A 44,062-nucleotide genomic window follows, 5' to 3' on the forward strand; every position below is an offset into this window, starting at 1 on the left:
GATCCGGAACCCCTCGGGCCGCGGGTCGATCATCGTCACGGCGAGACCGGCGCGCGCGAGCAGGCCCGCCGCGATCGCACCGGCCGGGCCGGCGCCGGTGACGACGACATCCATCATCGCCGCGCTGGCTTGTGGACGGGCACCGGCCATTCGTGCGGCTCGAGCTTGCTGACCTCGCCCTTCAGCGGGCCCGCGACGCCGCCCGACGCGACGCGCAGTTGGCTCGGCACGCCCGGGACGTCGCTCGGGCCCGGCTGCACCTCGAGCAGCCCCATCTCGTGGAACTCATGGACCATCTGGACCATCTGCTCGGGCGCCTTCCCCTGGAGGCGCGCGTTCCAGTCGGCGCGCGCGGCGAAGGCGTCGCGGCGGGCCTCCAGCGGCCGCGAGGTGTCCATGAGCACCCGGTATTGCTCGAGCGTGAGCACCTGATTGGGCACGCGCGCGGGCCAGAAGCTGGGGATGAAGGGATCGTAGGTCTTGTCGTAGCCGGCGCGGCAGAACGCGGTGTCGGCCTGCCAGGGGAGACCCATCCAGCGCGTGAGATCGCCGGGGCCCTGGTCGTGCAGCGGGCCGTTCGGGCCGAGCACCACCGATTGCGTCAGCGTCGAGCCGTAGCTCGGCGCCGGCGTGCCCGCGGGTCGGTGACGGATCCGGAACGGCCGGTCGAACATCGTCAGATGGCGCATCGGCCAGGTCACCTCGCAGCCCGGATGGAACGCGTCGGCGAGCGCGTGGTCGAGTGCCGCGCGGTCGAGCATCCCCGGTTGCTCGGCCAGCGGCACCTCCTCGAGCGCCGCGTACGTCGGCAGCTCGACCGCGAGATCGTCGATGAAGTCGCCGGCGACCCACCTGGCGAGCACCTGCTCCTGCGTCCACGTGATCGCGGCGTTCTGCCGCGGGTTGTCGATCGCTACCGACTCCATCGCGTCCCCGTAGAGCCACGGCCACGGCAACTGGTTGCCGTCGCTCGGGGTCGACGGGCGGAAGCTGTTGGCGACCTGCCGCCGGAGCTCCTGATTACGATCGTACCCCCCCTGCGCCGGCTTCCACGCCAGCTCGGCGGCCAGCGCCGGATCGTCGAAGTCGAGCCGCGATCCGGCCCCGAACGCGACCGCGAAGCCGTGATTGTTCCACTGCAGCCCGGACAGGCGGCGCAACAGCGGCCAGACGTCGCGCTTGAACGCGACGTCGCGCCGCGCCGGCAGCCAGCCTGCTTGCACGTACAGGTCGACGAGCAGGTCGTGGAGCGTACGCACGCCGAGGACGCCGGGCCCGTAGTCCGGCGGCGCGGTGACGACCCAGGCGCCCTCGACGGGGATCTCGGCGCCCTCGATGCGGACGGTCGCGGTGACGGGGCCGTCGGAGGTGTCGTCGTACCAGCCATCGGCGTTGATGAAGGTCGTCGGCACATTGGGATCGAAGATCGGCTGGTTGGTCGGCGAGGCGGACACGCCGTGGCCGCCGAGGAACACCAGACGGCCGGCGTCGTCGGTGCGGAGCTGGCCGAGCTGCACCGGCGTGCCCTGAAACTGGCCGGCGATCGTCGGGCCGACGGTGGACTTGCCGCGGACTTCGACCGGCCCGCCGTCGATCACGAGCCGCGCACGCTCGGGCGCGGGCACGCTGGCGTTGCGCAACGGCAGCGTGACCGTCTCGGCCTCGGGGATGTCGAGCGCGATCTGCCACTGGAACCAGGCGGCCTTGCTGTTGGCGACGTGGACCCGCCAGGTGATGTCGGCGGAGTTGGCTGTGAGCTCGCCGACGACCTCGCCCGCGGCGTTGTAGCCGTAGATCCGGAAGCGCGCGGCCTGCCGCTTGATCGCCCCGGTCGAGTCGCGCCAGGCCCCGACGGGCGCGGGCGGGGCATCGACCACCTCGGGGCCGTAGAGGTACTCGCTCGCGCTGTTGCCGACGCGGGCGACGCCGATCGCGGGGTGGATCGCGGCGCGCACGACCCGGCGATCGACGGCCGTGGGATACGCTCGACCGTCGTCCCACGTGTCGGGCCGCGGCGCGGTCGGCTCGCCGCGCGGCTGGCCGTTGACGTCCCGGCGATTGTCGGCAGAGGCGCGGTAGACCACCCGGCGCGCTTCGGAGATGCTGCCGACCGGCGCGTGCGCCGGCAAGGCGTGCCACGGGTTGAACGCGAGGCTCTCGCCGTACGCCGACTGGCCGCGGGCGTCCAGGTCCTGCTGCGGGAGCACCAGTGTACCGACGCGCACCGGCGGGCTCTCGCGCTCCGACCATTCGACGGTCGCGCGGTCGAGCGGCATCTCGCCCTTCCTCAATTGCACATAGAACCCGAAGCGGGCCTCGCCGGCGGCCATGCGGCGGTGGAGGTCGGCACGCAGATAGGTCGGATCGTCGAACGCTGCGGGCGGGCCGTCCCCGGCGGCCTCGGGCACCAGCTTGTATTTGACGTGCTCCTGGCCGAGGCTGTACGGCAGCACGCTCCAATAGGGGGTGGCCAGCGCCGAATCGACCTGCTTCTCCATGTCCTTCAAGATCTGGGCGGTCTCCTCGTTGTCGGCGAGCCACTGATCGAGCTGACCGTTCAACGAGGCGCAGGTGAATGCGCACATCTTGGCGGCGTCGTCGACGAAGAAGACCGGGTGATTCTGCAGGATGAAGTCGTGCGTCCGCGCCTCCTCGTCGGGCTCGAGCAGCTTCGGCCCGTCGACGTCGAACAACTTGATCCCCACCCCCAACGTGCCGCCCAGGTCCGGCCGACCCGGCTGCAAGTCGCTCGAGAAGCGGACCCACGCGCGATGGACCGCGCCCGGCGCGAACACCCCTACTTGAAGCTCGACCGGCAAGTCTGCGCGCACCTCGAACCGCCCGTGCGCCGCGCCATGCAGGCGCAAGAACACCGGGCGCGTCGCGGGATCACGACCGGTGGCGAGCGCACGATTCTGGGCGAATCGTACGAACATCCGCTCGAGTCCGCCGATAGGGTCACTGTCGCAATCGCAGGGCGGCGCGGGGGGAGCGAAGTCGCGGCTCACGGTCATCATCACCTCTTTTCGCCCGGGACCGTACACGAGCCCGCAAATCTTGACAACGACCTCTTTGCGACGAGCCTTATGGGCGGTGGCGGGGACACTGCCGATTGTCGATAGCGACGGCGCATTCGAGGTCGGCGTCCGGAATTGGCGTGAGCGGTCGAGCGAGCTAAACGTTGATCGCCGGTCCCTACACTGTTCGCTCGCGTGGTCGCCAGGACCGCCGACACGTTGCGCGAGCGAGGTACGCACGTGAGAACCCCGAGCGACGTCGAGCGCGGCGAACCCGCAGCAGGAAATGCCGCTCGCCGCGCTCGAGCCGAGCGGCGCGGCGCCACCGAGGAGGCGCGAAAAGACCCCGAGTCGGCCTATGCTGCCGGGCGATGGCCGAGCCGTTCAAGAACCTGATCAACACCGAGGTCGTGCAGGCCATCGGCCACCACCTGAAGCGCGTCGATCCGGGCTTCGATCGCCGCGGTTTCGCGGCCCGGGCGCTGGCGCGCCTGGACACGCTGGAGCTGAAGGCCCGCGTGCTGCAGGTGGCCGATGCACTGGTGGCCACGCTGCCGGCCGACGTCGACCGCGCGGCCGGGCTGCTGGAGGCCAGCCTCGGGCCGCCGGGCGCGGGTGACGACCTGAGCGCGCTACGGACCAGCGAGCGCGGCCTGGCCGGCTGGGCGGTGTGGCCCTTGACCGAGGCGATCGCCCGCCTGGCGATCGACGCGCCCGAGCGTGGTCTGGCCGCGCTCCACGCGATGACCCAGCGATTGACCGCCGAGTTTGCGATCCGGCCGTTCATCGTGCGACACCCCGCGGTGTGCTACGCGACGCTCGCGCGCTGGGTCAGGGACCCGAGCGCGCACGTGCGACGGCTGGTGAGCGAGGGCAGCCGTCCGCGCCTGCCCTGGGGCCTGCGGCTGCAAGCGCTGGTGCTCGACCCCACGCCGACGCTGCCATGGCTCGCCGCGCTGCAGGACGACCCCAGCGAGTACGTGCGGCGCAGCGTCGCCAATCACCTGAACGACATCGCCAAGGACCACCCCGCGCACGTGGCCGAGTGGCTGGTGCGCTACTTGCCGGGTGCGTCGCCCGAGCGTCGCGCACTGCTTCGGCATGCCAGCCGCACCCTGATCAAGCAGGGCGATCCGGCGGTGCTGGCCGCCTGGGGCCTGGGGCAGGCCTTTCGCGGCGAGGCGGAGTGGACCGTGGCCCCGACCCGGGTCGCCATCGGCGGTGAAGTGACGCTGCGCCTGGTGCTGCGCTCGACCGCGGCGAAGCCCCAGCGCCTCGTGATCGACTACGCCGTACACCACGTGAAGGCCAACGGCAGCACCTCGCCCAAGGTGTTCAAGGGCTGGGCGATCGAGCTCGGTCCACGAGAGGAGCGCGCGCTGGAACGCCGCCACTCCTTCAAGCCGGTGACGACGCGCCGTTACTACCCCGGCGTGCATACCGTGGACCTCCGCATCAACGGCCAGGTCCTGGGCGAGGCCGCAGTCCACCTGCGAGCATGAGTGTCGTGACGGGGACACGGGCGAACCACACGGTCGGGCGCGCCAGGTCAAGTGGATTCAAGCCCGACGGTCCCATGACGGCCCAAACAGGGCGTCATGCATCGACGCGCCTGCCTCGCCACTCTGGCCCACCTGCCGCTGCTCATGAGCAGCTGCGCCCACCTCCGGGCGCCCGCGACGCCGCGCACCCGCTGGACCGTCGCCGCGTCCGAGGGCCTCGATCTTCTGTGCCTGCTCGGCCCGCTGTCAGGTGATCCGTTCTACGCCGAGTGGTACCCGCAGGAGCTAGCGCAGCTCGCCCCGCGGCTCGACGCCGACACCATCGCCACGATCCAGTCGCTCAAGTCGGACGCCGCCGCACGCCACTCCTTGCTCGGCCCGTACCTGTGCCTGCTGTTCTCGGCCGGCCCGACCGACACTCTCGCGCAGCTCCGCGACTCGCTCGCGCGCGCCGAGCAGGTGCTGCTGCCGACCTATCGCGCCAGCCCGTACTGGGAGGCCGACGACTGGGGCTGGTTCATCGCCGCCAGGCCGGCGCTCACGCGCCTGTTCGCGGCCCTCGCTGCCGCCGAGCTGCCCGCGTTTCGCGGGGCCGTCATCGGCGACCGCGCGACCCGCCGCGAGACGGAGTTGCGGGCGCGCCTGGCCAGCGTCGACGTCATCGCCGAGCAGGAGCGCCTGCTCGGCCGCCCGCTGCGTCCGGACATTCAGATCGACCTCCTGCACTTCTCCAAGCCCCACGGCATCAAGGTCCAGGGTCAGCGTTTCCTGACCCACCTCGACTACTCCGACGAGACCGTGATCCGCAACGCTGCCCACGAGATCCTTCACCCACCGTTCGACGAGTCGAGCCCGGCGATCCGCGACGTACTCGCCGTGCTCGCGGCCGACCCCCTCCTCAGCCGCATCGTCGCCGAGCACGATCCGAGCTTCGGCTACACCTCACTCGCGGGGTACCTCGACGAGGACACTACCGAGGCCCTCGAGCAGTTGGTCAACGAGCGGCTCGGCGTCGCAGTACCGGCCGGCCAGCGCTGGCGTCGGGCCGACGGCGGCATGCACGTGCTCGCCGCGGGCCTGTACGGCCTGCTGCGAGCCGATGGCTTCGATCGCACCGGCGGCGCGATCGAGGCGTGGCTCGGCGCCGCCGCACGCGACGGCCGCCTCGCGCCGCCTTCATTGCACGCTGCCGCGGCCGCGGTGCTCGAGCTCCCACGTGCCGACCTCTGGACCCCACCCACGGCCTCACCGTGAAGGCGTCGGCCGCGGCGTCGAATGAATCGTCGGGCCTGAATCCACTCGACCCGCGACGCGCCGCACGGCCGCGGGGGTGCGACCGGTGAGCTTGACCAGGGCGCGGGTCATGTGGGCCTGATCGGCGAACCCGAGCTCGAGCGCGAACTCGGCGAGCGTGAGCGGCGAGCTGGCGATGCAACGCCACGCCTTCAGGGCCCGCACCTCGGCCCGGTAGCGCTTGGGCGAGACGCCGTAGGCGCGCAGAAAGCCGCGGGCCAGGGTGCTAGGGGCGAGGCCTGCGGTCTCAGCCCAGGCGTCGAGGCGCAGCGAGGGGTCCGCGCGCAGATCAGCGGCGAGCAGGTCGGGCCAGTCGCGCTCGTCGCAGACAGGGTTCAGTGAGGCGAGCGCGAGCGCGGCCGCGGCCGCGGGGTCGCGCTCGGCCAGGCGGACCACGCCGTCGAGGTCGGCGAGTCGACCGACCGGTAGAGGGGGCGCGTCGGGCGGGCAGGGCAGATTGAGCACGCGGGCGCCCGCAGTGCCGAATTGATCGCCGTGCGCCTCGAATTCGCGGTGATGCACGAGCTGGCCGGCGGTGAGGCGAAACCGGCCGGCGTCTCCGGCTTCCGTATAGGCGCCGTCGATGACGACGGCGAGATAACCCGCGGCGTGGCGGTGGCGGGGCAGGCGGGCGCCCGGCGCGAAGCGCTGGTGGATCTGTGGGGCGCCCATGGTTCACACCGAGCTCGTGGCCGTAGCGGGGATTATCGACCTTTCGCGCCACGACGACGAGGGGTCAGGTCAGGCCTCTCCGGGCGGTGGCAACCGTGGGCCCGTTTACGGTGGGCCGTAGCGAAAAGAGCCAATCGGCGACGAAGTCGAGGCAGACTTCGAGACGACCGGGAGAGCGCGCGGCCGCGCATTTGGGCTTCCGCGCCAGCGTAGATCCTCCGGCGGGCCAAGCTCTCGGGCCGCCGGTCGCCGAGCAGAGCGAGGACGGAGGCGCGCGTGCGCGGACGTGGAAATCGACGTCATCACGGCCGCGGAACGAGGGCCCTGTGGCACGATCGCGGCCCGGACGTGAGCGAAATCGTCGAATTCTCGTGCGGCTCGTGCGGTTCGCAGATCCAGGTCGAAGCCCACCTGCGGACCGCGACCTGCCCGTACTGCGCGTCGCCGGCGGTGGTCGAGCGGCCGCGGGAGGCCGGGCGGCCGCAGCCGGACTTCGTGCTCGCGTTCATCGTCCCGCACGAGCAGGCGCTGGCGGCGGCCCGGCGCTGGGTGAGGCGGGCCTGGCTCGCCCCGGAGGCGTTCCGCAAGGCCACGGTCGAGGCCATCCGCGGGATCTACGTGCCCTCGTACCTGTTCTCGGCGGCGGCCCACGCGGAGTACACCGCCCGGATCGGCGAGAACTACACGGTGACCTACACGACCACGGACTCGAAGGGCCGCACGGTCACGCGCACGCGCACGGAGACCGAGTGGCACACGCTCGCGGGGAGCTACTCGGCCTACGTCAGCGACGTCGTCGTCACGGCCTCGCGAGGGATCGACAACCATGAGCTCGAGGGGGTCGAGCCCTTCGACCTGCGCGCGCTCCACCGCTATTCGCCGCGCCTGCTCTCCGGATGGATCGCCGAGGAGGCGTCGATGACGGCCGAGGTGTGCCGCGAGCTCGCGGTCGCCGAGGCGATGGCAGAGGTTCAGCGGCGCATCACGAAGATGATGCCCGGCGATCGGCAGTCGGACCTCCAGGTCAGCGCCCGCCTCGCCGACATCGCCCAGATCCTGATGCTCGCGCCGGTGTGGGTGCTGCCGGTCCGCTTCGCCGACGACCGCGTGGTCCGCCTGCTGGTCAACGGCCAGACCGGCAAGGTGTTCGGCAAGCCGCTGCGCTCGTGGGTGAAGATCGGCGCGCTGGTCCTCTTGATCGTCGGCCTCGTCGTCGGGGGGGTGCTGCTTGCCCAGCGCTGAGATTACCGCGACGCCGGCCGTCGCGCCCTGCGGCCGCTGTGAGTCGCCGGTCGAGACCGGCGATCTCCGCTGTGCGGTGTGCGGGCTGCCGACGCCGGGTGAGGCGCTCGTCGGCGCCGCGACGCGCGTCGAGTTCCTCCGCTGCGAGGGCTGCGGCGCGGCGGTGTCCTACGACGTCGAGGTCCGCGCGCCGAAGTGCTCGTTCTGCGGCTCGCAGATGCACGTCGAGCGCCCCGAGGACCCGGTCGAGGAGGCGTCCGCCTACCTGCCGTTCGCGGTCGACCCCGCGATGGCGGCCGAGGGTCTGCGGCGCTGGCTCGGCACCCTCGGCTTCTTCCGCCCGAGCGACCTCCAGACAGCGGCGACGATCGGCGAGCTGAAGCCGCTGTGGTGGGTCGGCTGGGTGTTCGACGCCGAGGTGCTGGTCAGCTGGGCCGCCGACTCCGAGGTCGGCTCCCGGCGCGCGTCCTGGGCCCCGCATGCGGGCCAGCAGTCGTTGAACCTGCGCAACGTGCTGGTGCCGGCGTCACGCGGCTTGAGCGCTGCGGAGTGCCGGGCGATCGCCCGCGGTTACCGCGTCGAGTCGGGCGGCCCGCCGCCGGAAGCTCGCCCGGGCGTGCTGATCGAGCGCTTCGATGTCCAGCGGTCGGCGGCCCGCCGGGCGATCGCCGAGGGGCTCGAGCGGGCCGCGCTGGCGCACGCGAGCACGTGGGTCCCCGGCAGCCGCCAGCGCAAGCTCTCGGTCGCGGTGCTGCCCCGGCGCCTCGGCTCGGAGCGACTCGCCTTCCCCGCATTCGTGCTCGCTTACCGCTACCGCGACAAGCTCTACCGCGCGGTGGTCAACGGCCAGGACGCGGCGGTGGTCACCGGCAAGGCGCCGCTCTCGATCGCGAAGATCGTCCTCGTGACCGTCGGAGGGCTCGCCGCGATCGCGCTGGCCTTCGTCCTGATCGTGGTCCTGCGCAAGTGAGGAGAGGGGGTCGATCGACCCCGGCTCAGCCCGGGCGGACGCAGTAGCCGCTGCCCTCGACCTTGTTGTTCTCGGTGCGGCACTCCTGCCACAGGTGCTCGGGCATGCCGTCGTCGAGGACCACGAACACCGGGGTGGTGCCGTCGGTGAGGGCCATCGACGGGTTGGGCACGTCGATCGCCACGTCTTCGGCCTCGGCGGGGTAGAGCGCCTTCTTGGTCGCGCCCTCGCCGAGCTTGACGCCGCCCATGTCGGGGTCGCCCTCGTAGAAGCCGACGGTCACGCCGGCGGGGACGGCCGCCTGGCCGATGTTGCGCACGCGGGCGACCAGGCCGTAGGGGCCCTCGCAGCGCGGGAACAGGGCGGCGGTCAGGTCGGGCGCGGAGAATTCGCCCTCGGGCTGGACGTTCTGCCGGTAATTGTTGAGACCGTCGGTCTTCCAATTCGGCGCCTCGGCGACCGGCACGCTGCCGTCCTCGCGGATGTTACTGATATGATAGGTGTGCTGATTCCACACGCGGCGGGTGCGGACCCACGAGCCGTTGGCGCTGCCGAAGATCCGGATGCCCGACTGGCGGGTGTTGTTGTCGGGGCAGGTGACGCCGTAGGCGTTGCTGGCGACGACGATGTCGGCCTGGCCGTCGTTGTCGACGTCGGCGACCAGCGGGTACTCCCACAGGGTGCCGGTGGTGTTGCAGGTGCTCGGGATCAGGTTGGTGCCGGTCTGACCGTCGTACATCCACAGGTGGTATTCGTCGGAGTAGATGACCTCGGCCTTGCCGTCGCCGTTGAAGTCGAACACCGACGAGCCGGTCACCGCCGACGAGCAGTCGTGGGTCGTCTTGAACCACAGGTCGATGTCGCTGTTGGCGACATTGGGGTCCATCATCAGCTTGCCGCTGAAGACGATGTAGCCGACGGCCCCGGCGGCGCCGACGTCGGGCACGCCGTCGCCGTCGAAGTCGGCCACGGTCGGCGGGCCGCCGCCGTATTCGCTCTGGGCGTTGCAGAACACCTTGGTCGAGATGCCGTCGTTGATGTCGACGCCCTTGCGCACGACCTGGGCGCCGTCGGGGCTGTTCATGTCGTAGCGCACGACCTGCATGGTGTGCGGACCGCCGCTCGAGATGATGACCACCTCGGGCTGGCCGTCGAGGTCGAAGTCGCCGACGCCGTGGTAGCCGCCGACGACCGCGTTGGGGCCGTTGCGGAGGTCCCACAGGATGTCGCCGTCGGCCCGGTAGGCGCGCTGGCCGTCGGTGACGTCGAGGAAGCCGTCGCCGTCGAGGTCGCTGAGGCCGGTGAGGCGCTGACCCCAGCTGGTGGCCGGATCGAGCTCGGTCTTCACCGCGCCGGTGGCCCCGTCGAGGAGGGTGAAGCCGACGAGGACTTCGGGGACGCCGTCCTGATCGACGTCGCCGATGGCCGGCGCCTGGTTGCCGCAGTGGACCTTGGTCGTGTCGGGCTGGGTCCAGAGGGTGGTGCCGTCGGCGTTGAAAGCGATCACGCCGGTGTTCTGGGCGACCGCGTCGCAACACGAGACGCCAGCCGGCCCGGGGTTCATGCAGCCGACGATCTCGGGCACGCCGTCGCCCGTGAGGTCGGCGGCGGCGAGGCCACCGCCGGGCTGGACGACGTTGGGGACGCTGAACTTCTCGACGAGCTGGCCGCCGACCACCGAGATGGCGTGCAGCGTGCCCTGCTTGTAATAGGCGCCGCCGCTGAAGGTGCTGAAGACGATCTCGGGGATGTCCTTCTCGTTGACCTTGCCGTCGCAGTCGTCGTCGTCGAGGTTGATGACGATCGGCGACATCATGACGTCGGTGGCGTAGGGCGAGGTGACCTGACCGCCCCAGGCGTGCTTGAGGACGATGCCGAAGTCCTGGACCGGCGGGACGACCTCGCACTTGGGCAAACAGGTGATGGGCTCGCCCTCCATCGGCTCGACGCCGTCGGGGCACTCGGGCGGCTGCGGGAGACACTTGCCGCCGTCGAGCGAGACGCCGCCCATGCACATCGGCGGCTGCTCGGCCTCGCCCAGTGTATATTCACAGTACGAGCCGTCAGGGCAATCGGTGGCGTCGACGCAATCGTCGCCGGGGACGACGCACTCCTGGAACGAGCACACCTCGCCGACGCCGCAGCAGGTGTCGGTGCAGGCCTGGTTGATCGGGCAGCAGACCTCTCCGACGCACACGCCGTCCTCGCAGGTGTCGGCGCAGGCGGGGCCCATGTCCGGGCCCGGGCCGGTGGTGACGCCCATGCTGGTCTCGGTGGCGGTCGACTCGCTCGTGTCGCTGGTGGTCGGGCCGGTCGTGAGGGTGCCCTGAGTCTCGCCGACGGTGCCAGCGGTGTCGGGGCCGCCGGTGGTCGGCGGCGGGGCGCCGGTGCTGTCGGTGGTGGTGCCGGTGGGCGTGACGGTCGCGCCCGTGGTGGTGGCGACCGCGGTGTCGGTGCCGCTGCCGGTGGCGTCGCCGCACGCGGCGACCAACAACAATGTTCCCGTCCGCAGCGCACGCCGCTGCGACCCGCTCGAATTCCTACGCATGCGCCACGAGAGCACGAACCCGCCGACGGCCGCAAGCGCCGGCGATCGCGGCCGTGCGCAGGCGCGCCGTCAGGTGGGCCGTGCTCGGTTGCGAGCCGGGCGTTTCGCCCGCGAATGCGAGGTCGTCATTCGACGGTGAAGGTCCGTGTCGGCGTCGTCACCTTCGCGCCGCACTCCTTGACGATCGCGTACCACTCGTAGGTCGCGCCGGACTTCAGGTCGCTCACGGTGTGGGCGAGCGCGGCGCCGGGGCCGGCGACCTGGCCGACGACCTCGAACACGCCGGTGGCCGCCGAGAGGTCGAGGGTCAGGGTGAACTGCTCCTTGTCGGAGGTCATCGACTTGTCGAGCGAGGGCGAGTAGGTCTCGACCTTGACCTGGTTCTTCTTGGGCGAGAACCGCCAGATCCGCATGTAGCCGCAGCCGCCGGCGCAGCCTTCACCGGGGAGGATGAGGTCCTGGTAGTCGGCGAGCATCGAGTGGATCTTGTGGCCCATGTAGTTGTCGGTGCGGCGCGCCCGGAACTGCTTGATGTGCCCGCTCGTCATCAGCTGGACGTTGTCGACCTTCTTCATCACGTCGTAGATCTGCTTGCCCTCGGCGGAGAAGTCGCCGTTGGCCTTGACGATGTGGTGCGAGTTGACGATGCCGAGCGCGTGCGGGTGATCCTCGAAGACGCCCCGGGCCCACGCGAGGACGTCGGGGTTCTGGCCGAGGTCGCCGCGGTATTCGAGGCTCACCATGACGATGTCGAGGTTGCCGGCGCGGACGAGGATCCAGTTGTTGTCGTTCTTGTTGCCGTAGTGGCCGCCGTAGTACGCGCGGTCTTCGAAGCGCTTGACGCCGAAGTACTTGTTGAAGAGGGTGGTCGAGTTCGGGACGTCGTCGTGAAAGCTGGCGCCGTTGTCGTGGTTGCCGACGGCGATGCCGTAGGGGATGCCGTCGGGGAACTTGGTGCCGGTCTTCTCGAGGGTGCTCATCGCCGTCTCGGCGCGCTCCCACTCGATCTCCTCGATGTTGCCGTGCTGGACGACGTCGCCGTTGTGCAGCACCGCGACGATGTTGTCGGTGTTGCGGTGGTCCCACACCCATTGGGTCTGCGCCGGGTATTGAGGGAAGTTGCCGGGGAACTGGGTGTAGTTCTGCGTGTCCGGGAGAATGACGATGGTGAAGTCGTCGGCGTCGGTCAGGGTGTGGACCTCGCGGAGGTGGAACTTGGCGGTCGCGTCGGCGAGGATCGTCCCGCCGATCGTGACCTCGAGGTCGACCGACGGGCCAGGGACCGCGGCGCCGTCGGCCGGCGCGCTGGGCTCGGCGTGAAAGTCGACCGGCGGGGTGTCACCGCAGCCGGGCAGCAGCGGCTCGTCGGCGGTGTCCGTCTCGCCGGTGGTGCCCGTCTCGCCGCTGGTGGTGCCCGGTTCGTCGCCGGTGGTGCCAGGTCCGTCGCCGGTGGTGCCCGGCTCGTCGCCGGTGCTCGCGGCGGTGGTCGTGACGGGCAGGTCGGGGGCGGTGGTGCCGTCGTCGGGCTTCGAGGTGCTCGTCGGAGTGCTGCCCTCAGTGCTGCTCGCAGTGCTGCCTCCCGTCGTCGACGCGGTGGAGGGGACGAGCGCCGGAGCATTGTCGCCGCACGCGGCGACGAGCGCGACGAGGACGATCGAGGTGAGGCGGAGACCTGCGAGCATCCCCGGATTATAGGCGGGTGAACGCCCTCCGAGGGTGGACGGGGACCCCGAATCGCAGTTCGTGCGAGGGGGCCGGCACTCGGACCGAAGTGCCGTGGTAGCCACGCGGAGCAGCGCGAACGAGGACGTCGGCCCCGGAGCGCGCGTCCGACGCGGGGGCCCTCGATTCATGAAGGGTCCCCATTCGACGGTCCGCGGCGCGAGCCTGTCGGTGGCTCGTGACGCTCAGGTGATTTCAATCGGCCACGCGGTCCGACTCGCCGCATTCGCGGGTGCTGGCGTCATTCGAGCCAGTACAATTGCTTGTGCATCAACGCCGAGTATTGTTGCAGCGCGGCCTCGGCCTTGCGGATGCCGGTGAAGGTGGCGACGACGGCGCGGTTGCCGTTGTCGTCCTGCCGCCACAGAGTGCGCCGGAGCGGCTTGAGGTCGGCGAAGTTGTCGGCGAGCGCGGCGACGTCGTCGTGGTCGATGACGAGGGTCTCGAACAGGTCGCGCAGGGTCTCCTGCGGGTCGTCGGCAATGGAGGCGCGGACGAGGGTGGGGAGGCTGTCCGAGTCGCGGCGCTCGAGCGGGCGCTGGAGGTCGAACGCCCTGCCGGTGCCGGGGGACGCGAAGCGCAAGAACTCGAACCAGCCGAGGCCGTCGAGGACGTGACGCTCGGTCTCGAGGTCGAGCCGGGTGGCGAAGTGGCGCAGCGGGGCTTTCAGGCCGGCGACCTCGCAGACCGGCCCGACGAGGGTGCCGCGCTGCAGCTGGCGCAGCGACTCGGCGGCGTCGACGGGGCGAAAGATGGGCGGGCTGCCGAGGTCGCCGGCAGGGAAGCGCGAGTCGGCGTTCCACAGATCGTGGAGCGCTTCGGTGGCCAGGCGATTGGCGGCAGCGGGGCCCTCCTGCGTCCCACCCCACACCTTCTGCGCCCATTGTTGCAAGGTGGCGGGGGTCTCGCGCCCGGCGATGAAGTCGCGCAGACGACGGGTCAATTCCTCGGTCAAGGCACGGACGCGAAGGTCCTGCGAGTCGCCGACAGCCATGTGACCCGAACATACCATGCGAGGCCGCGTCGGGGTGCCATGCACGCGCTGCGGCGCTCCGTCGTCGCGTCCTCCGATCACCGGGCATGCTCGCACGATGTGCGTCAGGGACCGCCTGCGCAGGGAGCTGCGCGGGCGAGGCGCGTGAATGCAGAGGGACGTCGCGCGAGCGAAAGGTCGCGTCAGAACAGGCAGATCAGCAGGGGGGCGTCCTCGCACATCATGGTGATGGCGTCGCAGATCTCCTTGGGCGGATTGCCGCACAGCAGCAGGGCGGAGAGCTGGAGGTCATCGCACAGCGCGAGCATCGGCTCGCCGGCGCACAGGCCGAGGCCGGACAGACACTCGGCCTTGTCCTGGGCGGCCTTTTCGTAGCATTTGAGCTGGTCGGCGGTGTCGGGCGACTGGGCGAAGATCTCGCAGGTGCAGCTCTGCGGCGGGACGGTGGCGGCGAGGCACTCGTCGACGCTGTCGTACATGCCGAGCGAGACCTGGCACTCGCACTGCGGGCGGTAGGAGTCGACGAAGGCGTCGTACCACTTTGCGCAGGCCATGCCGCTGCCCTCGCCGCCGCCGCCGCTGCCCTCGCTGTCGTCGGTGGTGCCGCTGGCGGCGTCGGTGGTGCCGCTGGCGCTGTCGGTGCCGCCCATGCTGCCGCCGGTGGGCAGGTCGGTGGTGGTGGGCGGCGTGCCGGTGGTGCTCGTGGTGGTGCCGGTGGTCGGCGCCTCGGTGGTGCCGCTGCTGCTCCCGGTGGTGGTGCCGTCGGTGGTGCTCTCGGTGGTCGGGGCGCCGGACTCGCCGCACGCGAGCACGGCCGCGAATCCGAGCATGGACAGGTGAGATCGGGTCATGCGCCTCGTGTCGTCCACGGTAATCGATGTCGCGCCGCGGCTCAGCGTCCGCGGGCGGAGACGCTGCCCGGCGGGGCAGGAGGTGGGCGAATTCGCCCCGGCGATGAAAGGGCGGAGACCGACATTCGGCCGGCAAGGGGCCATCCGCAATGGCGGTAGGTCGATCGCCATGCAGGACTCCTCGCAATCGCAGGGGGCGAGGGCGGTGGCAGCGCGCGACCAGGAGCGCCCGGCGGGCGGCGGGCGGGCGCCCGCCCGACGAGCTGGCTTTCGGGGCAGGTCGTGAGATTGAGGGGACTCGCGGGCGGAGATGCCGGCGAAACGGCGATTGGCGGCGGGGCCTCGGAAAGTGGGACTTGACGCGCTCGGGCTCGCTGCTGCATTCACAATGGCGTGTCGTTCTTCGTTCTGGCTCCGCGAGTGATTTGGATGGGTCTTGTCTGTCTCGGCGCGCCGCTGCTGGCGGCGTGCGGCGAGGAGGAGGACTCGGGGCCGCTGCCGATCGGGCCGATCCAGCAGGTGTCGTACGAGGTCATCCCGACGCCGCTGTACGAGCTGGGGATGCTCGACCTGACGCTCGAGAACGCGAGCTACGAGCAGCGCGAGGCGTTCACGGTCGAGGTCCGCGACGCGATGCTGCCCGACGTGGTGGCGCTGGTCGGGCTCGCGGACCAGATGTTGGACACGGAGCTGACGCCGGGCGGGTTCCAGCGGGTGACGAACCCGTCGCTGCAGACGCGGCTGATGGCGAGCGGAGCGGAGGTCGAGTCGCTGGCGGCCGCGCTCGGCTACGTGTTCAGCCAGTGGAGCGTGCTGGTGACCGACTTCGCGGCGGAGGACGGCGGGACGGGCTACGCGGTGGTGACGTTCGACGTGGCGCAGGTCGACCCGGAGCTCGGCCAGGCGTTCTTCGATCACGCGGCCGACGTCGACGTCGGCCTCGGCGGCGGTTACTTCGCGTTCGGCTCGGAGGTCATCTACCTCAACCTGCGCGGGCCCGACGGCGAGCCCTACAGCGGGCTGGACGACGATTCGTTCGTGGCGGCGGTCGAGGAGGCGGCAGACAGCTTCGCGCCGTACAAGGCGGCGCTGGCCCAGGCTGGCGAGGCCGGGGTGATCTTCGTCGAGAACGACTGGAAGACCGCACCCGCCGGCGAAGACTTTTTGAATGTGCTCGACCCGCTCGGCGAGGCGGCGCTGGCCGAGCTGGCGACGCTGCAGGAGGAGCACGTGGAGCGCTTCAAGGCGGCGGTCGACGAGTACGGCTGGGAGTGACGGGCGGGCGGGCGAGCTCGTCGTTTTTTCGCGCGGGGGCCGGTCACGTTTCGGCGGGTCGGCGGGTCTTCGAGGCAGAGGACCCATGACGACGTTGCTCAGGATCGACGCCAGCGCCCGCTTCGAGGGCTCGAGCTCGCGGCGGCTCGCGGATCACTTTCAGGCGCGCTGGACGGCGGCGCACCCGAGGGCACGCGTGATCGTCCGCGACCTGGCGCGGCGGCCGGTGCCGCACCTCGACGCGCCCACGATCGCGGCGTTCTACGGGGCGCCGGTCGGCGCGGAACCACCGGCGGGCGTGGCGCTGTCGGACGCGCTGATCGCCGAGCTCCGCGCGGCCGACCACCTGCTGGTCAGCAGCCCGCTCTACAATCAATCGCTGCCGTCGGCGCTCAAGGCGTGGATCGATCACGTGGTCCGCGACGGGCAGACGTTCGTGACCCGCGACCGTCGCCCCGTCGGGCTGCTCGGCGCGACGTCGGCGTCGATCGTGATCGCGCGCGGCGGGGTGACGTCGGCGCGGGTCGACGACTTCGAGACGCCCTATCTGCGGGCGATCCTCGGCTTCATCGGCATCACGCGCGTCGAGGTGATCACGGTCGAGGCGACCGCGCACGACGAGGCGGCGCGATCGCAGGGCTTCGCCGCCGCGATCGCGCAGGTCGATCGCCTGCTCGGCGCGCAGGCTTGACGGCTCCGCGGGCAGGGAGGTCGGGTGCTCGCGGGAAGCGCGAGCAGGCGACTTCAGGACATGTTCTTCGAGACATGGCGCTCGCAGCATGTCCGTGGCGACATGTCGTGAGCGCCATCCGCCTGCGCGCGGCTCACTCGAGGTCGATGTGGTAGTTGGCGCCGAACTGCGAGTCCCAGGCCTTGCAGCCGTAGTAGTCCTGGTTCTCGAACCACAGCTCGACCTCGCCGGCGCCCGCGGGCACGTCGAGCACGGCCGGCCAGGGGACCTGGAGGTTGCTCTGGGGGGCGGTGAGGAGCTTGTACTGGGCCGGGCCGCCGTCGAAGCGGTAGTGGACGCGGATGTTCCAGGCGTCGTGGCCGTACTTGGTGCCGCGGCAGTCGGGCAGGCGCGCCGGGTCGTAGGCGATCACCAGCGGGGCGCCGGCGCGCGGGGTGCCGAGGGCCTCGGTGACCCAGTCTGTCTTGAAGGACAGGCTGGCACCGACGCCGAAGTGCCAGTTGGCGCCGTAGTTGGAGTCGTAGGCGGAGCAGCCCCACACGCTGGTGTTGTGGAACCACATCGCCAGGTCGCCGGAGTCCTCGAGGGTGAAGACCGGCGGCTCGGTGCCCTGCGACGGGGAGTGACCGCCGGCCTCGAAGCTGCCGACGTCGCCGGCGCCCAGCTGGTGATAGCCGGTGATCGACCACGCGGGCTCGCCGTTCTGGTCGCCGCGACAGTCGGTCAGGCGGCCGTCGTCGTAGCCGACGAGGACGGTGTTGCCGGCGACCAGCGGGCCGCCGCTGTTGACGATGGTCCAGTTGTCGCGGAACTCGAGCAGGGCCGGCTGGATGTTGGCGGGCAGCTCGGTGCCCTCGCGCACCTCGACGGCGGGGGCCTCTTCCTCGTCGGGGGTGCAGGCGAAGGTCGCGGCGAGACAGGCGAGGACGAGCGAGTGAAGACGCATGGCGGCGAGTTTTTTAAAAGAAACACGCCGGGCTCGCCAGGGCGCAGCAGCGTGCGCGTCGGGGTCGCCCTTGCGCGAACTCGCGGCTGACCCGCGAGCGAGCTCGACCGGTCCGCTCGCTGCAATGAGGGGCGCTGGGCAGGACCGGGCGGTGCTGCGCGCGGGCGACGGGGCGACGTGCGAGGGGCGTCGGTTGGGGCCGCAGGGCATCGGCCGCGCGCACGCGCCTGCGCGAGGCGCGAGCTCGGCGTGGGACGGCGGAAGTGCGCGTCGGCTGCTGGCGCGATGGGTCGGCGCGAGTGCGAGCTCGCTCGAAGGCGCGATGCCGGGACTCGATCGAGCTCGGAGGTGGGTCGAGATCTCGGCGTGGCTCACGCGCGATGGCTCGGCCGGCCGTGGAGCCTGTATGTCCCGAAGGACATGTCTTCGAGCGACGTGACGACGTGTGCGCCGGCCGAGACGCTCGCGGATGAGGGATATGTCCGAGAGACCATGTCACTCACGCGCGACAGCTCGGCCGGCCGTGGAGCCTGTATGTTCCGAAGGACATGTCTTCGAGCGACTGTCGACGCCTGTGCCGGCCGAGCCGCTCGCGGGTGAGTGACATGTCCGAGGGGCCGTGTCATGTCATTCCGCGAGTCGGCCGGAGAATGACATCCATGTCCTCACGGACATGTCACGGGAACACTGCGACGCAGCGGTTGTTCTCGCACGCGAGATCGGCGCCGCAGGCGTTGGCGCCCGCGCAGCAGCTGGGGGCCCCGAGCTGGCCGTGGAGGGTGTTCCAGGCGTCGAGGTTGTCCTTGTGGACGCCGACGTTGCCGCAGGTGTTGCCCTGGTAGCAGATGCCGTCGGCGAAGGCGCAGTCGCCGGCGTCGACGCAGGGCTTGTCGGCGTCGAGGAAGGCGGCGGCCTGCTGCTGCAGGGACTCGCACTGGCCGATGCAGCCGCACGCGGGCGGGGCGTCGGGGTCGGTGCAGTCGCCCCAGCCGTGCGGGGGCACGTCCCAGATGGTCTGGAACTCGACTGCGCGGCCGGTCGCCTTCTCGTAGAACGGGCCCGGGGAGGCGGAGCCGCCCCAGGTGTCGGTCGGGAACCAGACGCACGCGGGGCCGGCCTCCTGGTCGATCACGCACTCGCCGTCGTCGATGCGCCAGTAGGTGAGGGTGTAGAACTCGCTGCAACCGGCGGCCAGGCAGGTCTCCTTGTCGGTGAGCGGCGGGCACTCGACCGGCGGGCCCTCGTCGGCGGGGATGCAACGCCGGTGGGTGCAGGCGTCGGAGGATTCGCAGACGCACGCGCCGGCCTCGGGGTCGTCGCTGCAGCCGACGATCCCGGCCGGGCATTCATCGGGCTGCTCGAGGCTGTAGCAGAGCTCGTCGGCGGCGCAGGGCGAATCGCTGCAGTCGGGGCGCAAGCAGCCGTCGGCGTCGAAGGGGCTGGCGAGGGCGCCGCAGTCCCACTGCTCGCAGTCGAGCGGCTGGCTGCAGGTGAAGGCCGGGTTGTCGCAGACGCCAGGCTCGCCGCCGGTGGGTAGATCGGCGGTGCCGGTGCCCGGGCTACCCGAGGTGTCGGTGCCGCTGGACGTGTCGCCGCCCGGCGGGGCGTCGCCGAGGACCTGGGGGTAGGTGCAGGACGGCTGGGCGAGCGCAGCGGACAAGATCAGGAGCGCGGAGTGATAGGAGAATCGGAGAAGGGGCATAAGTTCGACCTCTGATCTCTGTCGTCTCCACCCCGCACGATTCCTATCAGTCCGGGCAAGAAAAATTTTTGAAGCGCTGGGCCACCGCGGAGCGCGGATGCGCTGCTACCAGCGCTGCCGCCTGCGCGGCCGCGCCGGCGCGGTCCCCCTCGCGGCAGAGCAGCTCGATCTCGGTGGCGCCGCGCAGGTCGGCGAACTGGCCGGCAGGGAAGCGCCGCGCGTGCTCGGTGAGGTGCGCCCGGGCGGCCCCGACAGCGCCGCGTGCGAGCTCGGCGCGCGCGCGGTCGAGGACGGCGACCTCGGCCGCGAGCTCGTCGGCGGGGCTGCGCTGCTGCGTGGGGCGGGCCGTGAGCGCGTCGGCGGCGACTTCGGTCGCTAGCTCGTCGGTATCGCCGTCTGGGTGCGAGGTGCGGGCCGCGAGGGCGTCGGCGGCGGCGACCTCGGTCGAAGGTTCGCGCGGGTGCGTCGTGGGGGTTGCGAGATCGCGGTCGGCCGCGGGTTTGTCGGGGTCGTCCGGTGAGGCGCCGGCGGACACCTGGAGAACCGACGATTCGTGAGCCTGGCTGGTGGGTTCGTCCGGGGGCGATGGGTCGCGGTGGGGTGATTGCGGCGGAGCGGCCGAGGTGTCGCGGGGCGACGCGTGCGTGGATTGGCGGTCGTCGGGCGAATCGTCGATATGTCCTTTCGGCCAGGCGACGGCGACGACCCCGGCGACCGCGACGAGGGTGGTCATCACTGCGGTGCGGGTGGAGGCGAGGACGGCGAGGCCGAGGCCGGCGCGGGTGGTCCACAGGCCGGGGAGCATGGCGGCCCAGGTGCGCTCGGCGGCGGCCGGGGGCGGGGTCTCGCGGGCGCGGGCGGCCGCCAGCTCGCGCTCGAGGCCGGGGCCGCCGAGCTCGCGCTGCAGCTGTTCGCGGGCCAGGCGGACCCGCGAGTAGACGGTGGCCACGGGGATCCCGAGCTCGCCGGCGATCTCGGGGCCGCTCATGCCGTGGAGCTCGGCCATCTCGAAGGCGGCGCGGGTCGGGCCGGCGAGCCGCGCGAGCAGGCGCTCGAGCTGCTCGGCGGCGGCGAGGCGGTCCTGCGGCGGGTCGGCGGGGCCGCTCGGGACGGCGGCGAGGGCGGCGAGGCGGCGGCTGAGGCGGGCGGCGGTGCGGCGGTGTCGAGCGGCGATCCGGCGGGTCACGCCGTGCAGCCAGGCCCGCGCCGAGACCTCGAAGCGGACCTGGTCGAGGCGGCGGTAGGCGGTCATGAACACGTCCTGGACGGCGTCCTCGACCAGGGTCGGCGGGACGCCGAGGCGGCGCGCGGTCGCCCACACGAAGGTGAACTCGGCGAGGTAGAGCTCGCGGAAGGCGCGGATCTTGGCGTCGTCGGGCCGGGGGTCGGAGCGCATGGAGGGCTCTGAAAGAGAGTCGTCTCCGGCTGCGCGTCGATCTATCACCGCGGATCGCCGAACTTCACCTCGACCCCGAGAGCGAGCCGCGCGGAGGCGATGCCGGGGTCGTGGACGACGCGGAGCTCGCCGGCGGGGCCGGGTTCGCGCACCGCGAGGGTGCCACGCTGGACGGCGGCGAGGCCCTGCAGGAAGGCCCACAGGGCGACCCGCGGGTGGAGGCGCACGGCCGCGCCGACGCCCCCGGTGGGCGCGAGCCAGCGGCCGACGACGCTGCGGCCGGTGTCGGCGACGGCCGGGAGCCCGCCGGCCTCGAGGCCGAGGCAGAGCGGGACTTCGAGGCGGCCGCGGCCGAGTCGGGCGCAGCCGTGGACGGCGAAGGCGAAGAGGGAGACGCGGGCGCGCAGCTCGGGGCGGTCGAGGAGGCGCGGGGCGAGGTAGGCGGCGAGCAGCTCGAGGCGGAACCACCGCCACAGGAGGCCGCCCGCGAGGCCGACGCCGCCGGTCGGGCCGGGGAGCGCGCCGACTTCGGCCAGGCCGTGGAGGCGCAGGAAGCCGCCAGGGCGCCGGCGCGAGCGAATGACGGGGGGCGAGAGGTCGACCGGCGCCGGGGCTTGGAAGGCGGCCTGGGGTGGCGCTGGAGGGGGCTGGGCGGGCGCAGCGGCCTGGGGGGGGACGGGGACGGGCGGGGCGGCCTGAGGCGGGATGGGGACGGCCGGGGGCGGGGCGGGGACTGTGCCGGGGGATGCTTGCGCTTCGGCGGTGGTGCCGGGGTCGTCGGGCGGGATGGGCTCGGAGGGCTCGACTGGTTGGTCGGGGACGTCGGGGGTTGCTTCGGCCGGGGGCGCGCCCGGGTTGCCGTCGACGGCGAGGGCGACGACGAGGGCGACGCCGTCGACCAGGGCCTCGCACGTCCTGGCGCGGAGGATCCGCCGCTCGCGGCGACCCGCGACCTCGAGCTCGAGCTGGAGGCGATAGCGGTGCGGGCCCTCGGGGCGGGCCCGGGCGGTCACGCGCGCCTGCCCGGGCTCGAGCGGCCGGCCGCGCCGGCGGGCGATGCCGGCCAGGAGCGCGGCCCGATCGGGACAGCCGGCCGGGGCGGTCCAGCGGACGTCGGCGGGCGCGGCGAGGTCCGAATCGCTCGCGCTCGCCGGAGGGGCGGGGCCCTGGAGCGTGAGCACGGACGAGAGCAGGCGCGCCGCGCTCATCCGCGCCTCGCCGCCGCGCGGCCGTGCATGCCGGTGCTCGCCACTGTCGGCAAGGTGTGCGGCAAGGGCGAGCCGGCGTCAAGGGCGAGCCGGGGCGAGGAGGACCTGGCGCGAGGGACAGGTGGCGCGGGCCGGCGTGGCGCGACGTCGTTGCGCTGGCATGTTCGTGGAGGATGGCTTCGGCGAGATGCCCGAAAGCACATGTCCTCGAGGGCAGGAGCGCGATCAGCCGCCGAACAGGTCGGCGAAGAAGGTGACCGAGCCGGCGTGGATGGCGTTCTGCGCGACCTCGTAGTGGACGGTGCAGTCCTCGCCGTGGCCGGCGGCGGCGTAGGCCTTGCACAGCTCGTCGCCGAAGTTCGGCAGGTGGACGGGGTCGACCATGCCGATGGTTTGAAGGGTGATCGGGAGCTCGGCGAGCGGGTCGACGTAGACGAGCTCGACGCGCGGCGCGTCGGCGTCGACGTCGCCGACGGCGTGGCCGAGCGCGACGTCGTCGGCCGGGAGCTGCATGAGCAGCAGGTCGTGCAAGGCGGGATCATAGAAGGTGTCGGCGATCCACTGGCCCCAATAGGAGGTCTGGGCCTGGGCAGCATAGACGCCGAGGAGGCGGCTCGACTGGCGCTTGACCGGATCGGCGCTGCCCGGGTCGGCGAGCTCGGGCTGGACGGCGGTCCAGAGCATCAGAGTGCCGCGCGAGGAGGCCATGCCGGCGATTCGTTCGGGGTGGACGCCGAGGGTCGGGGCGTTGCACCGGATGAACTGGACGGCGTCGACGAGGTCGGTCCTGGGGGCGCCGATGTCGTAGTTGGTGACGGGGTGGCGGAACTCGACGCTGACGACGACCTGACCGGCCTCGAGCGCGGGCATGAGGGCGTTGGTGGCGAGGCCGCTGCCGGGGTTGATGGTCTTGCTCGAGCCGTTGGCGTGAGCCCACAGGATGGCTGGCCCTTGGGACATGCCCTTGGGGACATAGATGTCGACGGCCTGGTGGATCTCGAGGTCGTCGAGGGTCGGCTCGTTCCAGCTGGCCGCCTCACCGTAGGGGACGTTGCGGTAGCAGTCGCAGGCGTCGCCGCAGAAGCAGTCGTCGGCGAGGTAGGAGGCGAAGTCGAACTGATCCGCGGGGGCACAGCCGAGCTCGCCCTCGACGCTGCCGGTGGTGGCTTCGGTGGTGGTCGCTTCGGTGGTGGTCGCCGCTTCGGTGGTGGCGGTCGCGGTGGTGCTGTCGGCGGTGGTGCCAGTCGTGGGATCCGCGGTGGTGCCGGTCGTGGGGTCCGCGGTGGTGCTCGTCGGCAGGTCGCCGGTGGTGGTGGTCGCGTCGGAGCTGGTGGTCGAAGCGGCCGCGTCGGTGGTCGCGGAGCCGGTGGCGCTGTCGGTGTCGGCGTCCGCGGGACAGGCGGTGAGCAGGAGCGAGAGCGAGCCGATCCGGGCGAGGCGAAGCTGCATCGTCCGCTCTTCGCACGCGGAGGCCGAGCGGGCAAGCCGTCGCGCCGGTGCGGACGTGGAGCGAGCGAGCTCTGGGCGTGAGGGCCGCGTTCGCGGTGAAGCCGTCGTGCCTGGGCGGTGTCCGAGGCCTCGGGCCCGCGGACTTCGAGGTGGCAGGCGCCGTGCTGCAGGAGCTCTCGATGGGTCTGGGGCCGACCGCGGACTCGTGGCGGTACCCGTGCGGAGGGGCGCGCTCGCTGCGTTTGAGGCTCGGCGCGTTTTTGACTGGCGCGGCGGGCCGGCCCCTGGTTTGCTCGCGGCATGCCGAGCGCGCCGACGTTGCCCACCATCCTGTTCGCCGACGCCGAGGCGTTCTCGCGCTGGCTGGCGACGCACCACCGCAGCTCGCCGGGTCTGTGGCTGCAGCTGGCGAAGAAGGGCAAACAGCTGCGCTCGCTCAGCTACTCGGAGGCGGTCGACGTGGCGCTGATGTGGGGCTGGATCGACAGCCAGAAGCGGGCTCACGACGCGGAAAGCTGGTTGCAGCGGTTCACGCCGCGCGGGCCGCGGAGCTTGTGGTCACAGGTCAACCGCGAACGAGTGGCGGCGCTGATCGAGCGCGGGGCGATGCAGCCCGCCGGGTTGGCCGAGGTCGAGCGCGCCCGCGCCGACGGCCGCTGGGACGCCGCGTACGCGCCGGCGAGCCGCATCGAGGTGCCGGCGGCGTTGACCGCGGCGCTGGCCCGAAACCCGGCCGCGCAGGCCGCCTTCGCCGGGCTCGACGCGGCCAACCGCTACGCGATGCTGTGGCGCCTGCAGACGGCGAAGAAGCCGGAGACGCGCGAGCGGCAGATCGCCAAGTTCGTCGAGATGCTGGCCCGGGGCGCGAAGATCCACGAGTGAATCGATGTGTCTTTTCGGACATGTTTTATGGGGCATGCTGTATGGAGCATGTCCTCGGGAGCATGTCCGATAGGACCGAAAACGGAGTCGGCCCGGGACGCGGTTCGGGCTCACCGGGGCACAGGACCGCCGCGACTTTGGCATGTCCTGAAGGACAGGTTCAGCTCAGCCGAACACCACGCCGAACATCAGGCCGAAGCACCAGCGCGGGACCTCCCGCCGGACCACGCCGCGGGTGCCGCGGATCGAGAGCGTGGGGAGGGTGAGGTCGACGCCGGTGCGCAGGCCGAGGAAGAGGCGGCGGCCGCGATACTGCAGCAGGCCGCCGACCTCGGTCGAGGACAGCCAGGTGGCGTCGGTGGCCCTCTCGGCGGCGTGGACGTACATGGCGTGGCCGAGGACGTGGGCGCCGAGCCAGAGGCGATCGCGGGCACCGAGCGGGGCGCCGAAGGCCGCGCCGGCGCCGAAGCGGGCGTGGAGCACGGAGATCCCGTGACGCGCGCCGCCGCTGAAGCCGAGGCTGACGATCGGCTGGATGTGCTCGCGCACGAGCCAGAGGCCGCCCATGAGGTCGATGCCGGCCTCGTAGCGCAGGCCGCTGCCGAGCTCGATCCGCGGGCCGAGGCCGAGCCAGCCGCGCAGCGCGGGCCGTGGCGGCGACGCGGGCGGCTGCTCGGGGGGCTCGGGCAGCGGCGGCAGGTGCTCCTGGCCCGCCGGTGTGGTGGTGGGCGGCTGCGACGTGGTACCCGCGGCCGGAGGCGGCGGCTGCTGCGGGTAGACCTCGATCAGCAGGGCGATGCCGGCGGCCAACTCGCGGGTGCGATCCTCGACGGTCTTGCCGGCGAACTGCACGGTCTGGCCGAAGCTCTGGCCGTCGCGGCGAGCGATGGAGACCTGAACCTGGCCGGCGAGGCCGGTCGGCGTGACGCGGACCTGCCAGTCGTCGAGCTCCGGACCGATCCGCGCGCGCAGGCCGGACTCGAGCTTGACGGCGTCGACGAGGTCGGTGCCGACTTCGATCGGCGCGGCCGCGAAGACGGCCAGGATCGCTAGCGCGAGGAGCACCGGCTGCAGGAGTGCCAAAAAATGCGGCCGCTGACCAGCGGCGCGCAAAGCGGACCCGGCAGTCGCCGCGAAGGACCGCGGAAAGGCGCCGGAACGCCGTGATATGGCCTGACGGACAGGAGCGCGAGGGCGGGATACAGGGGGACCCGAGCCCGGCGCTCGTGGCTCGCCGCCGCTCCTGACCGCGAGCCGGGAAGCCGGCCCGCGGGGCGGCCGGGGTGAGTGAAAGGGCCGAAAGGATAAGTGGGCTTCGCCCGGGAGCACGACTCCGGGGTCGGGGCGATCGCGCAGCCCGGGCGCATCACGGTGGGTGCGAGCTGCCGAAGGTGGCGAGGTAGCTGGCTGAGGAGACAGGTGCGGCGCGCGACGGGGCCGGGCGAAGGGTGGCGAGGCACCTGGCCGAGGAGACAGGTGGTGCGCGCGATGGGCCGGGCGGGTACGCGAAGCGGAACCTGGCTGAAGGGACAGGATTTCGGAACCGATCCTGGCAGGGGATGCGCGGGACGGGCCGGGCGGGCACGCGAAGGGAACCTGGCCGAGGGGACAGATGTTCGGAGCAGATAGCGGCAGGTGATGCGCGTGACGGCCGGGCGAGCAGGCGAAGCGGAACTGGCTGAATGGACAGGCGTGCGAAACAGATCGTGGCGAAGACGAAGAGGCACCGGGCCGGAGGGCCGGGTGCCTCTTCGGTCAGCCGCGCGGGCAGCTCACTTGCACACGCCGGGCTGGCCGGGGGTGCAGATGCCGAGGTTGTTGCAGGTCTTGGTGATCAGGTCCTCGGCGCAGTCGGGATCGGCGGGGTCGCAGATCGTGCAGTCGTCGCCGCAGGCCTTGTTCTCGCAGTCGTTGTAGGCCGGCTGGCAGATGCCGGGGAGCTGGTAGACGCACTGCGCCGTCTCGTCGCAGACCTTGACCGCGGCGTCCTCGATGCAGTCGGGGTCGGCGGGGTCGCAGAAGGAGCACTGATCGCAGGTGGACTTGCCGCCGCACGGGTCGTAGCCCGGGGACTCGCACAGCTCGTCGCTGGTGGGGACGCACTGGCCCTTGCCGTCGCACGCCTTGATGACGGCGTCCTCGGCGCAATTGGGATCGTTGGGATCGCACTGCGTGCAGGGCTCGCCGCACGGCTTGTCCTCGCACGGGGCCCAGCCGGGCTCCTCGCACACCTGGGGGATGCCGACGACGCATTGCAGCGACTCGTCGCACATCTTGACGATCAGCGTCTCGGCGCACTCGGGGTCGGCGGGGTCGCAGAGCGTGCAGGGATCGCACACGCCCTTGCCCTCGCACGGGTCGTAGCCGGAGGGCTCGCACAGGTCGGGGGTCTCGGGGACGCACTGGCCCTCGCCGTCGCAGGCCTTGATGACGTCGGTCTCGGCGCAGTCCTCGTCGTCGGGGGCGCACACGTTGCACCCCTCGCCGCAGGCCTTGTCCGCGCACGGGTCCCAGCCGGGTCCCTCTTCGCACACGCCCGGGTTGCCGGTGACGCAGGCGCCCTTGGCGTCGCACGCCTTGATGTCCGCGGTCTCGACGCAGTCCTTGTCGTCGGGGTCGCACACGCTGCAGGCGTCGCCGCACTTCTTGCCCTCGCAGGGCTCGTAGGGGCCGAACTCGCCGATCGGCTTGTCGATGTCGCAGGCGCCGATCAGCGCGCCGGCGGCGAGGGCGAGGGCGTACAGGGGGGTGTGGATTAGGTGAAGTCGCATGGGGTAGGTCCTCTCTCTCGGGGGTCGCCCCGTTCATGTCCGCAAAGCGAACCAGTGGGACAACGTCGGTGGAGATTTCGCGTCGAGGTCACGGGGCGAGGTGGCAGACGTCGCGGACGCGCCGCGCGAGCGGGCTCCGCGGGTGGTCGGCGAGGAATGCGCGAGCGAGCTCGGCGCCGCGTGACGGATCGTCGACGCAACTCGCAGCGGCCTCGAGCGCGCGGCGCTCCGGAGCGAGCACGCCGGCGGGCCAGCGACGCGCGTGCTCGCCGGCGTCGCGCGCGGCGGCCCCGGCATCACCGCCGGCGAGCGACTGCCAGCCGCGCGCGAGCAGCTCCTGCTCGCCGCGCAGGTCGGTGGCGGGCTGAGCCGGAGCAGCATCGTCGAGGTCGGTGGCTGCGTGGGAGGGATGATCGAGCGCGGCGGGCTCGCGAGTGGGCGTGGAGCTTTCGCGGCGGTCGGCGGGCTTCAGGCGCGGGCGGACGGCTTCGACCTCGGGCGCGGGCGCGGCGGGGGGCGTGAGCGCCGGTTCGCTGTGCGGGCCGGAGGGCGGCGGGGTGAGGAGGCTGGCGCCGCTCGGGGCGGCCGGCGCGGCGTGGGCCGGGCTCATGGTCGCGGCATCGCCTGTCTTTTCGGCCAGGTCGGGGCCGCGGCGGGCCAGCCACAGCAAGACGGCGGCGGCGAGCGCGAGGGCGACGGCCCAGGCGGTGCCGTGGTGACGCTTGGACATGAGCGGAAGGACATGTGCTTGCGGACATGTCCCGGAGAGCCGGTCGTGGACGCGCGCGCGGGCGGCCGGCGGCATGGCGCGGCTGCGGCGGTAGGTGGCCAGCAGGGCGGCGGCGCGGGGATCGAGGGCCGGGAGGTCGTCGCGGGGTTCGGTCACGGGGTCCTCGTGGTGGCGCCGCGCTGGGCGACGAAGGCGTTGAAGCGGCGGCGGGCGGTCTTGAGCCGCGCAAGGACGCGGTTCAGGTCGAGCTCGAGGGCGCGCGCGACCTCGGGGCAGGTGAGGCCCTCGATGTCGGCGAGCTCGAAGATCTCGCGGGTCTCCGGGTCGAGCTGGCCGAGGAAGCTCTCGATGACGTCGGCGGCCTCGCGGTGGGCGGCGTCTTCCTCGGGCGAGCGCGGGGGCGCGGGCGGGTCGATGCGATCGATGCGCCGGGCAGCACGCGCGTGGCCGCGGCGGTAGTTGGCCGCGACGCCGCGGCCGATGGCGTACAGCCAGCTGGTGATGGCGCCGCGGCCGTCGAACTCGCCGAGCCGGCGCTGGACGACCAGGAAGACCTCGTGGACGACGTCCTCGGCCTCGGCCGCGGGGACGCCGAGGCGCTGGACGACGCGCCACACGAAGTCGGCGTGCGTGCGGTACACGTCGGCGACGGTGAGCGGCTCGGCCGGCGACCGGAGCGCGTCGAGCAGGACCCCGCTGGCGGGCATGGAACCCCTAGATGTCCACGACCGGGCCGAGTCGGACATGGTCAGCGCAGGCGAATAGCGAGCCCGAGGAAGGTGGAGAAGCCCACGGCCGCGGGCCGAAAGACCACGCCGGGCGCGGGTTCGAGCAGAAAGCCGGGCCGGCGCAGGCCGAACACGGCCTCGGCGCGCAAAAGCAGGCCGACGCGGGGGTGGAGGGCGACCCGCAGGCCGGCGCCGACGAGCAGGCCGAGCCACAAAGAGCGGGCGGTGCGGGGTATCAGCGCGCCGACGCCCTCGCCGCTGACGCCGCCGATCGCGAGGCCGCCGCACAGGGGCACGCGCACGCGACCGCGCTCCCAGGCGCCGCAGCCGCGCACTGCGGCGTGACCGTGGGCGAACTTGCCGCCGCGGCCGTCGCCGAAGTCCGCCCGGCGTTGGGCCCAGTAATGACCGCTGAGCTCGGCTTCCCAGCGCGGGCCGGCGAGGGTGAGGCCGAACGCGGCGGTCGGGGCCGGCCGCGGCAAGACGCCGAGGCCGAGGCCGCCGCCGGCCCAGAGATCGAGGTGGAGGCCGCGATCGCGCGTGGGGGGCGGTTTCGCTGCGGGCGGGGGCGGGAGGGGCTCGGCGGGGCCTTCCGGGGCGGGCGGGCGGTCCGGGAGGGGCTGCGGGCGGGGTTCGGGGCCGGAGGGCAGGTTCGGCGCCGGCGGGCTCGACTGCGGGGTGCCGGGGCTCTCGGGAGCGCGGGGCGAGTCGGGCCCGGGGGGCGGCTCGGGGACGGTGATCTCGGGGCTCGGTGGGGCGGCGGGGTCGGTGGCGCGGACGTCGATGGCGACGGCGATCAGCCAGGCGGCGGTGTCGACCGCGGCGCCGCAGGTGTCGCTGGTGAGCACGCGCTCGCTCGGGCCGTCGCCGGCGTCGAGCTGCAGCTCGAGGCGAAACCGCTGCGGGGCCTCGCGGACGACGACGACGCCGACCCGCACGGGGGCGCGGCGCTCGACCGCGAGGCCGCCGAGCGAGCGCCGGATGCCGGCGTGCAGGGCGTCGACGCCAGGACAGCCCGCCGCGACCTGCCAGGCGACGACGACCGGATCCGCGGGATCGGCCGCGCGCGCGAGCGCGGTGAGCAGAGCGGCGACGATGACCGGCATCGAACGGGGGCGGAGTGTACGCGCCGAGGCCCGCGCGGGCCAGTCGCAGCAGACGGTCACGCGGGCCCGGCCGAACGGGGGTCAGCAGCGCACATGGCCGAGGAGACAGGTCGGCGGCGGCGAAGCTGTCTGCCGAGACAGGCGGCGAGGAGCGGCGCGAGGAGGTGACCGAGCAGCGGGGGGCGAGCGAGGTGAGGATGTCTGAAGGGACAGGTTCGTGGTCGGGGTCGAGGGTGCAGCGGGACGGGAATAAAGTGTCCTTCGGGACATGTCGCAGCTGAGATCCCGGAGGCGGCCGACGGCAGCCGCACGCACGCGGCGCTCGAGGCGGCGACGCTGGGGCTCACGTGTCTGGCGTGGCACCCGGACGGGAAGCGCGTGGCTCTCGGGACGGCCGAGGGCGAGGTGGTGCTGGTGGCGTACCCGGGCGGCGAGCGGCTGGCGGCGCAGCGAGTGTTCACCAAGGGGTGGACGACTGCGCTGGCGTTCGACCGCGAGGGGGCGCGCGTGGCCGCGGGCAGCGAGAAGGGCGAGATCGCGGTGCTGGCGGTCGACGCTGTGGGCGGGTGAGAGAGGATGACCCTGAGAGCATGTCGAGAAGGACATGCTTTGCAGGGCATGTTCTCGGGGACATGTACGAAGATGACGGGCGGGCAGAGCCGCAGGGGGCGAGGCGGCGCAGGCGGCGACCGTGAGGCCCGCGAGACTGGCGCGTCGGCTGGTCCCCGGGTTGAGAGGGGCGCTCGATTGTCGGGCAGATGCTGCGCGGGCGCGCCTCGCTCGCAGGAACGGTGTACGGCGCGGGGAATCGTGGGTGAGGACGCACGGCGATGTCGGCGCGCGTGGTGCAGACGGCTGCGCGGCGAGAGGGTGCAGGCGGCTTCGCCGGGCCGCGGCGAGACAATGATGCGGGCGCCCGCCGGCCGCTGCGGCCTTTTCCGGTGCGACGGGGCGCGCTACTGTCCGCGACCATGATCGGCTACGTCAGTCTCGGTACCAACGACATGCAGCGGGCCTCCGCCTTCTACGACACGCTCCTCGGCGAGATGGGGGCGAGACGCACGCTGAACTTCGACCGATTCATCATTTGGGGCAAGAGCGAGGCCGAGCCGGCGCTCGCGGTGTGTACGCCGTGGGACGGCAAGCGCGCGACGGTCGGCAACGGCGTGATGGTGGCGCTGGCCTGCGCCGAGCGGGCCGAGGTCGATCGCCTGCATGCGCGCGCGCTCGCCCTCGGCGGGACCGACGAGGGCGCCCCCGGCGAGCGCGGCCCCGGCTTCTACGCGGCCTACTTCCGCGACCCCGACGGCAACAAGCTCAACTTCTTCAAGATCGGCTGAGCGCGACGCGGCGAGCGCCGCGTGAGCGTGGAGAGCAGCCCGAAGGGACATGTCCCATCGGGCTGCTCGCGCTTCGCCAGCGAAGCGCGCGGACGAGCCGCGCGGAAGGAGATGTCCTTTGGGGCAGCTTCAGCACGGCTGGACGCGGCGCGGTGCAGAAGGGCCCGCGCAGAGGTGACGAGTGTCCGAATAGACATGTCCTTTCGGGCTGGTCGGTTTTGGAGCCAGCTGAATCCTGTGCGAACGAGGAGCGCCGTGCGAGCGCGGCGAGGGGGCTCGAAGGGACATGTCCTCTCGGCCTGCTCATCGATAATGGATGGCGGCGATGCGAAGGGCAGGCGCTCGCGCTGCATCACGGTGACCATGCAAATGGTCGCTCGCTGAGGCGCGTGGATGCGAGACGTGCCGTCGTCGTGGGCCTCGGCCCGTCGAGGCCCGGCTGCGAGCGCGATGCGGCCCGATTGCCCGGGACGGACCGACGGGCGCGGCAGCGCGCGAAGACGCTCGGCCTTGATCCGCGCGAGATAGAGAGGAGCTGCGAGGATGGACCCATGCAGCAGAGCGGACGCAATCGAGGGTTCCGGAGCGTGTGCGCGGTCATTGGCGCGGTCTGGGGATTGTGGGTGGCAGGCTGCGCGCCGGAGGACGACTGGGAGCTGACCGAGATCGGGGTCGAGCAGGAAATGGCGGAGCTCGCCGCCGAGGAGGCGTGGCAGCGCCTCGAAGCCGAGGCGGAGGAGGCGGAGCTCGCGGCCGAGGCGGACGAGATGGCCGAGCAGGAAATGGCGGAGCTCGCCGCCGAGGCGGCGCGGGAGCGGGTGGAGGCCGAGGTGGACGGGATGGCTGAGCGCGCGACCCGGGCGGACCCTGGACGGACGAGGGCCGGGGCCGCTCGCGGCTGACGATGAACGACGAGCCAGGGCGGGCTGCATGTGGCTGGCGAACGAGCGATGAGCCAGGACCTGGGGCGGATGAACGAGCCGCCTCGGAGGTCGGGCCAGCGAGGAGGGCGCGAGAGCACCGGCCTGCGCTGGCGGCTCGTCAGACGTGCTCGGAGGGACATGTTCGATGCGGCATGTCTAGAGGGAAATGACTCATCGGACATGTCGCTCAGGGCATGTCTCTTTATAATGGGTCGCGGCCGTGGAGGGCGGCGAACTCGCGGATCTGGGCCAGCTTGGCGGCGAGGGGGGCCCAGTCGTCGCGCTCGGCGATCGGGGCCCACAGCGCCTCGACCTCGTCGATGAGCAGCGAGCACGGGCCGGGGCCGTCATAGTAGGCGTGAGCCAGGCGCTCGGGAGCGGCCGGGAGGTGCTCGGCCCAGGCGCGGCGCACCTCGGCGAACTCGGGGTGCGCGTAGTGGGCGGCGGCGGGTCCGGCGAGGGCCCGCGCGGCGCTGGCCTCGCCGCCGTACCAGTCGAAGTAGAAGCGGTCGAGCTCGATGCGACGCGCGGCGAGGAAGGCGTAGCAGGCGTCCATGACGACGTCGTCGGCCGCGTCGCCGCGGGCGGCGAGGCCGAGGCGGTCGAGGAAGGCGCGCCGGACGGCGGCGTGGAAGGTCGGCTCGAAGGCGCCGAGGCTGTCCTCGAGGACATCCCGCGGGGCGAGCGGGAGCAGCGTCTCGGCCAGGCGCCCGAGGTTCCACAGCACCGCGTTGGGCTGGCGACCGAAGGCGTAGAAGCCGGTCTCGTCGAAGTAGGCGGCGGTGAAGCCGAGGTCGTAGGTGGGCAGGAAGCGCCAGGGGCCGTAGTCGAAGCTCTCGCCGGTGATGTTGAGGTTGTCGGTGTTGAGGACGCCGTGGACGAAGCCGGCGACGGTCCAGGCGGCGGCGGTGACCGCGGCTCGCTCGACGACGAGGCGCAGCAGCGCGGCGACGGTGGCGGCCTGATCGCCGCGGCGCGCGGCCGGGAAGTGGTGCTCGGCTGCGTAGTCGACCAGGGCGCCGAGGCGGGCGACGTCGCGGTGGTAGGCGTGGCGCTGAAAGGTGCCGATCCGCAGGTTGGAGTGGCTGAGGCGCACGAGCACGCACGAACGCGTGGGCGAGGGCTCGTCGCCGCGCCGCAGCCGCTCGCCGGTCTCGAACACGCTGACGATCTTGCAGGTGTCGACGCCGCGGGCAGCGAGCAGCTCGGCGGCCAGGATCTCGCGCACGCCGCCCTTGAGGGTGAGGCGGCCGTCGCCGCCGCGGGCGTACGGGGTCGCGCCGCTGCCCTTGGTGCCGAGGTCGAGCAGTCGATCGTCGCCGGCGTCGCGCAGCTGGGCGAACAAGAAGCCGCGGCCGTCGCCGAGAGCGGGGTTGTAGCTGCCGAACTGGTGGCCGTGGTAGCGCAGCGCGAGCGGCTCGGGCAGGTTGTTTGGCAGCGGCTCGAAGCGGGCGAAGTGGTTCTCCCACTCGGCGTCGGTCAGGGCGTCGAGGCCGATCCGCGCGGCCCAGCGGTCGTCGCGGTGACGCAGGACGTGGACGGGGAACCGCGCGGGGGCGACGACGTCGGCGAAGCCGTCGCCGAGGGCGAGGTAGCGGGGATCCGGCCGATAGCGGGCGGAGGGCGGCACAGCGAGAGCTTGGCACGCAGTCCGCGGACAGGCCGCCGCCGCGGGTGTGAGGCGACGCGGCGCACGCTGTTTTCGTGGTAGGGCTGGAGGATGGGCTACGACCTGCAGATGGTGCGCACCCCCCCGGCCGCCGACGAGAAGGAGCTGCCGAACTCGAGCGGGATCGCCGGGTACTACCGCTTCAACGTGTGGGGCATGCGGATGACAGTGGGCGCGCTCGAGTGGGCCGATGCGATCCACTACGGACCGGCGCCGGAGATCCCCGAGCTCGAGCTGGACGGGCTGGAGGAGGACGGGGTGTTCGCGGCGATGGAGGCGCTCCGCGGCGAGGCGCCCGCCGACGCGCCGAACCCGACGCAGGCCGAGCTGGCGGCGGCGCGCGCGTACCTGCAAGCGCACGAGGACGCGGTGTCGTCGTCGTCGCTGACCGACGGCTGCGTCGGGGCTTTCAAGTTCCAGACCAACGACGGCTGGCTGGTGACGCCCGAAGAATGCACGGTGCTGGCCCGCAAGCTGCGCGCACAGGCCGACCTGATCGCCCGCGATTACTTCCCCGACGCCGATGTCTCGCGGGAAGACGGGCACAAGTGGATCCTCGGGTTCGCCCGCTACAACGAGATCGCGGCCGAGCACGGCGGCTATCGCGTGCGCTGAGCGGGGCAGCGGGCAGGTCGGCTTCAGAATGGTCGGAAATGTCGTCAGCGCAATGTCCGAGAGGGCATGCCCCATCGGGCATGTTTTTCGGAACATGTCCTTGAAGACACTCAGGGCTGTGCTGGCGGCAGCTCGCCGGCGGCGACGGTCGCCGACGATGTGGCAGCTGACGCAGCCGACGCCGATCTCGGCGGCCCCACCGCTGGCTGCGCGGCGTGGATCGGCCTCCGGCGCGTGACAGCCGCGGCAGAACGGCATCGGCTCGTGGGCCAGGGCGCGCTGGCATTCGCGCTCGGTGTAGGCGATCTGGTGCTGGCTCGGCTCAGGCGTCGGCGAGGCCGACCAGCTCGAGCCAGCGGGCGGTGAGCATGCGGGCGTGGGCGTAGGGGTTGAGGCCGTAGCAGCCGAACGAGAAGCCGTCGTTGACCTCGACCAGGGCGGTGCTGCCGTCGGCGAGCACGCCGAAGTCGATGACGTAAGCGGCGGGCGCGTCGGTGTAGGCGGCGACTGCGGCGCGGACGACCTCGGGGTCGGGGAAGCGCAGCGGATCGCCGTAGTAGTGGCCGACGCCGAGGATCTCGCCAGCGTGGACGAAGTAGCGCCATTCGGCCACGAACTCGACGCAGTCCGACAGCCACACCGGCGTGTCCGGCTCCTCGTGCGCCCAGCCGGCCGTGCGCAGCAGGTCGCGGTAGACGGCGAGGACGTGGCCGGTGAACTCCTTGTGACCGGTGACTGGCTTGATGAAGACGGGCGGGTCGAAGCGATCGTCGCGGCACAGCGCGTGCGCCTCGCGGATCGTCGCCGGTCGCACGCGCCGGCGCAGGAACGACGCGAGGGTCGACGGGTAGTCGATGTTGATCGGGTCGGGAGCGCCGAGCTGGGCGAGGGCGGTGCGAACGGTGAGGATCCCGCCGATCACTGCGGTGTCGCGCTCGAGCGCGAGCCGGCCCTCGTAGAGGTCGGACCACACGAAGGACTCGGCCCACACGCCCATCTTGGTGAACCCGTACCAGGCGTTGTAGACGTTCTTGTTGATGAACTCGCCGCTGGCGGGGTCGCGCTGGACGTAGATCTTGGCGAGCATGGCCGGGCGACGGTGCCACAAGTCGGCGCCGCCGGGTGATGGAGACATGTTCGATGGGACATGTCGAAGCCGCGCCCGCGGGCGAGCGCGCGCGAGCGAGCCGTGCACGAGCAGGCGGCGGATCGGCTACCCTGGCGCGATGCGTCACCGCTACTACGGCAAGATCGCGGGGCCCGGCGAGCCGCTCGGGCTGGTCCCCGGCGGGCCATGGGTCGCGCTCGAGAAGATCCACGGGGCGCAGATGCAGATCGCGGTCGCCGGCGAGCAGGTCCGCTTCGGCAAGCGCAAGGCTTGGCTCGCGGACGACGACCCGTTCTTCGGCTGGCAGCTGGTGCGGGCGGCGCTGAGCGAGACGGCGCGGGCGGCGGCCCGGCGCCTCGGCGCGCCGCTGGTGGTGTTCTACGGCGAGCTGTTCGGCGGCGGCTATCCGCACCCCGAGGTGGCGCCGGTGCCAGGGCTGCAGCCGGTGCAGACGGGGATCTGGTACGCGCCGGAGCTGCGCTGGGCGGCCTTCGACGCGCTGGTCGCCGCCGGCGAGGACGACGAGGGCGAGCTGCTGGGGTGGAGCGAGCTGGCGGAGCTGGCCCGAGAGACAGGGATGCTGGTGCCGCCGGTGGTGCGCGTCGGGCCGCGGCCGCACGTGGAGGCGGCGCCGACGCGGGCGCCGACGCGCGTGCCGGCGCTGCTCGGCTTGCCGGCGCTGGCCGACAACTTCGCCGAGGGGCTGGTGGTCCGCCCCGACGCGCGCGCGCGGCCGGGCACGCGGCCGACGTACAAGCGCAAGATCGCCGAGTTCGACGAGCAGCGGTTCCAGGACAGCGAGGCGTGGGACCCGTCGCAGCGGCCCGACCGCGCGGCCCTGGTGGCGTGGGCGGAGCGGCTGACGAACCCGGCCAGGGTGGCCAGCGCGGCGTCGAAGTGGGGCCGCCACGATCGCCAGGCGATCCTCGACGAGGTCGAGCTCGACGTGCTCATCGACCTGACCGCGGCGTTCCCCGCGGCCCTGCAGGCGCCCGACGAGGCCGACGAGGCGGCCATCCGCGCGGCGGTGCGGGCGGCCGCGGCGCGGTTGCTTTGAGGGCATGGCCGAGAGGACATGCCGGAAAGGGCATGTTCTTTCGGAAATGATCGAGAGGACATGCCCTGGGGGACATGTCCTGAGTGTCAGCGAGGGTCGCGGCGCGGGGCGTCGAGGTGGACGTGGGCGCCGTCGCCGTCGCCGCGCAGCTCGATGACCTGGTCGGCGCGGTGCTGGGTGAGGAGCGCGGTGAGGTCGACGCCGAGCTTGTGGAGGTTGGCGAGGTGGCGGTTCTCCTCGTCGTGGCGGGCGCGCTCGTCGGCGAGGGCGCGCTCCTGGTCGAGGCGCCGCTGGGCCCGCTGGAAGTCGCTGCGGGCGCTGTCGGCCTCGAGCTCGGCGGCCCGCCGCGACTTCTGCAGCGCGAGGGCGTGGGCCTGCTCGGCGGCGCCGTCGGCCCGCTGACGCTCGCCGCGGACGAGCTGGCGCTCGAGCTTGAAGTCCTCGAGCTCCTGGGCCTGCTGTTGCGTGGCGCGCTCGAGCTGCAGGCGGGTGCGCGACTCGATCGCCTGGTCGAGCATCTGCTGCAGGGAGGGCGGGGCGTCGAAGCCGCGGTAGACGACCTTGCCGATCCGGTAGCCGCACTGGGCGGCGCGCGCGGTCAGCTGGCGGTAGGTGGCGAGGTCGCCGAGCTGGTCGGTGTGGAGCTTGAACGAGGCGAGGTCGTTGCGGCCGAGGAAGTCGACGACGTCGCTGGTGGCGGCGTTGACGAAGTCGCCGATCGGGTCGTGGGTGGTGGCGAGCATGAGCTCGATGTCGACGAGCTCGAAGAAGATCATGAGCCGCACCGTGATGACGGCGTCGTCGGCGGTCCGCACGTCCTCGACGTCGTGGTACATCTGGTCGGGCATCAGCCACAGCTTCTGGAACACCAGGGCGTTCGGCACCTTGCGATAGCCGGCGCCGGTCGAGCCGTGCCACGAGAAGGTGTGCAGCCATTCGCCTGGCTGGGCGACGAACACTGCCGGGCCCTGCAGGACGCGGCGCGTGACCTCGCCGCTGTCGGTGCGGGCGTAGATGACGACGGCCTCCTTGGCGGCGAGCTGTAGGCCCTCCTCGCGGGTGATGGAGAGGTGCTTGCGCGGATCGAGCCAGACGTGAGCCGGGCCGACGAGGTGCTCCTGGCGGCCGTCGCGGTAGCGCACGACCAGGAACTCGCCGGGGTGGGCGACGTAGTGGTCCATGCGCCGGAAGGTGCGGCCGAAGGTCGAGACGCGCTTGGGCCCGACGAGCTCCTCCATCGTGCCGTCCTTGTGGATCATCAGGACGTGCTCGCCGTCTTCGATGGTGTACGAGAACATGCCGGGTCTCCTGGTCGGACGGGTGTGATCGCGGCCGTCGTCGGCGGGCCGCGCGGGACGGACGAGCCGGGCGTCCATCAGTCGCTGGTGCAGCGGCTCGGCGGCCGAAGCGTCGTCGGCGAGGCTCTGGGTCGGCAGGACGGACTGCGCGGCGCTGCTCATGCGCATGCGCATGCCGGCCAGGTTCGGGGGCGGCGCAGCGGCCTCCTGCAGCGCTCCGGCCTGCTTGTTGTAGACGTAGCGCTTGGGCTCGTTGTCCACGGCGCGGCGGACGATAGCATCGATGCCCGGGCTGCTGACGGCCGAAATCGCGCGATTCGCAGTCGCCGGCGACAACGCATGCCACGCGGGTGCACGGGTCGGTTGCACGCGCGCGCGGCCGCGGGACGGCGCGAGGTCGCCACGCGAAAGCGGTGGACGCGAGGGCGGCCGCGAGCCAGTCTGACGTGAACTCCGTCGTCGATGACCGCCGCAGCCTCACGCATCGCATCCTGCTTGTCGTCGGCCTCGCGCGGGTTGATGCGGTGCGCGGGGGTGGTGGCGCTCACGAGCTGCTTCTACAACCCGTCGGGATCGATGCAGACGGATGGCGAGGCGACGACGGCGAGCGCGACGACGACGGGAGCGTCGTTGTCCGGCGAGGTGACGACCGTGGAGCCGACGAGCGTGGCGCCGACGAGCGCGGGGCCGACGAGCAGCGAGCCGACGAGCACGGCGACGACCACCTCCACGAGTGATACGACGAGCACGAGCGACACTGAGCCGCCGGGTCACTGGCCGGAGGACCCGAATTCATGCGACCCGCGCCATCCGGACGATCCGGCGTGCGGGGAGCTGTACTGCGTGGCGGTCGATACGTGCAACTGGTGCACCGCGTTCGCGGGAGACACCACGTGCAGCGACGTCGATACGGCGACTCCGGTGTGCGATCCGGAGTCGGGCAAGTGCGTGGAGTGTACGGCGGAGGAGGCGTCGGCCTGCGCGGGCGAGACGCCCGTGTGTGACTCCGAGAGCGGGACTTGCGTGGGCTGCAGCGAGCACGCGCAGTGCCCGAACACTGCGTGCGACATCGAGACCGGGGCGTGTTTCCCCGACGAGCCAGGCGCGATCGTCTTCGTCGAGAACAAGCCGGGCGGCTGCGGGGTCGCGCCCGCGGGCACGGAGGAGGATCCGTTCTGCAGCCTGGCCGAGGCGGCAGAGGTGCTGCAAGAGAGCCAGCCGACGACGATCAAGGTGAAGCCCGGGATCCCGCAGATGACGCCGCTGGCGCTGCCGATCGGCGACTTCGTGGTGGCAGTGCGGGCGGCGGGCGAGCAGGTGCCCGAGCTCGAGGGCAGCGCGAACGCGGCGCCGATGATCGACGTGAACAGCGAAAATCGCGTGTACCTGTGGCGGCTCAAATTCCATCGCTCGGGCGCCGATTCGCTGATCCGCTGCGCGCCGCAGCTGCAGGGGCTGCCGGGCACGCTGCATGTGCACGATGTCCGGCTGTTCGGCGACGGGAGCGCAGCAATGGGCTTGCAGTCGGACGATTGCGCGGTCCGGGTCGCGCGGTCCCGGGTGTGGCTGTGCAGCGGCGGCGGGATCAAGGCGACGAGCGGGTCGCTGCGGATCGAGAGCAGCTCGTTCGTGGACAACGGGGCGCCGACTGCGACGTTCGGGGCGCTCAGCCTCGCCAGCCTCCAGGAGGTGGTGATCCGTTATTCGTCGTTCGTCGATCACGCGCCGACGATCACGTCGTCGACGCTCCATTGCGGGGGGCCGCCGCCGCCCGGGGGGGTTCAGCTGCGCAATTCGGTGGTCCTGAACCTGGATCCGCTGGAGTCACCCGACTGCCTCGGCTGGCTCGAGGCGACGACGAGCGTGATCGTGGAGGCGTCGTCCGGCAACGAGCTGGCGATCCACAAGGAGGCGGCGCTGGACCCACTGGAGGACGGCGTCTATCCGTCCAAGGTCGCCGGCGACTTGGCCGGCCTGGCGATGTGGGGCGAGGGCGATCCACGGCTCGATGTCGACCTGACGCCGATCCCGGTCGAGGCGCCGAGCTACGCGGGCTGCGACCAACCGCAGGGCTGAGGCGAGCGCGGCACGCTCGTGTCGGCGGCCGGCAAATCAATTGCGGCAGGGTGCGTGACTCCGGTCATCCGCCGTCCGTGACGGAGATTTCGAAATGCGGGGAAGGCCGCAATTGATCGGGAGGCGGCGGTCACCTGTCTCGTGAACCCTCTCGGTAGAGAGGCCGGAGCGAGCCGTGGATTATCGTTGCGAGCGCGTCTTCTTGGTCGGTCCGTGTATCCGTATCGAAGGCCATGACGAGGTGCCGGAAGCCGAGGCTGCGCCGAACATCGCCCCCGGGACAGTACGGGCGATCCCCAGGGAGCGATGACGAAAAGGTTTTGAAGCGAACGCGAATCCGCCGGTGGTCGGCGGTGGGGCGATTGAGCGAGCGTTGCCCGACACTCGCACGTCCCACGTGTGGCGCGGTCCAGGACCGTCTTGCCCGAGACGGTCCTGGGCCGCGGCGCCCGTTTGTCGGTCTTCTATAATTTGTTGGAAAGGCGAATGCCATGCCCGTGCACCGTGGCCGACCTGGGTCGCGGCGCACGCTGGCGAATCGTGGTAGTCGGCGGGTACTCGGTCGCGATCAATGGCGGCATGCCGCCGAATCTGCGAAAGTGCGGGGCGCATCTGCGTCGGCGGATGACTGCCAGCGCGGCGAGGGGTGGGGCCGCCGAGGCACCTGGGCGCGATCGCGCCGAGATGCTCGTGGGTCCTCGGATGTGGAGTAGTATTCGTCGCGGCAGCGCTTGCGGGGGAGGCCGTACGGTGGTCTTGCGCCCGGCATTGGGGCCAATTGGGGGAATGAACGGCGTTCTGGCGATCGGCGGCCGGGCTGGTCGGGAGGGAGCGGGCGATTTTGGTCGGGGGGATCTCGGAGCTGGCGAGGCGCGAATTTGTCTTGACGAATCACGCTTGCTTTTTGCAAGTTTAAGAGGCCGGGCGCGACGAGCACAAGCGCGCGCCAGTTCCCGGCAGCCCTCGCGGCTTCGTGGCGCGCTCGATCCCCAGGAGTGACGACCATGACCCCCCGAACCGAATACAGCGATGGGGCCCCTTGCTGGGCCGATCTGATCACCCCCGACCGTGACGGCGCGGCGCGCTTTTATGGTGGGTTGTTCGACTGGACCTTCGATCCGCCCCATCCGGGCTTCAACGGTTATGCGATGGTCCGCCGCAATGGCCAGAGCGTGGCCGGGGTGATGCAGATCGCGCCGGGCAGCGGGATGCAAGTGGGGTGGAACATGCACTTCAGCGCGGCGGACGTCGCGGCGACGGTGCGCAAGATCGCCGCGGCCGGGGGCAGGATCGCGTTCGAGCCCCATCCGGTGGCGTCACTCGGCGTGATGATGTTCGCGACCGATCCGACCGGGGCGTTCTTCGGGGTGTGGCAGCCGGGCGAGCACCGCGGCGCCGAATGGGCCTACCGGCCGGGCGGCATGTGCTGGCATGAGCTGTACACCCGCGACGGCGCGCGGGCGGACGCGTTCTACCGCGCGGTCTTCGAGTACGCGCAGACGACGATCGCCAACGACAAGCAGGTCGACTACTCCCGCTACAGCCGCGACGGGCGGCCGCTGTGCGGGAGGTTGCAGATGACGGGGGCGTGGGGCGAGGTGCCGTCGCACTGGTTGACGTACTTCGCGGTCGAGGACATCGAGACGTCGCTGGCCAGGGTGCGCGCGCTCGACGGGCGGACGATCCACGGGCCGTACGCGACGCCGCTCGGGCCGAGCGCGCTGGTCGGCGATCCATACGGCGCGATGTTCGGGCTGACGCAGGTGACGGGCTCGTACGTGTGAGGCGCGGGCGCGGCGACGGCGGTTCCGATTCGCTCGGGGTCGTCGTCGGCGAGACCGGCGACGGGCTCGAATCGCGGGTGCAGCTCGACCTGGCCGTGGCGTGCAGGCCACAAGGCGCGTCCGTGCAGCGGGCTCCGGAGCCGCGAGCGCGGTCCTGGTTTTCGCGGTTATGGCGGGTCCTGGGCTCTCGAACGACGTTCGGCGAGCGAGGCGGGGCGCGGCGGCGCTTGAACTTTCGCCGATCGATTCCATAGACCCTGCGAACGGACGTCGACGATTGCGCGTCCGGGAGGGCTCGCCGATGCAGGACGCGGACAGCACCCAGACAGACAGATTCCGCGAGGCGGTGGGGGCGATCGACGGCGGGGATCTCGATCGGCTCGCGGCGCTGCTCGACGCCGATCCGGGGCTGGTCGCGGTGCGCTGTCGCGTGGGCGAATGCTACGAGACGGGGTATTTCGCGGGGGCGACGCTGCTGCACCACGTGGCGGGCAACCCCGATCGCGGGCCGCTGCCGGACAACATCGCCGCGTGTACGTGGCTGCTGCTCGATCGCGGCAGCGCGGCGTGGGCGGCCCAGGCGACGCTCGAGCTGGTGCTGACCAGCCGGCGCGCGTCCGAGTCCGGCGCGGCGCCGGCGTTGATCGATCTGCTGCTCGCGGGCGGGGCCCGGCTCGACCTCGCCGATCCCGACCTGCTGTCGAAGCCGCTGCTGAACGTCGCGCCGGCGACCGCGGAAGAGCTGGTGGGCCGGGGCGCGCGGATCGATGTGCGGCATGCGGCGGCGCTCGGGCGCATCGATACGCTGACTCGGCTGCTCAGCCCGGAGATCGACCGGGAGGTGCTGGCGGAGGCGCTGGCCTATGCGTGCATCCGCGAGCAATTCCTGGCGGCGGCGCTGCTGCTCGGCTGCGGGGCAGAAGGAGACCGACTGGTGCGCCCGGGCGGGCAGCCGCCGCGTACGCCGCTGCACGAGGCGGCCTGGCGCGGGCACGTGGGGGTGGTCGAACGTTTGCTGGCCCACGGGGCCGATCCGGAGGTGCGAGACGGGCGCTGGGGCGGGACGGCGGCCGACTGGGCGGAGCACGGCGGCCACCCGGAGCTGGCCCGTCGGCTGAGGCGGGCTTCGTGAAGGCCGATCACCGAGCTGGTTTGCAGCGGCAGGTCGGAGCGCGGCTCGAAGAGCGGAGATGTAGAGAAGGACATGTTCTGTTGAACATGGTCGATTGAATATGTTTTTTGGAGCATGTCCTTGAGACCATGGGGTCGCGGCATGCAGCTGCGGTGGTGACGAGAGGGTGATGGGCCAGGGGACGCTCGCGGCGAGGGGCCGGCGGCGGGTCGCGTGGACGCGGGGTCTGCGGGAGGGCCCGGGTCGGAGCGGGATCGGTCGGCTCGGCCGCGTCGACGGCTCCTCCGGGAGTGTCCGAGGGCGGCGCGGGCCGATCGGGGGCGCATGCGCTCGCGCGCTCGCGTGGCGAGTGCTAACCTCGCATCCTCATGGCTCGCGCCGTCAGTCTCCTGTTGCCCGTCCTGCTTCTCGGATGCGCCCAGTCGGGTGCCACGCAGGCGCCGCCGGTGTCGCTCGACGCGACGAGCGGGCCGGTGTCGCGGCCGAAGCCGGTCACTGCGCCGAGCGACCGCGACGGGGATCGTGTGCCGGATGCCGCCGACGCCTGTCCGGATCAGGCCGGCGGGCCGCGCGACGGCTGCCCGGTGGTCGACCGCGACGGGGACGGGATCTCCGACCGCTTCGACAAGTGCCCCGACGTGCCCGAAGTCCGCGACGGCCGGGCCGACGGCGACGGCTGCCCGGCGCAGAGCCAGTGAGTCGCGGCCGGTCGCGGCGAGCGGCGAGCGCGGGCGGGTTGCTCGGCAGGGTGTGTGGCTGTCTTGAAGGACAGGCCGTATTTGCGATCGCCCGCACCCGGCGGAGACCGACGCGCGCGAGGCCGCCGGCAGTGATTCAGAGCGAGTGACGAACCGCTGGCCCGAGGGCCAGCTCCGGCGCACAGCGCCCGGCGGCCGGCTCGCGCGCGACGAGGTCAGTCGGCGCGGTCGGAGTCGGCGGCCGCGCTGTCGCAGGAGGGGTTGTCGTCGACGTCCCACTCGCCGTCGTCGGCGCTCTGCTCGCAAGTCCGCGACCCGTCGCAGCCGCCGCCGCACGGGAAGCCGTCCGGCTCGTCATGCAGCTCGCCGGCTTCGAGCCAGCGACGGGTCGGGCCGTCATCCGACGGGTGCTCGGCCAGACAACAACCACCCGCGAGCGCGGCGCTCGCCAGGATCCACGTCGACCATCCTTCGCGCTGCATTCACACGTCTCCCTACGTCCTCCCAGGATGCAGGGCCCGTCGAGCTCCACCAGTCAAGTCGGTATCAATTCACCCCGCGAGCGCGGTGGTCGCGGCGCCGGCTCGCGGCGCCGGTGGCGGCCCGATGGTGCGTGATGTCCTGAGCGACATGTCCGAAGGGTCGGGCGGCGGACCGCGGGACTCTC

The 44,062-nt window shown here is 72.0% G+C and carries 38 protein-coding genes; 17 read left to right on the top strand and 21 right to left on the bottom strand.

Going from position 1 to position 44,062, the window contains the following annotated elements; genetic code table 11:
* Nucleotides 1-150: FAD-dependent monooxygenase (locus OV090_RS51435; RefSeq protein WP_346660446.1), on the bottom strand; the 150-nt coding region annotated here is incomplete at its 3' end.
* Nucleotides 114-2,936: a LodA/GoxA family CTQ-dependent oxidase gene (locus tag OV090_RS49160; protein ID WP_267701360.1), complete on the bottom strand. Its 2,823-nt coding sequence runs from the start codon at nt 2,934-2,936 to the stop codon at nt 114-116. The genes OV090_RS49160 and OV090_RS51435, both read right to left, overlap by 37 nt.
* Before the next feature lie 452 nt (nt 2,937-3,388).
* Here OV090_RS49160 and OV090_RS49165 point away from each other — a divergent pair, with 452 nt between their 5' ends.
* Together OV090_RS49165 and OV090_RS49170 are read left to right on the top strand one after the other, a co-directional pair.
* Nucleotides 3,389-4,519 carry a DNA alkylation repair protein gene (locus tag OV090_RS49165; protein WP_267701359.1) on the top strand — a complete coding sequence of 377 codons (1,131 nt, stop codon included), beginning with the start codon at nt 3,389-3,391 and terminating at the stop codon, nt 4,517-4,519.
* 96 nt (nt 4,520-4,615) lie between these two features.
* The gene (locus tag OV090_RS49170) at nt 4,616-5,773 is read left to right on the top strand and encodes a hypothetical protein (protein ID WP_267701358.1); all 1,158 of its coding nucleotides are present in this window, start codon (nt 4,616-4,618) and stop codon (nt 5,771-5,773) included.
* Here OV090_RS49170 and OV090_RS49175 read toward each other — a convergent pair.
* Entirely contained in the window at nt 5,765-6,484 is a 720-nt protein-coding gene (locus OV090_RS49175; RefSeq protein WP_267701357.1) for an AraC family transcriptional regulator, read from the bottom strand. The genes OV090_RS49170 and OV090_RS49175 overlap by 9 nt on opposite strands.
* A gap of 348 nt (nt 6,485-6,832) precedes the next feature.
* Here OV090_RS49175 and OV090_RS49180 point away from each other — a divergent pair, with 348 nt between their 5' ends.
* Nucleotides 6,833-7,726 (top strand): hypothetical protein, encoded by an 894-nt coding sequence (locus OV090_RS49180; RefSeq protein WP_267712170.1) that lies wholly within the window; start codon nt 6,833-6,835, stop codon nt 7,724-7,726.
* Entirely contained in the window at nt 7,713-8,696 is a 984-nt protein-coding gene (locus OV090_RS49185) for a zinc ribbon domain-containing protein (RefSeq protein ID WP_267712172.1), read from the top strand. Before OV090_RS49180 ends, OV090_RS49185 begins: the two co-directional genes overlap by 14 nt.
* Before the next feature lie 25 nt (nt 8,697-8,721).
* Here OV090_RS49185 and OV090_RS49190 read toward each other — a convergent pair whose 3' ends face one another.
* The 4 genes from OV090_RS49190 to OV090_RS49205 all read right to left on the bottom strand — a co-directional run bounded on the left by OV090_RS49190 (nt 8,722) and on the right by OV090_RS49205 (nt 14,811).
* Entirely contained in the window at nt 8,722-11,244 is a 2,523-nt protein-coding gene (locus tag OV090_RS49190; protein ID WP_267712174.1) for a VCBS repeat-containing protein, read from the bottom strand.
* A 125-nt stretch (nt 11,245-11,369) separates the two neighbouring features.
* Complete coding sequence (locus OV090_RS49195; protein WP_267712176.1) at nt 11,370-12,926, bottom strand: metallophosphoesterase; 1,557 nt, start codon at nt 12,924-12,926, stop codon at nt 11,370-11,372.
* Nucleotides 12,927-13,207: 281 nt separating this feature from the next.
* The gene (locus tag OV090_RS49200; protein ID WP_267712178.1) at nt 13,208-13,960 is read right to left on the bottom strand and encodes a hypothetical protein; all 753 of its coding nucleotides are present in this window, start codon (nt 13,958-13,960) and stop codon (nt 13,208-13,210) included.
* Nucleotides 13,961-14,142: 182 nt separating this feature from the next.
* On the bottom strand, nt 14,143-14,811 hold the full coding sequence (locus OV090_RS49205) for a hypothetical protein (RefSeq protein ID WP_267712180.1): 669 nt from the start codon (nt 14,809-14,811) through the stop codon (nt 14,143-14,145).
* A 429-nt stretch (nt 14,812-15,240) separates the two neighbouring features.
* Here OV090_RS49205 and OV090_RS49210 point away from each other — a divergent pair, with 429 nt between their 5' ends.
* Both OV090_RS49210 and OV090_RS49215 read left to right on the top strand, forming a co-directional pair.
* Nucleotides 15,241-16,086 (top strand): hypothetical protein, encoded by an 846-nt coding sequence (locus OV090_RS49210; RefSeq protein WP_267712181.1) that lies wholly within the window; start codon nt 15,241-15,243, stop codon nt 16,084-16,086.
* Between the two features lie 85 nt (nt 16,087-16,171).
* Nucleotides 16,172-16,777, top strand: a complete 606-nt coding sequence (locus OV090_RS49215) for an NAD(P)H-dependent oxidoreductase (RefSeq protein ID WP_267712182.1) — start codon at nt 16,172-16,174, stop codon at nt 16,775-16,777.
* A 133-nt stretch (nt 16,778-16,910) separates the two neighbouring features.
* Here the strand turns inward: OV090_RS49215 and OV090_RS49220 are convergent, their stop codons facing one another.
* The 5 genes from OV090_RS49220 to OV090_RS49240 form a co-directional block, all read right to left on the bottom strand.
* Nucleotides 16,911-17,723, bottom strand: a complete 813-nt coding sequence (locus OV090_RS49220; RefSeq protein WP_267712184.1) for a DUF6209 family protein — start codon at nt 17,721-17,723, stop codon at nt 16,911-16,913.
* A 676-nt stretch (nt 17,724-18,399) separates the two neighbouring features.
* Nucleotides 18,400-19,425, bottom strand: coding sequence for a hypothetical protein (locus OV090_RS49225; protein WP_267712186.1), 1,026 nt, complete (start codon nt 19,423-19,425; stop codon nt 18,400-18,402).
* A gap of 46 nt (nt 19,426-19,471) precedes the next feature.
* The gene (locus OV090_RS49230; RefSeq protein ID WP_267712188.1) at nt 19,472-20,821 is read right to left on the bottom strand and encodes a sigma-70 family RNA polymerase sigma factor; all 1,350 of its coding nucleotides are present in this window, start codon (nt 20,819-20,821) and stop codon (nt 19,472-19,474) included.
* Between the two features lie 44 nt (nt 20,822-20,865).
* Complete coding sequence (locus tag OV090_RS49235; RefSeq protein WP_267712189.1) at nt 20,866-22,002, bottom strand: hypothetical protein; 1,137 nt, start codon at nt 22,000-22,002, stop codon at nt 20,866-20,868.
* Nucleotides 22,003-22,254: 252 nt separating this feature from the next.
* The gene (locus tag OV090_RS49240; RefSeq protein ID WP_267712190.1) at nt 22,255-23,478 is read right to left on the bottom strand and encodes an alpha/beta hydrolase; all 1,224 of its coding nucleotides are present in this window, start codon (nt 23,476-23,478) and stop codon (nt 22,255-22,257) included.
* A gap of 300 nt (nt 23,479-23,778) precedes the next feature.
* Between OV090_RS49240 and OV090_RS49245 the strand changes: the two genes are divergently transcribed.
* Nucleotides 23,779-24,360 (top strand): YdeI/OmpD-associated family protein, encoded by a 582-nt coding sequence (locus OV090_RS49245; RefSeq protein ID WP_267712191.1) that lies wholly within the window; start codon nt 23,779-23,781, stop codon nt 24,358-24,360.
* A gap of 165 nt (nt 24,361-24,525) precedes the next feature.
* On the opposite strand, the gene OV090_RS49250 is transcribed toward OV090_RS49245, so the two are convergent.
* From OV090_RS49250 to OV090_RS49270, 5 genes are all read right to left on the bottom strand, one after another.
* Entirely contained in the window at nt 24,526-25,425 is a 900-nt protein-coding gene (locus tag OV090_RS49250; protein ID WP_267712192.1) for a hypothetical protein, read from the bottom strand.
* A gap of 707 nt (nt 25,426-26,132) precedes the next feature.
* A complete protein-coding gene (locus OV090_RS49255; RefSeq protein WP_267712193.1) occupies nt 26,133-27,131 on the bottom strand; it encodes a hypothetical protein in 999 nt (332 codons plus the stop codon).
* Between the two features lie 88 nt (nt 27,132-27,219).
* Nucleotides 27,220-28,017, bottom strand: coding sequence for a hypothetical protein (locus tag OV090_RS49260; protein ID WP_267712194.1), 798 nt, complete (start codon nt 28,015-28,017; stop codon nt 27,220-27,222).
* Nucleotides 28,014-28,568, bottom strand: coding sequence for a sigma-70 family RNA polymerase sigma factor (locus tag OV090_RS49265; protein ID WP_267712195.1), 555 nt, complete (start codon nt 28,566-28,568; stop codon nt 28,014-28,016). Before OV090_RS49265 ends, OV090_RS49260 begins: the two co-directional genes overlap by 4 nt.
* 41 nt (nt 28,569-28,609) lie before the next feature.
* Nucleotides 28,610-29,695 (bottom strand): hypothetical protein, encoded by a 1,086-nt coding sequence (locus tag OV090_RS49270; RefSeq protein WP_267712196.1) that lies wholly within the window; start codon nt 29,693-29,695, stop codon nt 28,610-28,612.
* Nucleotides 29,696-30,073: 378 nt separating this feature from the next.
* Here OV090_RS49270 and OV090_RS49275 point away from each other — a divergent pair, with 378 nt between their 5' ends.
* The 3 genes from OV090_RS49275 (at nt 30,074) to OV090_RS49285 (ending at nt 31,937) form a co-directional block, all read left to right on the top strand.
* Entirely contained in the window at nt 30,074-30,265 is a 192-nt protein-coding gene (locus tag OV090_RS49275; protein WP_267712197.1) for a hypothetical protein, read from the top strand.
* Nucleotides 30,266-30,666: 401 nt separating this feature from the next.
* Entirely contained in the window at nt 30,667-31,035 is a 369-nt protein-coding gene (locus OV090_RS49280; RefSeq protein ID WP_267712198.1) for a VOC family protein, read from the top strand.
* Between the two features lie 551 nt (nt 31,036-31,586).
* Nucleotides 31,587-31,937 (top strand): hypothetical protein, encoded by a 351-nt coding sequence (locus tag OV090_RS49285; protein ID WP_267712199.1) that lies wholly within the window; start codon nt 31,587-31,589, stop codon nt 31,935-31,937.
* A 223-nt stretch (nt 31,938-32,160) separates the two neighbouring features.
* On the opposite strand, the gene OV090_RS49290 is transcribed toward OV090_RS49285, so the two are convergent.
* On the bottom strand, nt 32,161-33,588 hold the full coding sequence (locus OV090_RS49290) for a protein adenylyltransferase SelO family protein (RefSeq protein ID WP_267712200.1): 1,428 nt from the start codon (nt 33,586-33,588) through the stop codon (nt 32,161-32,163).
* 90 nt (nt 33,589-33,678) lie between these two features.
* Here OV090_RS49290 and OV090_RS49295 point away from each other — a divergent pair, with 90 nt between their 5' ends.
* Complete coding sequence (locus OV090_RS49295) at nt 33,679-34,242, top strand: hypothetical protein (RefSeq protein ID WP_267712201.1); 564 nt, start codon at nt 33,679-33,681, stop codon at nt 34,240-34,242.
* 322 nt (nt 34,243-34,564) lie between these two features.
* Here the strand turns inward: OV090_RS49295 and OV090_RS49300 are convergent, their stop codons facing one another.
* Complete coding sequence (locus OV090_RS49300) at nt 34,565-35,377, bottom strand: ATP-grasp domain-containing protein (RefSeq protein ID WP_267712202.1); 813 nt, start codon at nt 35,375-35,377, stop codon at nt 34,565-34,567.
* A gap of 91 nt (nt 35,378-35,468) precedes the next feature.
* On the opposite strand from OV090_RS49300, the gene OV090_RS49305 reads away from it, so the two are divergent.
* Entirely contained in the window at nt 35,469-36,407 is a 939-nt protein-coding gene (locus OV090_RS49305) for an RNA ligase family protein (protein ID WP_267712203.1), read from the top strand.
* A gap of 86 nt (nt 36,408-36,493) precedes the next feature.
* On the opposite strand, the gene OV090_RS49310 is transcribed toward OV090_RS49305, so the two are convergent.
* Nucleotides 36,494-37,966: a hypothetical protein gene (locus OV090_RS49310; protein ID WP_267712204.1), complete on the bottom strand. Its 1,473-nt coding sequence runs from the start codon at nt 37,964-37,966 to the stop codon at nt 36,494-36,496.
* Nucleotides 37,967-38,151: 185 nt separating this feature from the next.
* Here OV090_RS49310 and OV090_RS49315 point away from each other — a divergent pair, with 185 nt between their 5' ends.
* The 5 genes from OV090_RS49315 to OV090_RS49335 all read left to right on the top strand — a co-directional run bounded on the left by OV090_RS49315 (nt 38,152) and on the right by OV090_RS49335 (nt 43,395).
* Nucleotides 38,152-38,442, top strand: coding sequence for a hypothetical protein (locus OV090_RS49315; RefSeq protein WP_267707160.1), 291 nt, complete (start codon nt 38,152-38,154; stop codon nt 38,440-38,442).
* Complete coding sequence (locus tag OV090_RS49320) at nt 38,357-39,781, top strand: hypothetical protein (RefSeq protein ID WP_267707161.1); 1,425 nt, start codon at nt 38,357-38,359, stop codon at nt 39,779-39,781. The genes OV090_RS49315 and OV090_RS49320 overlap by 86 nt, the downstream gene beginning before the upstream one ends.
* A 1,004-nt stretch (nt 39,782-40,785) precedes the next feature.
* Nucleotides 40,786-41,565 (top strand): VOC family protein, encoded by a 780-nt coding sequence (locus OV090_RS49325; protein ID WP_267707162.1) that lies wholly within the window; start codon nt 40,786-40,788, stop codon nt 41,563-41,565.
* Nucleotides 41,566-41,866: 301 nt separating this feature from the next.
* Nucleotides 41,867-42,697 (top strand): ankyrin repeat domain-containing protein, encoded by an 831-nt coding sequence (locus OV090_RS49330; protein WP_267707163.1) that lies wholly within the window; start codon nt 41,867-41,869, stop codon nt 42,695-42,697.
* Between the two features lie 368 nt (nt 42,698-43,065).
* Complete coding sequence (locus tag OV090_RS49335; RefSeq protein WP_267707164.1) at nt 43,066-43,395, top strand: thrombospondin type 3 repeat-containing protein; 330 nt, start codon at nt 43,066-43,068, stop codon at nt 43,393-43,395.
* A gap of 215 nt (nt 43,396-43,610) precedes the next feature.
* Here the strand turns inward: OV090_RS49335 and OV090_RS49340 are convergent, their stop codons facing one another.
* Entirely contained in the window at nt 43,611-43,877 is a 267-nt protein-coding gene (locus OV090_RS49340; RefSeq protein WP_267707165.1) for a hypothetical protein, read from the bottom strand.
* Nucleotides 43,878-44,062: the final 185 nt, after the last annotated feature.

The organism is Nannocystis sp. RBIL2 (assembly GCF_026626745.1).
In the GTDB taxonomy this organism is placed as follows: Bacteria; Myxococcota_A; Polyangia; order Nannocystales; family Nannocystaceae; genus Nannocystis.

What these genes read in the sequence shown, in the direction of transcription:
- OV090_RS49160 (WP_267701360.1), bottom strand. Translation starts at nt 2,936, where the DNA reads ATGTTCGTACGATTCGCCCAGAATCGTGCGCTCGCCACCGGTCGTGAT.
- OV090_RS49165 (WP_267701359.1), top strand. Translation starts at nt 3,389, where the DNA reads ATGGCCGAGCCGTTCAAGAACCTGATCAACACCGAGGTCGTGCAGGCC.
- OV090_RS49170 (WP_267701358.1), top strand. Translation starts at nt 4,616, where the DNA reads ATGCATCGACGCGCCTGCCTCGCCACTCTGGCCCACCTGCCGCTGCTC.
- OV090_RS49175 (WP_267701357.1), bottom strand. Translation starts at nt 6,484, where the DNA reads ATGGGCGCCCCACAGATCCACCAGCGCTTCGCGCCGGGCGCCCGCCTG.
- OV090_RS49190 (WP_267712174.1), bottom strand. Translation starts at nt 11,244, where the DNA reads ATGCGTAGGAATTCGAGCGGGTCGCAGCGGCGTGCGCTGCGGACGGGA.
- OV090_RS49195 (WP_267712176.1), bottom strand. Translation starts at nt 12,926, where the DNA reads ATGCTCGCAGGTCTCCGCCTCACCTCGATCGTCCTCGTCGCGCTCGTC.
- OV090_RS49200 (WP_267712178.1), bottom strand. Translation starts at nt 13,960, where the DNA reads ATGGCTGTCGGCGACTCGCAGGACCTTCGCGTCCGTGCCTTGACCGAG.
- OV090_RS49205 (WP_267712180.1), bottom strand. Translation starts at nt 14,811, where the DNA reads ATGACCCGATCTCACCTGTCCATGCTCGGATTCGCGGCCGTGCTCGCG.
- OV090_RS49210 (WP_267712181.1), top strand. Translation starts at nt 15,241, where the DNA reads ATGGGTCTTGTCTGTCTCGGCGCGCCGCTGCTGGCGGCGTGCGGCGAG.
- OV090_RS49215 (WP_267712182.1), top strand. Translation starts at nt 16,172, where the DNA reads ATGACGACGTTGCTCAGGATCGACGCCAGCGCCCGCTTCGAGGGCTCG.
- OV090_RS49220 (WP_267712184.1), bottom strand. Translation starts at nt 17,723, where the DNA reads ATGCGTCTTCACTCGCTCGTCCTCGCCTGTCTCGCCGCGACCTTCGCC.
- OV090_RS49225 (WP_267712186.1), bottom strand. Translation starts at nt 19,425, where the DNA reads ATGCCCCTTCTCCGATTCTCCTATCACTCCGCGCTCCTGATCTTGTCC.
- OV090_RS49230 (WP_267712188.1), bottom strand. Translation starts at nt 20,821, where the DNA reads ATGCGCTCCGACCCCCGGCCCGACGACGCCAAGATCCGCGCCTTCCGC.
- OV090_RS49240 (WP_267712190.1), bottom strand. Translation starts at nt 23,478, where the DNA reads ATGCAGCTTCGCCTCGCCCGGATCGGCTCGCTCTCGCTCCTGCTCACC.
- OV090_RS49245 (WP_267712191.1), top strand. Translation starts at nt 23,779, where the DNA reads ATGCCGAGCGCGCCGACGTTGCCCACCATCCTGTTCGCCGACGCCGAG.
- OV090_RS49255 (WP_267712193.1), bottom strand. Translation starts at nt 27,131, where the DNA reads ATGCGACTTCACCTAATCCACACCCCCCTGTACGCCCTCGCCCTCGCC.
- OV090_RS49265 (WP_267712195.1), bottom strand. Translation starts at nt 28,568, where the DNA reads ATGCCCGCCAGCGGGGTCCTGCTCGACGCGCTCCGGTCGCCGGCCGAG.
- OV090_RS49270 (WP_267712196.1), bottom strand. Translation starts at nt 29,695, where the DNA reads ATGCCGGTCATCGTCGCCGCTCTGCTCACCGCGCTCGCGCGCGCGGCC.
- OV090_RS49280 (WP_267712198.1), top strand. Translation starts at nt 30,667, where the DNA reads ATGATCGGCTACGTCAGTCTCGGTACCAACGACATGCAGCGGGCCTCC.
- OV090_RS49285 (WP_267712199.1), top strand. Translation starts at nt 31,587, where the DNA reads ATGCAGCAGAGCGGACGCAATCGAGGGTTCCGGAGCGTGTGCGCGGTC.
- OV090_RS49295 (WP_267712201.1), top strand. Translation starts at nt 33,679, where the DNA reads ATGGGCTACGACCTGCAGATGGTGCGCACCCCCCCGGCCGCCGACGAG.
- OV090_RS49300 (WP_267712202.1), bottom strand. Translation starts at nt 35,377, where the DNA reads ATGTCTCCATCACCCGGCGGCGCCGACTTGTGGCACCGTCGCCCGGCC.
- OV090_RS49305 (WP_267712203.1), top strand. Translation starts at nt 35,469, where the DNA reads ATGCGTCACCGCTACTACGGCAAGATCGCGGGGCCCGGCGAGCCGCTC.
- OV090_RS49325 (WP_267707162.1), top strand. Translation starts at nt 40,786, where the DNA reads ATGACCCCCCGAACCGAATACAGCGATGGGGCCCCTTGCTGGGCCGAT.
- OV090_RS49330 (WP_267707163.1), top strand. Translation starts at nt 41,867, where the DNA reads ATGCAGGACGCGGACAGCACCCAGACAGACAGATTCCGCGAGGCGGTG.
- OV090_RS49335 (WP_267707164.1), top strand. Translation starts at nt 43,066, where the DNA reads ATGGCTCGCGCCGTCAGTCTCCTGTTGCCCGTCCTGCTTCTCGGATGC.
- OV090_RS49340 (WP_267707165.1), bottom strand. Translation starts at nt 43,877, where the DNA reads ATGCAGCGCGAAGGATGGTCGACGTGGATCCTGGCGAGCGCCGCGCTC.